The organism is Flavobacterium sp. ABG (assembly GCF_001027725.1).
Taxonomy (GTDB): Bacteria; Bacteroidota; Bacteroidia; order Flavobacteriales; family Flavobacteriaceae; genus Flavobacterium; species Flavobacterium cupriresistens.
The window spans coordinates 1-57,671 of record NZ_LEKS01000022.1 but is presented as its reverse complement, the minus strand read 5'-3'; the positions used below and the strand labels follow the sequence as shown (position 1 = coordinate 57,671).

The following is a 57,671-nucleotide window of genomic DNA, read 5'->3' as shown; positions in this document are numbered from 1 at the left end:
AAACGTTACCGGTACTTTGCTTTTATTGCAGCAGCACTACAAAAATCTGAAAGGAAATTTTATGCGTGCGGCAACTTTAAAAGGATTGGCTTTGCATACTGCAGATGATGCCGGACCTACAGGTCCTGACGCTATATTTGGATGGGGTTTGTTAAATGCAAAATTTGCGGCAGAAACTATTACGAAAAATGGAACTTTAGCGATCATTCAGGAACATACCTTACCAAACGGTGGTTCTTATAGTTTTCCGGTAACATCAGATGGAGTAAATCCGTTAATCGCTTCGATATCCTGGACAGATCCTGCCGGAACTGCTAATCCAGGAAGTATTGTAAATGTGGGTACAGCCCGACTTGTAAATGACCTCGACATACGAGTAACAAATACGGCAGGTACAGTTTTCCCTTACAGATTGTTGTCAGCCACAACAAACGGATTAGGAGATAATACCAGAGACCCTTTTGAAAGAATTGCTATTGTAGGCGCTGCAGGTGTCTATACGGTAAAAATTACGCACAAAGGAACGTTGGTGAACAGTAGTCAGAAATATTCTGTAATTGTTACCGGTATCACTTTGCCAATAGCTGATTTGTACATCAAAGACCGACCTTTTGACACAGGTTTAGAGCCAAATCCTGATTTAGGTCCAATGTGGATTAGTGATGACATTTGGGTAAGACAAAGTATAGATGCAGGACTTTCGCATCAGAACCCTGAGTTTAAATTGAGTTCTCCAAATGGAGTATACATCAGAGTTTATAACAAGGGCACAAGTCCAAGTTCTTCTGCAAAAGTAAGACTCTATTTTGCAAAAGCGTCATCCGGATTGGTATGGCCTACTAATTTTGTAAACTTTAGTGTCGGAGCAGTAAAACACGGTGATGAGATTGGTGAAGTAAGTATCCCGTCAATACCGGTAGGAGGTAGCACTATAGTAATGGTGCCATGGTATCCACCAAACCCGGCAGATTATACGTATGATCAGCATCATTTCTGCTTAATTGCCAGAATCGAATCTCCAAGAGATCCAATGCCTAATGAAGTCAATGGTGTTGTAATTACTCCAAATGCTAAAAACAATAACAATATTGCCTGGAAGAACCTAAGTGTTTATAATTTAAATACAACCGATTTTGTTCCCCCTACAGCAGTATTTATAAGAGGAGTAAAGTCTAAAACTATTAATATAAGATTTGTAGACAAAGGATTTAATGAAGAGCTTAAAAACAACTTCTTTGAATTAGGAGGAACAATCGTAGCAACACTGGATGACCGTCTTTTTGAAAGAGCGCAAGCAAACGGAAGTCTGAAAGGAGTTCAGATTATTGATAAAAACAAAATTCTGATTACTAACAGAGAAGGTGCAATTGCAAATTTACCGATTGATAATGAGGAAACTTTCGGAATAACATTTGACTTTAAAGTAGCGAAAGATTTCCCTCTGGATCAGCAGATCACATTAGACCTTATTCAGGAAGATGCTCTAAAAGGAGAACTGGAAGGCGGTGAACGTTTTGCCCTTGTAAGAGCCGAAAAACAGGCTAATACCAAAGGAAATGAAATTGCTCTTAAAGAAGCAGCCGAGTCTCAATTGTTTACGATTTATCCTAATCCGACAGACGGAGTGTTTAAAATCAGTATTAACAATGAGCAACAGGGAACTTTAAGAATAGTGAGTATTTACAACAGAGTTGTTTTTAAAGAAAGAACCGCTAAACAGAGAGATTTTGATGTAAACATTGCGAATCAGGTTCCCGGGGTTTATTTAGTTCAGTTTATTTCAGATAACGGAACGGTAACCACCAGAAAAATAATTAAAAAATAAATTTAAAAATTTTAAAAAGGATTGATAATGAGTTGTTTAATTCATTGTTCTAATCAATTTTAATAACAAAAGAGAGGCTGTTTTACTATTGGTAAGACAGTCTTTTTTGTTGTATGTTTTTATTTTCAAAGTGAAAAAGGATCAAATTATTTTAAAGCATTATACAATATACTCACGGGATGTTGTGCATCTCGGTTGGTACCATCTTTTATTTGATGCCTGCAACTTGTTCCTGATGCTGAGATTAAAGTAGCTTCCTTTTCGGAGCGAATGGAGGGGAACAAAACCAATTCTCCAATTTTCATTGAAATGTCATAATGTTCTTTTTCATAACCAAATGACCCCGCCATACCACAACAACCACTTGGAATATTAAGAACCGTATAGTTTTTCGGAAGCATTAGAATTTTTTTCAAAGGAACTAAAGAAGACAACGCTTTTTGAAAACAATGACCGTGCATGCGTACACGTTCTTCTTTATTTGTAAAACTAGCAGACGATATACGTCCTTCGTCTAATTCACGGGCTAAAAATTCTTCAATAAGTAACGTTCTGCTTGCAAATGTTTTAGCTTTTTCTTTCAATATGCCACGGCATAAATCAGGATATTCATCGCGAAACGATAAGATAGCAGAAGGCTCTATTCCGATTAGAATAGCATTCTTCGGCATTGTTTTTTCAAAAGCTAGTATGTTTTTTTCGGCAATTTCGCGGGCTTCTTTTAACATGCCTTTTGATAAATAAGTTCTTCCGCTTATGCCAATTTCAGGAACCACTACTTCATACCCTAAACGGTTTAATAATTGAACAGCCGTTTGACCTATTTCGACATCATAATAGTTTAAAAATTCATCGTTGTACAAATAAACCTGACCGTGGATAAAATTGCCTTTTTGAACGTGTTTTTTAATCCATTTTGCAAAAGTGATTTTATGCATTTGCGGTAGTTGTCTTTCAACCGCAAATCCGGTTGATCTTTTGATGAGGTTACCCAAAAAACCTTTAGTAGATAAATTATAAACCCACGGAACTGTAGCAAAAACAGCATTTATTTTGGGTGTATTTCCAATCAGACTGGAACGAAATTTGACTCCATTTACATCATAGTTTTGTTGTAAGGTTTCTGCTTTTAACTTGGCCATATCAACATTAGACGGGCATTCAGACTTACAACCTTTACAACTCAAACACAAATCGAGTACTTCAAGAAGTCCTTCAGCTTCAAATTTGTTTTCTTTTGTTGAGGTAGTGATGGTTTCTCTGAGCATGTTTGCTCTTGCGCGAGTGGTGTGTTTTTCGTTTCGTGTAGCCATATAACTGGGACACATCGTACCACCACTTTTCTCGGTTTTTCTGCAATCTCCCGAACCATTACACATTTCGGCAGCACGAAGGATGCCGTTGTGTTCAGAGAAATCAAAGTAAGTTTCCGGCATTGGAGTATCCTGTCCCGGAGTATATCTTAAATTGGTGTCCATTGGAGGCGTATTCACAATTTTCCCCGGATTAAAAACATTCCACGGATCCCAGGTGTTTTTAAGTTGGATAAACAGTTGATAAATTTCTTCTCCGAGCATCAATGGGATAAACTCACCACGAAGCCTTCCGTCGCCATGTTCACCGCTAAGGGATCCTTTATATTCTTTTACCAAATGCGCAATGTCTGTGGCTATAGTTCTAAAAAGGGCAGCACCTTCTTTGGTTTTTAAATTGATAATAGGACGCAGGTGCAATTCACCCGTTGCCGCATGTGCGTAATGAACACAACTTAAATTGCGTTGTTTTAATATCGCATTAAAATCTTCGATAAAGGCTGGCAAATCATTTACATCAACAGCCGTATCTTCAATTACTGCGACTGCTTTTGCGTCTCCGGGTATATTAGACAATAATCCAAGTCCGGCTTTTCGTAAATTCCATACTTTGTTGGTCTCTTCGCCATAAACAATCGGAAAATGATAGCCTAAGTTTTTAGAACGCATTAAAAGCTCCATTTCTTTGGCTATCGTATCTATTTCTTCTGTTGTATCTCTTAAAAATTCAACCACAAGAATGGCTTGAGGGTCTCCTTCTACAAAAAAACGATTCTTACTTTGTTCTAAATTCTCTTTAGTACATTCCAGTATATAATGATCAATAAGTTCAACACTATCAGGATTGAATTTCAGGGCTTCCAGATTAGCTTTCAAAGAATCGTTAAGACTTTCAAAATGAATGCAAACCAAAGCAGCAAAAGGTTTCAGCGCAGGAACTAGGTTTAGTTTTATAGCAGTAGCAAAGAATAAAGTTCCCTCTGATCCGGCAATTAATTTGCAAAAATTAAACTTCTCATCAGTACCAGCAAACGGCATACTATCGGCTAGTAAATCCAATGCATAACCGGTGTTCCTCCTTGGAATTGATTTTTTAGGAAAATTTTTATCGAATAAATGTCTGTTGGTTTCAGACGATAATATTTTTTTAACTTGAATGTAAATCGATTGTTCGAGCGGACTTACCGTGTCAATTCCGTTGCATTTATTTTCAAATTCGGTGTTGGTTAATGCTTTGAAAGTGACTTCATTTCCATCAGCCAAAAAGCCCTTTATTTCTAAAAGATGTTCTCTTGTCGAGCCGTAGACAACCGATCTGGCACCACAGGCATTGTTTCCTACCATACCGCCAATCATACAACGATTGCTGGTAGACGTTTCAGGTCCAAAAAAGAGTTGATAGGGTTTCAGGTAAAGATTAAGCTCATCACGAATTACACCCGGTTCAACCCATGCTGTTTTATTGATTTCATCCACCGAGATAATTTGGGTAAATTCTTGTGAGATGTCTACAATAATTCCATTACCCACTACCTGACCCGCAAGCGAAGTCCCAGCCGCACGCGGAATCACACTGCTCTTATTTTCACGTGCAAAAGCAATGATTTTCTGAATATCTTCCTTTGTTTTAGGAATCGCAACAGCCAACGGCATTTCTTTATAAGCACTTGCATCTGTAGCATATAACAAACGCATGGTATGGTCATAAAATAATTGACCTTCCAGTTGTTTTTCTAAATTTTCAAGATGGGAAATTGGTTCCGAAAGCGGATTATTATTACTATTATTCATTTTAATACTTTTTAGGCAAAAGCCTTCTACAAAATCATTTTCAGGTCAATCCTTAGCACTTAAGAAGGTTTCACAAAGCTTCACAAAGGTTGCACAGAGATTCACAAAGTTTTATGATTCTTTGTGAATCTCTGTGTGGCCTCTGCGAATCTCCGCGGAATTCTTATTCAAATCTTCACAAAACAACCATCCCACACAGAAAAAGAAAAATCCGCACAAATCCGCGTTTTCGCATAGCGAATCCGTTTAATCCGTGTGCCAAACTTTTAACTAATTAGTTCCTTGATTCCTTATAATTCACTCAATGCCAGATCTAATAAAGCAACCATTTCATCTGCATTTTGTTTATTAAAAGGCATAGGAGGCTTTATTTTTAAAACATTATGCAAAGGCCCATCTGTACTCAGTAGATATCCATTATCTTTCATTTTTTCTACGACACGATCAATTTCAGCAACTGCAGGCTCCATGGAAATTCTGTCTTTGACCATCTCTGTACCAATAAACAAACCATGACCTCTAACATCACTAATAATCGGGTGTTTGGCCATTAAATTTCTTAAACCATCCATTAGATGATTGCCTACTTCCAGTGCATGTTGCTGCATTTCTTCTTCCTGAATTACATCTAAAACCGCCAGACCTGCTGTCATAGAAACCGGATTACCACCAAAGGTGTTGAAGTACTCCAAACCATTATTAAAGGCATCAGCAATTTCATTAGTAACAATTACTGCGGCTAGCGGATGGCCATTTCCTATAGGTTTTCCTAAGACAACAATATCCGGAACAACATCTTGCAGTTCAAAACCCCAAAAATGATCCCCGATTCTTCCAAAACCAACTTGGACTTCATCGGCAATACAAACACCTCCTGCAGCTCTGACATATTGATAGGCTGTTTTTAAATAATTCTCAGGAAGCGGAATCTGTCCGCCAACGCCTAAAAGAGTTTCACAGATAAATACTGCCGGAGCTTTTCCTTCTGTTTTTAAATCTTCAATAATGCGTTGCACATCGGCAGCATATTTTTCGCCTGCACTTGCATCCCCGTATTGGTAAGGACCACGGTATAAATCAGGATTAATGGCTTTATGAATCCAAGGCATTTTACCAAAACCACCTTTACTGTCAAATTTATACGGACTCATTTCCATAGCCACAGTCGAAGTGCCGTGATAAGCATGATCTAAAACAATGACATCTTTCTGTTTGGTATAGTGACGGCTCATTCGAATGGCAAGGTCATTGGCTTCGCTGCCCGAATTCACAAAATAACAAACACTTAAAGCAGGAGGTAAGGTTGCGGTAAGTTTTTCAGCGTATTCAATAATAGTATCATTTAAATAGCGGGTATTGGTATTTAACGATGCAATTTGTTTCTGCATTCTTCGAACGACTACCGGATGGCAATGTCCTACGTGTGAAGGGTTATTTACACAATCCACAAAAGTGCGTCCTTGATCGTCATACAAGTATTGCAAAGCACCTTTTACAATTTTTAGTTTGTCTTTGTAGCCAATACTTAAATTACGACCAATCTTTTCCTGACGGACTTTTAGGAGGTCGCTATAATCGTTTTCTTTAATAACACCTTCAAAACCACAAGCTTTTCTAAAAGTATCCTGCGCTTTGATCGGGTTAATTTTGATAAGCTGATACAATAAATCCCAAGCCGGTCTTTCGGTAATAAAATGATGTTCGTTGTCACTGTCCAAAGAAGCATTGTAAGCCGATTGTGTAACGCTGATGCAAAGCCTTCCGGCTATTAAATAATACAGAAGATCTGTTTCCTGTTCGGTAATAGGGTAGGCTTTATGGTATCCTGCTACAATTAAAGCCGCACAAGCCAATGGATCTTCCTGATCCAGCATAGCATACGTACAGGCAATCGCGAGATTGTTGATTAGGGCCGTAAAAACCATATCTCCGAAATCAATCAAACCACTTATCTTATCCTCCTGAACAAGTACATTATAATCATTGGCATCATTGTGAATATAAGCATGACGCAACTGATGTATTTTAGGAACAATTTCAGTATCAAACTGCAACAGGAAGTAAGACGCAATACGCCTTCTCTCGTGATTTAAAATATACTTAAGACCATCGTTTGCTTCACTGGCACGACTAATATCCCAAGTATAACTGCGATGCATTGCCGGGTGTGAAAAATCCTGAAGTGCTTTATCCATGTTTCCTAAAAAGGAACCTAGATTATGAAATAACGAATTAGGCTTATGCTCTTTTTCGACCCAAAAAGTACCTTCCAGAAAGTTTAGAATTCTCAGGTAATAGATTTTAGAATCTTTTTCAATTTTGGTTAGTTCTTCTCCTTCTTTATTAAGGCAAAAATGTTGAAACAAATCGGCCATATTGCTTTGGGACAAATGTCTGATAATTTTAACCTGAGCTTCCAGAAAGGGAAAGGAATGACTTTCGTTGGATATTTTTAGAATGTATTTTTCATTTTGATCATTAGACAGAAGAAAGTTTAATTCATCATATCCATTTAATGATTTGACACTAACGTTTAATCCGTAATGTTCCTTTACTAAGGTTTGAATAGCTGCTTCTGAAAAAGTCATTATTTTAGTATTTATTTTTTATATTTCTTTTAGTGGTCTTGTTAGTAGTTAAAAGTACACACTTTCGTTTGTTTTTTTGCCACAGATTAAAAGGATTAAAAAGATTTAATTTGTGGAAATTAGTGTAATTATTCATTTGTATAATCTTTAGTATATAAAGTCAACTTACACACTTTTGCCTACTTTTTTTTTCACGCAGATTTAGCAGATTTTTTTATCGTTTCTTTTGCGGAAATCTCCATGATCTGCAAAATCTGCGTGCTATTTTTATTCTGTCAAAACCAAATTACAAACTTGTACCTACTTTTTTTTCCACAGATTAAAAGAATTAAAAAGATTTAATCTGTGAGAATCAGTTTAATCTGTGGCATTATTCATTTGCATAAGTTTTAGTCTGTCAAACTCAAATTACACAATTTTGCCTACTTTTTTTTTCACGCAGATTTAGCAGATCTAGCAGATTTTTTTATCGTTTCTTTTGCGGAAATCTCCATGATCTGCAAAATCTGCGTGCTATTTTTAGTCTGTTAAAACCAAATTATAAACTTGCACCTACTTTTTTTGCCACAGATTAAAAGAATTAAAAAGATTTAATCTGTGGGAATCAGTGTAATCTGTGGCAAAGAAAATAATTCGTGCCAATTAGTGAAATTCGTGGCAAAAGATCAGGATAATCAAAAGATCCTGAGAGTACTAGTTTATTTCCAAATTACCGCTTGTGCAGGCAATAACGGGTTTTGTCCAACCAGTATTTTACTGCCTTGCGGAATAGGTAAATTAACAGGCTCATTTGTATAATTTACACCCACATAAAAACCATCTCTCCATTCGATAAAAACACCTTTTGGTAAATTTTCAATTGCAACATTGGCACGAGTGTAGATCGTACGAACAATTTCTCTTTCTAAGTTACCGTCATTGCTTTCAACCCCAACGTAGGTAATTGTTCCTTTGCCTAATTTTCGAGTTACTGCTGCCGCTTTTCCTTTATAAAATTGATCTTCATAAGTTGCTAGAACTTCCGTTCCTTGTTTAGGTGTAAGCACATCTGCCCAAGTATTCCATTGATAAGTAGTGTTTCCTGCTTTTACAACTCCATTCACATCCGAAACCAACATATCGAAGAAATCTACGTCAGCACCTATTAGCGGTACGATTGGTGCACCCCAATTGGCTTCAAAAAAATGTCCGTTTTTGTCTTTTTGTCCCGTACGACAAGATAAGATTAGGTGACCTCCGTTTTCAACATATTTCTGCCATTTGGTAACTAATTTTTGATCAATAAGCTGATAAGCCGGAGCTACGATAAACGGATAATCAGCAAAATTGTCTGCTTCGGTAATAAAATCCATCGGAGCTCCCGTAGATTTTATAGCAGCCGTATAGGTATTTCTATGTTTCCAGGTGTTCCAGAATTTTGTTTGTTTTTGGTTTTCTAAATCCCAAAGGTTATCATGACTCCATAAGAAACCGGTCTTTCTTTTTACCAGATTTTGAGGCAATACGGCTTTAGGATCATACGCTTTACGCAACAATTTCATGTCTTGTATTGATTCAACAAATTCCTTACCACCTTGCGAAAGTGTAACACCATCAGTCCCCACAATACCATCATGGTACATTTCACTGCTCCCTAGTGGATGTCTGTATCGGTAGGTGCAAGTAAAAGAACAATTACCGCCAAAAGCCTGAGAAAGCCACATGTGCACGGTTCCCGGTAATAACTGCGGATTAATACCCGCCCAGTTTACCTGTCCTGGTTGCATTTCCATAACACCGGTTACACCAGTTATGGAGCGGTAATAATCGTTTGCTTCTGAAATTTTGCTTGGAGAACCCATTCTAAAACTCTGACCACCCAACGGATTTTGACCGCTTACGGGATACATGGTGTAGGTAATGAAATCCATTTTGTCGGCACTCCTTGGATTAGCATCATAAATTACATTCGTAAAATTGGTAGTAATCCATTGTTTCGGATCAATGTATTTTCTAAGTATTTCGGCTTGTCTGTTCAGATACTCGGCTTGTGCGTCTGAGGTAAATCGTTTGAAATCCAAAACCGCGTGTGGGCTTAATTTGTCTTCAAAATAAATCTCGGCATTAGGTAAAATTATTTGTTCGAAGTTGGAATAACGCGTACTCCAAAAACTGCCGACCCATTCGGTATTTAATTTTTCGATGGTTCCATATTTAGCTTTTAACCAAACTTGAAATGCCTTGCGGGCAGAAGGGCTAAAATCGGCTGTAGCCAAAGGCTCATTATCGATTTGCCAACCCATAATGTTTTTGTTTTTTCCATAGCGTTTTCCCAATTCAGCAACAATCTGATCGGTAAATTCGCGGTATTTTTCATTCGTTACCGATACATTGGCTCTATTGCCATGTTCTCTGCGACGGCCATTTGCGTCGGTCAGATAGATCTCCGGATATTTGTCGCCCATCCATGCGGGAGGTGTTGGTGTCGGGGTGCAAAGAATTACTTTTAAGCCTTCTTTTTCGGCTATTGCTAAGGCATCATCAAGCCATTTGAAATCATATTTCCCCTGTTCAGGTTCCATATAAGTCCAGGCAAATTCGGCGAAATGGGTGAATTCAAAGCCTAATTTTTTAATATTTTTTAAGTCGCGTTCCCATTGTTCCCTCGGCCATTGTTCGGGATAATAATAAACACCAATCTGCATTAGATCAGATTTGGTGAAAAAACGTTTTGGATCTGCCTTTTCTGTTTGTGGAGTTTTCTTTTCTTGTGCAAATAAGGAAGTAGAAAAGCCACCCGACAGCAGTACTATTGATGCTATAAACTTGGTTAATCTCGAATTGTAATGCTTCATTTCTTAATTGGTTTTATCAATTTTTATAGTGTTGAATTATCATGAGGACGCAAAATTTTAAACCATATAAGTCATTTAAGAAAATATAAGCTTTGTTTTAAATGACTTATATGGTTTAACTATTTATTATTGCTTCTGCACATGCTTCATTTCTTAATTGGTTTCTCAATTTTTATACTGTTGATTAGGTTTGGACGCGGATTGTACGGATTCACTATCGTGAAGACGCGGATAAAAACGGATTTTTTTAATTTGTTTTATCTATGTTTCTTTCTTGACCTACAAGCTACTGAGTGCTATCGAGTCTTTCTTTAAATAGAAATGAATTTAAGCAAAGAAACAAACCCATTTTAAATAAAAAAAATCCGTTTTTATCCGCGTTTGTGCGCCAGCACACCCGCATAATCCGCGTCCCATTCTATGTGTTCTTCAACCCCTAATCGTTTAAAAGTAAAAGTAAATAATGTGCCGCTGACCAGCTAAAATTTTCCGACTCTAAACCTTTTCCGGTAATAGGATGATAATTTTCGCGAATCGATTTTCCTTTCTCAAAAGCGCCTTCTGCATTATGAATAAGTTTATTTGAAAGCTGATTGGCTTCGTTTACATATCCGTATTTTCGTAAACCATCAATTCCGAAATAACTTTGATCGAGCCAGATTGGACCTCTCCAATACCCATTGTCGGGTTTGAATTTTGATTGATTTGCGGCTAAAGTTGGCAAAGGAACAAACGTATTGAAAGACGACGGATCTAACAAGTTGTTTTTTACAGCTTTTGCCTGCTCGCTGGTTGCAGCTTGTACCCAAAGCGGTAAATACCCTTCGCAGCCCATATCTTTTATAAAATTCTTGCCATCAATTGTAGTATCGTAAAACCAACCTGTACTTGCATCCCAAAATTGGGTCTGAATCTGATTTTTTAATTGCTGACTTTCTGTCTTCCAATTTTTCTCTTCGTCAGCCAATTTTAAAACGTTAGCCATCATGGCCAGATAGTTTTTTTCGGCATATAAAAAAGAATTTAAATCAACACTTTCCTGATCCATTGAATATGCATTTTCACCGTTTTTTAATATCTTACTATTGTCAAAACGAACAGCGTTATCCATACCACTTTCCCATTTTCCGGCAATTAAAGTACCGTCTGTTGAGCCAAATTCGCAAAGACCATCCTGATCATGATCGCGATCTTTGTACCACCACGCATGGTATTTTTTCAACTTTGGATAAAATTCTTTGATAAAATCGACATCTTTAGTCTGTTTGTAAATTTCCCAAACCGCCCAAGCGGCAAGAGGAGATTTTGTATTTCTGTAATTGTTAGGTTCAATGGAAGTATCTCTGTAAATACAATCCGGGATAAAACCATTTGGCGTCTGAAAATCAAATAAAGCACGCATTTGGTTTTTGGCTAATTCGGGTGCAAAATGAGCTGCCGCTGCCGCATGTTTCCAACTGTCCCATGCCCAGAAACCATGAAACCATTCATAATGATAACTCGGAAATATACCTTCGTGTTTTAATCCTTCGGCCGCAATTCGGCTGTTGTTTTGTAAAGTAAGAACCAGTTTGGCAAGGAAAACAGAATAATCGGTTCCTTTATATATTGATTTCTTTTTTGAAATTAACTGAGACAGTTGCTTCTCTTTCTCTCGTTTTGTATCTTCTAAAAGCGTATTAAATTTTATTTTTGAGAGATCTTCCTTTTCTTTTTTCCAATCGTATTGTGGAAAAATATAGGTCTGAGAAACTACAATTTCCTTAGTTTCGTTAGGTTTTAAAGTAAGTTCAGCAGTTTTGGCAGCGAAACCTTCTTTTGTGATTTCGACGGTACTTTTTGCGCTAAGGAATTGAATATGTCCAATAGCATTGCTTTTTGAAGAAACGATTTTGATCGCATTCTCTTCCGCTGAAAACTGTAGATTATCGAGATATATTTTAGAATAATAAGCAGGAGTAAGCGTTATCGTTTTTGGTGATCGATTTTTGATTGTTGTTTTTTGAATGGCAGATTGACCGGATGAAAATACCAGTTGTTGGATTACCTCCAGTTGATCGTTTTGAAATTGTTGTTCTAAATGACTGTTATAACTATTTTGTTGTACTAAAGCCGTTTTCCAATCGATAAGTTCTTGTTGTTTTTCATCGATTAGATGTAAAGAAATAAGAGAAGCACTTAGCCAGACTCCGTTTTGTTCTGTCATTAAAAAAGGGCCTGAGAATCCACCCTGAGCTACGGCAGGCTCCAAAAAGCCGAATCCAAACCAGGCTCCTTTATCAGAAAAAGCGAGTGATTTTCGATCTGTGGCATTTTTAGGGTCTCCTTTGTAATCCAGACTGTTTTTACTGGCTTCTAAGTTGGTGTATTTATTTTGAGCAAAAGTACTCTGCATCATTAAAAAGAACAAAAAAATAGAAAATGCTTCTTTTTTGGACATGATATTTAATTTATTTGATGTTTTTGAAATAATTACCCTGAAAGATTTTTGTACTGCTTTCAGGGTAAAAATAAGTCTAATTATTTTGTATTTCCGTTAAAGGAACCGGATAAAAGTTATTTTTTGCAGCATCAAAATTGGTGCGGCCAACGGCATCAAGAGCCGCTTTGGTTTTCCCCCAACGACGTAAATCGTAAAAGCGGAAGTTTTCTAAAGGAAACTCAATAATTCTTTCATGTTCGATTTGAGTTTTTACAGCATCATAGGTAGTACCTGTCATATTGGGCATGTCTGCACGCTCACGAACTGCATTGATAAAAGGAATTGCTTCGGCCGGACGTTGTAACTCGTTTAGGGCTTCTGCTTTCATCAAAAGAACATTCGAATAACGCATTAAAGGAACATTAAGTCCTAAAAACTCGGTATCCATTTGTTCCTGAGTAGGAGGCAGGTATTTGCGGAAAACAGGCTTGTCTAAAGTACCGAATTTTTGATCATAAGTAGCCCCAAAAATTCTTGGATTAGCCGCATCATTGAAATAAGGATCTTTAAAGAAAATATTGCTGTAAAGACGAGTATCATAATTTCCTGTAGTCGCTATTTTTCCTTCTTTTTTAAATTCGTTCATCAGCATAGTTGTTGGCAGGATTTCATCCCAACCACCCAGTTCGCTGGCCGCCATCCAGAAGTGTAAGGCAGTACGATAGAAAGCACCATTTGAAGTGTTCTCTGTAAATTGAAGTTCAAATATAGATTCTTTAGAGTTTTTATTAGTTCCGTTAAAAAGACTTACATAATCTTTTACAAGTTCGTATCCCTGAACTTTGTTAAAAGCAGCAAGGGACTCCGTAAGATAAGTTTGTTTCTGTGCTGTTTCTTCGTAGGCTCTTGTTAAATAAGCAAAACCAAGATAACTGTTAGCTGCTCCGCTGGTGGCACGACCTGCTTTTTCTGCCGGTTGAGCAGCAGGAAGTACAGTGGCAACTGCTTTTAATTCGCCGATAATAAAATCCCATGCCTCTGCACGCTCAGAAAGTGGAATGCTAATTTGAGCTTGATCCGTGATGTATTTGTTTCTGATTTTGATTTTCTCCCAGTTCAAAATTAATTTTAAATGGTAATAAGCTCTTAAAAAACGAGCTTCTGCAATGACCTGGTTTCTGTCGGCATCGCTAATAGAGGAGGAGGACATTTCACCTACTTTGGTAATAACCTGATTGGCATTACTAATCCCGCGGTAATTGTATTTCCAATAACTGGTAAACTGAGTGTTTCCGTTAGTATAAGTAAAATCAGCCAATTCTACCCAGCTTTGATAATTAAGAGCATCACTTCCTAATTTGCAGATGTCTTCTCGATAGGCTTCTACGGGCCATTTTATTTCAGAGAAGGCATATTCGTCAATGGAAGCTTCCAGAAAGGCATAGGTTGCCGAAAGACCTGCTTCGGCGTCAGCTTTATTTCTCCAAAATGTAGAAGAGTCGAGTTGATCCGGTGATTGTTGTTCGAGGAAATCATTACTACATGCCGTTACTGCTACTAAACTTAGAACAGTAAAAAAATTGAATATCTTTTTCATGATTGTTTCTTTATAAATTTCTTAAAATACGTACTGTACACCCAAAATAAATGATCTCGTAAACGGGTACACAAAACGGTCTACTCCGGTATCCAATAGCTCACGTCTGGAGAATTCAGGATCTGTACCGGAATACTTGGTGATGGTAAATAAATTTTCAGCACTGATGTAGAATCTTAATTTATCTATTTTGGCTGTCTCTAACAATTCTTGCGGTAAAGAATATCCGATTTGTAACTGACGCATGCGAACGAAATTTCCGCTCTCTAGAAAACGATCTGACTCTCTGCTGTTTCCATTAGGATCTCCAAGTACGGCACGTGGCGTATTGCTACGGTTTTCAGGTGTCCAGGAGTTAAGAGTAGAAGCCAGCATATTGGTTCCTGAACTCATAGATTCGTAAAAATAACGGTTTCCGTTGTACAATTTATTACCCCAGCCGCTTCCGATTAAAGTACTAAAATCAAAGCCTTTATAACTGGCTCCCAAAGTTAAGTTAGCCTCTACTTTTGGTAAACCTGTACCAGTATATTCTTTGTCTTTTTCGTTAATTATACCATCATTGTTTAAATCTTTAAACCTAATATCTCCCGGTTTGGCATTGGGTTGTATTAAAGTACCATTATTGGTATAGCTGTTTACCTCGTCCTGAGATTGAAAAATTCCATTGGTGCGGTACAAGTAAAAGGCGCTGATCGGAGTACCCACACGTGCCTGAGTAGGGAAGTGCTCGTCACCAAATTTTAGACCTTCTCCGTAAATCGCCTGATCGGCATTGGCAAGAGATTCAACATTGTTGCGTAACGTTGAAAAATTGAAACCTACATTGTATTTGAAGGCATTACTTTGTTCGCTATAATTTATTTCGAATTCAAATCCGCTGTTGCTTACTTTACCTACGTTTAAAATTGGATCATCGATACCTGCTGATGGTGCCAATCTTTTTGTAATTAACAAATCGTTGGTAACGTTACGATAGAAATTGATTGATCCGCTAATTTTTCCGTTTTTAAGCGTATAGTCAATACCGATGTTTTTAGAGTCGGTAGTTTCCCATTTTAGTTTTCTGTTTTCTAATGTTGTAGCGATACTTCCCGGCCATGGATTACCTCCGGTTCCTTGTACATAACCTGAGTTTAAATAATTTCCTGAAGTAATTAAAGAGCTTGATGCATAGTAACCTAATGCTGCTTCATTACCCAATTGTCCCCAGCTGGCACGTAATTTTAATTTAGAAACAAAGAAATCTTCCGGAAAGAAACTTTCTTTATCAATTTTCCAACCCAAAGCAACAGACGGGAAGGCTCCCCAACGACTGTCTTTTCCAAATTTTGACGAACCATCATAACGTAAAGTGGCCTGTGCTAAATAACGGTCTTTGTACGAGTAATTCAGACGGCTGTAATAAGAAAGTCTGTTGTATTGGTATTTAGATCCGTCTGCAGAATACGTTCCGCCTTTTCCGGCTCCGATGGTTTCGAATCCCGGATCTAAGAATCCTGAAGGGCGTTCAACAGAAACAAGTTGTCCGTTTTCTACCGTGTGGTCTATTGTTTTTCCTTCTACCGTAATGTCATTCCAGTTAGAAGATGACGGGTTGATGGTTGCTCCCAAAAGAAAATCAATAGAATGAGCTCCGAATGTTTTGGCTACCGTCAATGTATTTTCAAAAATTTGCTCATCCCAAAAAGCTCTTCTTTCTCTGTGTACGGTATATTTTTCCGGTGCTTGTGTGTTGGCAATAAAAGGCGGATTGTGTGCCTCAAGCTGGGTGTTTATTTCGTGATAAGAGTAAGCCGTTTTAAATTTTAACCAAGGAGCCAGATTGGCTGTTATCGAGATATTAGCTGTTAAATCCTGTGATTTTACAGCTCCGCTTCTAAAATGCTCATCTGCTACCGGGTTGGTATTAAAAGGCAAACCGTCTTTGTTGGTTAAACCGTAACCATAGGTTTCATTTGGATCTAATACAGGTACTAATGGCGAGATCGCGTAAACTTCTTTTAATTGAAAGTTAGGTTGCTCATTATTAGTAGTAAGGTAAGATAATTTTGTATCAACATCAAAAATTGATTTTTTGAAACTCACTCTGGCACTTGCATTACGTTGTCCAAAATTATTGTCAATAACAATTCCTTTTTCTGTTGAATAGTTCCCATAAAGTGCAAATTTAACTACACCCTGACGTCCCTGAACACCTATCCCATAATTCTGCGCTAACCCGGAACGGAAAACCTGATCTTGCCAGTCTGTATTGTATTGTCCCGGTTTGGTAATATAGGCCGGTAAAGTTACTGGCGTATTAGCATATTTATTGTATTCATCGTACATTCTTCTGTGAACGGTCTGATAGCCTTGTGCATCTAATAAATCTAATGTTTTTGCGGTTGATGTACCTTTCACAAAAGAAGTAAAATCAACTTTAATTCCTTCTTTTTGACCTGCTTTGGTAGTCACGATAATGACACCATTGGCAGCAACAGATCCATAAATAGCAGCTGCAGCTCCATCTTTTAGAACTTCCATTGATTCAATATTCGTTGGATTTACAGAAGCTATATCTCCCTGAAAACCATCAATAATGTATAAAGGTTCGGTGCTTCCGAAAGTATTGATTCCACGAATTTTAACTTTTACAGTTGCTCCGGCGGTTCCTCCACTTTTTTGAACATTTACCCCTGCTACTAAACCTTGTAAAGCCTCTGCAGCATTATTGGTAGCTCTGGTTTCTATACTTTCTTTTTTTACAGAAGAAATAGCTCCGGTAACGTTTCCTTTTTTGATAGAACCGTATCCGATTACCACTACTTCGTCCAGTTTATTGTTTTCTTCCAGCAATACAATGTTTAGTTCTTTGCTGTTATTGACTGCTATTGACTGACTGGTAAACCCAATATAAGTAAAGGTTAAAGTCGGATTTTTGATATCGGATGGAATAAGTAATGTAAATTTTCCGTTTTCATCACTATTTGCGCTCACATTGGTCGCATCTAAGGTTATATTCACTCCCGGAAGGGTAAAACCTTTATTGTCAGTTATTTTTCCTGAAACGCTTTTTTGCGCCTGATTTGCTTGTGCAAAACCGATAGCTGGCAGCCACAAGCATAGAAATAAGACAATATAGCTTATTTCCTTACTTAATAAAATTGGTTTTTTCATTTGATAGTGGTTTTGGTTAATTGTTTTTTTTGATGATTTATAGGTCGAATTTAATTCCCTGGGCCAGTGGAAGGCTGGTCGTATAGTTGATGGTATTGGTTTGGCGTCTCATATAAATTTTCCAGGCATCAGATCCTGATTCGCGACCGCCACCGGTTTCTTTTTCTCCGCCAAAAGCACCACCGATTTCAGCTCCCGATGTTCCGATATTTACATTGGCAATACCGCAGTCAGAACCTGTTACAGATAAAAATCTTTCGGCCTCACGCAAATTATTAGTCATAATGGCTGAGGACAATCCTTGAGCCACTCCGTTTTGAAGGTCAATGGCGTTTTCTACTTCTCCGGAATACTTTACGAGGTATAAAACCGGCGCAAAGGTTTCGTGTTGTACAATTTCAAAGGAATTTTGAGCTTCGGCAATAGCAGGTTTTACATAACAACCACTTTCGTAACCTTCTCCTGAAAGTACACCGCCTTCTATAAGAATGTTTCCACCTTCGGCTACTACTTTTTGCAAAGCCTGAGTGTACATTTCAACAGCATGTGTGTCAATTAGTGGGCCAACATGATTGTTTTCGTTAAGCGGATTTCCAATGCGGAGTTGTTTGTAGGCAGCAAGTAGCGCATCTTTTACTTTATCGTAAATACTTTCGTGAATGATCAATCTTCTGGTTGATGTACAACGTTGTCCGGCTGTACCAACTGCGCCAAATACAGCGCCAATAACGGTCATTTTGATATCAGCATCTGGAGTGACAATTATAGCATTGTTTCCTCCTAATTCCAGTAGTGATTTGCCCAAACGTCCGGCAACGGTTTGCGCTACGATTTTCCCCATACGAGTAGAACCTGTAGCAGAAATTAGAGGAATACGCGTATCAGCAGTTAGTAATTCTCCAATTTTATAATCACCGTTGATCAAACAGGAAATTCCTTCGGGTAAATTATTTTCTTTAATAACCTGAGCCATGATGTTTTGACAAGCGATACCGCAGATAGGTGTTTTTTCTGAAGGTTTCCAAACGCAAACATCACCGGAGATCCAAGCCAGAGCTGTATTCCAAGCCCAAACGGCAACCGGAAAGTTAAATGCTGAAATAATTCCCACAACTCCTAAGGAATGGTATTGTTCGTACATACGGTGTCCCGGTCTTTCAGAGTGCATCGTCAATCCGTGAAGCTGACGTGATAATCCCACTGCAAAATCACAGATGTCGATCATTTCCTGTACTTCGCCATAACCTTCTTGAAGTGACTTACCCATCTCATAAGAAACCAATTTACCAAGAGCCTCTTTATTCTCACGCAATTTTTCTCCAAACTGACGCACAATCTCGCCACGTTGTGGAGCCGGAATTAATCGAAATGTTTTGAAAGCTTCTGTTGCAGCTTGCAGTACTCTTTCATAGTCCTCAGGTGTTGACATTTTTACCGAAGCAATTAATTTTCCGTCTACCGGAGAATAACTTTCTAAAATGCCTCCTGATGAAAAGTTTTGTAAACCTGTCGATGTTCCTTCATTTATCGTTTTGATGCCCAGTTTTACCAGAGCCTCATTCATTCCAAATTGCGATGTTATTGATGTCATGTTTTGTATGTGCTTTTATACTTTAAAAGAAAAAGAATTGGAATTAAATCTTCTTTTAAAGCGTATTACTATTTATTGTGTTGTAATTGTACGTCTGTACTTTCAAATATCTTGTCGGCAGAAGAAGCAATAAATCCTTGGTACAGTTCACCGTTGGCCATTGGATAACGAAGCGCGAATTCGTAATAACAAGAAGGGATTTCTAAAGCGCCTTCCTCAAAATTAACGACGTGTAAATCTGCCAAGGTGCTGGATTGTTCTAATAATTGCTCGGGTGTACCTTTAATTTTTCCTCCTGAGGCATTTAATTTCCATCCGTTATCTTCTAAGAAAGCATTTAGATCTTGTAAAGTAGCAAAGCCTTTCAAGGCGTTAGTATTTATTGTAAAATGGTTCGCGCGGAATCCGTAAACATACATCCATGCCGCATATTCAGATTCGGCCAATAAGGATTGGTAAGTGGCGTGAGAGTTAGCATTCCAAACGGTTCCGCTCAATACTAATTCCGGATGGTCAAATAACTTTTGATCGCAACTGTCCAAAATGCTTTTTATCGTTGCCTGTAATTCAGGAGAACATTTTTCCAATTCCAATTCAGAAATGAAAATTCTTGGTGCATTTTGATCCGTAGCATGTTCGTAATGTTTAGCGAACAATTTTTTAGACTCAAAATGGTATTCTCCTTTAGCTTCGTAACCAAGGTTTACAAAAAGCCTTTCTAATACGGTAATATTTATTCTATTATCATTGAATGTGCGGATCGCAATATGATCGTTTTTTATCTCTTCTCCTTTTTGTTCTAATAAGTCATGAATTTTTTTTGCTGATGGGGTAATTTCAGCGTATTGTTCCCATAATTTTGACAGTAATTGCGTCTTGTCCATCTGTAAAAAATTTTAAATGTTATTATTACACAAATCTATATATATAACTGTTATGTTATTATTATTACTGTACGATTATTTATAAATAAATGGATTAGCTGTTTTTTTTTGTAGATTTGACACTTATAAAAACAGTTTTAATCTTAAAGTTGTCAAAATAATAGAATCAAGTAAATCATTTGTAGCTATGTCAATCATAAAACACAACGAAAACACTGACTATTTAGATCAGGAAATTTTACGAAAGCTGGATGAAAATGGTAGAATCCCTTTTTCTGAAATAGCAAAAGATTTAAATATTTCTAATTCATTAGTGCATTTGCGCGTTCGAAAAATGCAGGAATCTGGAATAATTAAAGGGTTTTCTGTTAAGTTAGATGCTAAGGGAATTGGTTTTGAAACGATAACCTACACAGGAATTGCAACCAAAGAAGCGCGTTTTGCTTATTCGATTTCTGAACAATTGGAGAAAATCCCTGAAGTAGTAGAATGCCACTGGGTTTCGGGAAAATATGCTTTGTTTATAAAAATTGTTGCTGCGAATAATGAAGAGCTTCGCAAAATTTTATACGAGCAGATTCATCAAATCGAAGGAGTAGGAGGAACGGATTCTTTTATTTCGTTTGGTTCTGCATTTGAGAAAAATCTGCCTGTGAAATAAGTTGTTTTTTTTAAAGTAGTATGTTTTAGCTGGAAAATTTAAGGGTAGATTTTTTGCACGCGGATTCTGCGGATTCTGCGGATTTTTTTTATTTCATTGTGTTTAAATCTGGGCGAGACTTTTTTGACAATCTTTGAACTTAATAAGGTTGGGCTAAAGCCATCATCGAGGGCTTTTTAAATCCGTTGGTTAAAACCAACGGCAATTAAAAAAATAGGTATTTGGTGTTTTTTTAAAGAATAAAATTGCCCAAATGTACTACGTGTTATTTTTATTTCAATAGACTTATAATTTCTTTAAATTCCCTTGACTTTGCACGTTATATAGGTGTTGTTGTTTTATAATCAGGCATGTATGTGTTAGTTCGTGCTGTAAAGAATCACTAAGAATTTGAATTGCCGTTGGTTTTAACCAACGGGCGTTTGTTGCCAGAGTAATAGGCTTTAGCCAAAAATCTTAAGGTAAGTTTTGGCTAGAATCCAATTTTATTAAGTTAAGAGATTTTTTCACGCAGATTTGGCAGATTTGGCGGATTTTTTTTATTTCATTGTGTTTAAATCTGGGTGAGACTTTTTTTGACAATCTTTGAACTTAATAAGGTTGGGCTAAAGCCATAATCAAGGGCTTTTTAAATCCGTTGGTTAAAACCAACGGTAATTAAAAAAATAGGTATTTGATGTTTTTTTAAACAATAAAATTGCCCAAATGTACTACGGGTTATTTTTATTTAAGTAGACTTGTAATTTCTTTAAATTCCCTTGACTTTGCACGTTATAGAGGTATTGTTGTTTTATAATCAGGTGTGTATGTGTTGGTTCGTGCTGTAAAGAATCACTAAGAATTTGAATTGCCGTTGGTTTTAACCAACGGTCGTTTGTAGCCAGAGTAATAGGCTTTAGTCAAAAATCTTAAGGTAAAGTTTTGGCTAAAACCTAATGTCATTAAATTAAGAGATTTTTTCACGCAGATTTGGCAGATTTGGCGGATTTTTTTTATTTCATTCTGCTAAAATCTGCGTGAGACTTTTTTGATAATCTTTGAACTTAATGAGGTTGGGCTAAAGCCATAATTAAAGGGCTATTCAAAAAAGGCATATTTAATAGACAATATTTCCATTATGAATAAGAGAGCGCACTGGAGACATTCTGGATACAGCTTCAGCAGAGCAGCTGGCCTCGATCAATACTACATCTGCAGTATCACCGGCTTTTGGCCATTGTTGAATTCCTTTGTCATCTAATGGTAACGGACCTGCGGTAGCGAGTTTTAGCATTCTGGATAAGCCGAATTCTGTAACTTGTCCGTACAATTGTGCTGCAAGATTGGCTTTTTGTAAAACACTTCCGGTTCCAAAAGTATTCCAATGATCGATAATACTGTCGTTTCCGGTCATTACTTTTACGCCATGTTTCAGTAAAGTTGGAATAGGCATCACAAGATTACCGAAAGGAACAGTAGAAACAATGCCTATTTGAGCTGCGGCCAGTTTTTGTGCCATTTCTTCCTGTTTGGGTTTGTCCAGTTTTGCAAGAATGAAACAATGACTTACAAAAGTTTTTCCTTTCAGACTGGTATTTTCGTTGACTTTGTCTATTAGATATTCAACGGTTTTTAATCCCGATTCGCCAGATTCATGCAAATGGATATCAATTCCTTTGTTGTGGTCGAGAGCCAGTTGTATGGTAAAATCCATTGTTTTTTCGATCGCGCCGTCAATCGTGTAAGGATCGACTCCTCCAATAAAATCAATGTCCATTTTTGCAGCTTCTTTTAGATAGGGAACCGTATCGGTATAAAAAACGCCGTGTTGCGGAAAAGCTACCAATTCTGCTCCAAAACCATTCTTTTTATTTTCTAAAGCGATCTGTAGGTTTGTTAAGGATTGTAACTTAGAAGTGGGTTCAATGTTCACATGGCTGCGGGCAAACGAGGTTCCGTGTGATTGTAACAGTTCGATTAGTTTTTCAGCTTTATAGGTTGAGTTTTTTAGCAAATCAGGCATAATTTGCTGCTCTAATGTTATCATGCCTTTTACACCACCATTTCTCTTTTTTACTGCTTCCCAGGAATCGCCGTATAAAGTTTTATCCAAGTGAATGTGCATATCACGAAAAGCCGGAAGCATTAAAAAACCTTTGGCATCGATGGCTTCTGAGTTGGGTTTATTAGGTGAAATAGCCTTGATTTTGCCATCACTAATTTCTACACAGAAGAGCGCCGTTTTGGTGTGTACAATTTCTTCTTCTTTATATTCAAAGCCTGTTTCTAATCTAACATTTTTTAGGGTGTACGATTTACCTGCTGCTATTTTTATATTGGAATCGGTTTTCAGGGAATTGGCTGCTGCCGAGTTTAGAAATCCTGAGCCAATGGCCAGTCCGGCAACACTTAATGCGGAGTTTCTTAAAAAGTCTTTGCGGGATATTCCGGAAGTTTTCATAGTAGTTATAGTTTCTACAAATATAACCGCCATAAAGAATCCGAATGTGAAGGATTTATTCCAAGGCTTGTAAAATTTATAACAAATCCCGAAAATCAGTAGGTGTTGTTCCGGTTTGGGTTTTAAAGAAATTGGAAAAATAAGCATGGTCAATAAATCCCAGTTCAAAGGCAATTTCTTTAACAGACACGGTGGTGGTTTTGAGAAGACGTTTGGCTTCCAGTACTGTTCTTTGCTGTATGAGTTGTGTTGCTGAAATCTTTAGATATTTCTTGCAAAGGATATTGAGATAATTGGCCGAAATGTGAAGTTTTGCCGCATAAAAGGAGACTAGTTTTTGTTCTTTAAAAGAGACATCAATCAACTGTTGAAATTTTACGATGCGTGGCTCAGCCTCATAGTTGTTCAGATCGGTAAAAATTTTAGCAGCAGATTTACTTATAATAGAAGCAATGACGGCCGTACGGGAACTGATTAATTCTGAAAGGGAATCTTCAGCTGTCAATTCATTTTTAATCGCATCAAATTCATAATGAAGCAGTTTAAAGGAATCCGGTTCCAACTCAATAACAGGATGATTGTGATACTCGACGAATGAAAATCTGAAACTGGCAGAAAAACGTTCAAAAAAATGACGATCAATCATCAATTGATAGCCTGTTGTTTCCGGTTCGATATTCCAGGTATGAACCTGTCCGGGGAATAAAAGATGAATTTGTCGGTTGCTAATTTTATACTCTTTAAAATCAATAGTATGATTGCCTTTTGCCTGATCAAAAAGAATGATGATAAAAAAATCGTGTTGATGTGGTTTGTGAATATGTCTTTCGCCATGCAGTTCATTAAACAAAAGCGGCTCTTTAGAATGGAGTCGGTCTTTTCTAAACTCTTCTAAACCGAGAAGCGGAATATGTTTGTTTTTGTTTGTTAGCATCACATCGGGTAGATTTCTTTGTAAAGTTAGCTATAACCGTATGATTTTGCAAAAGGATACAATGGAGTAAATGGGTTTTGCATTTTCTCCAAAGAAGTCAAATTTAATAAGTAGGTACAAAAAAACCTGACAATAAAATTGCCAGGTTCAAAATACTCTACTTCGGATTAATACAAACTAAAGAACGCTCATAATTCCAGAGTATTTTGCAAAAAAAAAATAAAACTAAAAGGACTTAGTTTTTTATTGCTTTAACATTTTGCTGCAAAGTTCTTAGTTTAAAAAGTTTACTACTTTGAAAGATTTTTTGTTACCTGCTTTGTTTGTTACTACAACGATAAACAATTGTTTCGTTGAAAAACTATAATTCTGAAGCAGTATTTCGTTATTGTTCATCCTGTTTTTGTAACTGGCTAAAGATTGTCCCAATGTATTAAACACGTCGACCTGAGCAATATCTTCCGTCTCGCTTTTAACTAGTAGAGCATTGTTTTTGAAATAAACCACTGTATTGTTTTTTGCTTCAATTTTGTCAAGAGATAATTGTGCTGCAAAATAAGCAGCATACGCATTTGAAAATTCATATCCGGTTCCGCAGCCTGCATCCCAGTTAATCGACCAGGTCATTACTCCTCTCATATCAGGATAAGGACCACCTTTAAGTGTGTAATTCCGTCCTATATAATTGATTCCGCTTCTTAAATAATTAAAAGCTTCAATTCCTTTTTGCGGTGTTATGTAACTTGCGGCCTGAGCTGCTCCGGTACAAGCCGGAAGGGCTATAACCACTTTGGATGCGGGTAATGGAGGGAAATAAAATCCTGTAGTGCTTACATTAAATCCTTTCATTAACATTTCTGACATAGATACTAAGAAATCGGGTTTTCCTTGTTCATAGGCAAGGTTGTCCAGCGCTACTATTGATCCTGTATTGTATAATTGCACCATCAAAAGATCCAGCTCGTTGCGTAGATTATGAATTACTGGTAAGAAAGAACCAACTCCGTTTCCATAGGTATTATAACCTGCCTGAACGTAGTAGGCTTCGGGAGCAGCTGTCAGAATGAATCCGTTGCCATAATTTGTTTTTAATTCTTTAAAAGCATCTACGACATTTTTTAATTTTGGATAAGTGGAAATCGACGAATAAGAGAAATCTTTAAGCGCTCCTGCTTCGAAATTCATTGATGATCCTTCAAAATCGATATCAAGACCGTCAAAATGATATTGATCAACAATCGTTTTTATGCCGCTTACAAAAATGTCTTTTTGAGTGACTGTTTCTAACACTACATGACCATTTTGCCCTCCTATAGAAACAAGAACAGGAATTCCTTTGTCTCTTAAGAATTTGATGTCGTTTTTTAATAACTGAGGATCAAATACACCATTTGTAAAATATCTTGGCTCGTTTACCACAAGGACTGGTGTATAGCCGTCTCTGTTTTTAGTTTCAATGAAGGAATAAATGACTACATTAAATTTTTTATCCCCCATTTGATTGAAGTATAAAAACGGTGCACTTGAGTTTTCCCATCCGTGGGCATAACCAACAATTACCTTCGCCGGGAGAAGATTAAATGCAGAATTAACGATATTAATCGATTGGTTTAAGGTGTTTTCGCCTCCGGAGTTATCCTTGGCTTTTACAACTATTGCATATGTTTTGAAGGCAGTTGGAGTGAAAGTGTAATTGTAAGTACTTCCCGCGCCCTTTGTCATCGTATAAGAAACCCCATCAATACTAATAGAAGCACTTGCAACTGTACCATCTTTATCCGTAACATTTACGCTTACCGGTACAGTCTTGAATCCCGAAGCCTGATTGATAGTAGTCGATGCCGGATCAATCCAGGTTATTTCGGGTACTATATTTGGACAATTGATACCGGAACATTGTAAATAAAACGTTTTACTGTCATCTGAAGTGATTGTATTTGACGCTGTTACCGTTGCTTTTAAGGTGTAATTTTTATTAAAATCGGCTAAAGTTGGTGTCCAATTGGCTACATATTCGGTTCCTGTTGAAAGTGTTGCTGTAATCGTTTGTCCATTGATGTTAAATACTACAGAAGAAATAGTCACGGACGGATCTGCAAAAGTCAAATCAGCATTGGCTTTGAGTTGAACAACCGTTCCCGGTATAATTGCTACTGTTGCCGCTGTTGGACTTGTAATCGCAATTTGTGGTGTGACAGCGCTTGAATTGAAATTATAAACTTTTGATACCGTTGGAATCTCAAAGTTTGCCAAATCAGTCGGGAAATAGTCAACTCCCTTATTATCCCAAGTGTTCAGTTTTAAGGTTTGTACTTTTGAATAACCTGCTAAATCATCATTAGTAAAACTGTACGCCCCTTGTGCATCTGTAGTTACAATTATAGTTTTATAGGCATGACTGGAGTCTGTCCAGGGTAAGGTTAATTCTAGTTTTGCTCCCGAAACCGGAGTTGAACCCTTTTTAACTGTACCACTAATTTTGTTTATAATGGCATCTTGGGTAAAGTCTAATGTTTTGTTGGAGTCAATTGCAGTATAAACGGTATTAGCAGGAGTATAAGTTATTCCTGCTTTAGCGGCTGTTACAGCGTAATCTAATCCTGCGACCAAATTGGCAACGGTGTAATTGCCCGTAGCATCTGATGTAGCGTTCAGAGTCATAGTTCCGGAAGTTGCAGAAACTACCACTCCTGAAACTGCAGTAGTTCCATTTTTAACAGTTCCGCTAACGGTGTAAGTAGGGCGTGCTGTTCCTTGAAGTACTACTGCGGTTTGATCCGTCGTTACATTTGTAAAATTAGTTGCTATAAATGTATACGCCGGATGAACAGCGATAAGGCTGTAATTTTTTCCGGAGGCTAAATTATGGAAAGTAAAATTACCAGTAGTACTAACTGTATTCTGCAGAATTACATTATTTGAATCTCTTAATTCAACTGTGGCGTTGGCAATCAAAGCAGATCCGTTTTTTACAGCACCACTAATACTTACTGTTCCGGGTAAGATAGCCTCAAACGAAGTATCTATCTGGTTTAGTAATGCATTTGGAATTGCGCCTCTGGTATCCTGAGAAAGTTCCCAAATCATGCCTCCGGCCAAGTTTTTTGATTTAAGATATTGTACTTTAAAGTCTATAGATTGTTTGTCTTCATAACTGATAAACTGGTGTGTACGGTCGTTGTATAGATAAGGAACTTTAGTAGTGTTGTCAAAGTACCTTACCCAACCGGCAGCAGCGGCGGTGGATGTTACCAGCATGGTAGTTGGATCTAAATAAGGATGCGGATTTGTAGTTGGATTTCCCACTAAATCGCAGATTTCAATACTTCCCGAATTTTCACAGGTTTTACCTGAATCCCAAGTCCCTAATGGAGGTTGATGATTGGTGCATCCTGAAACAATATCTTGCGGAGCTGAAACAAATAAACCCGGATGATTTGGATCTGTTCCATTATTGGCAACATTGTTAAACAACTTTCCATAGTAAGGCAATCCCATGATTAATTTATTGGATGGAATACCCACAACGTTTAGAAATTGATTCGTTAACTCGTCTAATGATTCAGATTGTGTTGATCCGTATAAAGGATCGTTTGTGTTTTCGCTGGCATATAAAGGAGCATTATAGCACGTTTTATCATACCAGTTTCCACCAAAATCATATCCAAAATAAGTGATATAATCGCAGTAAGTCGAAAGGTCTTCTGTCATTCCATATTGAGCTCTATTGTTAGGACCCAGATATTGCTGAGAAACATTTTTCACATTATTCCCGGCAGCGATCGAGATTAATTTATTAGGCATTACACGACGCATTTCTTTTAATAGGTAGACAAAATTTTTGTTATCATCCGGATTGTGATTTTGTGCAGGAACCGGAGCATCATTAAGCATTTCCGTTCCGTCTGTTCCTCCTTTTACAGGATATTCCCAATCAATGTCAAACCCGTCAATAAAGGGATAAGTGGAAATAAACTGTGCCATATCTGCTACTAAAGCATTTCTTGCTATAGGGTTTGCGGCAATAGGGGATAAATCCTGACCTTTAGTCCAGCCTCCAATCGAAATTAAAACCTTTAAGTGTGGATACTTTTGTTTTAACTTCATTAAGTCATAAAAGTTCCCTTTTACCGGAGCGTCCCATGGTATTCCGCCTTCCATATGTTCAAAATCAGCATAGGAGTCTAAACATCTTAATTTGGTGTTTTCGGGATGGGCGGGATCGTAGGTTGTCCCATAAAAGGAATAGTTTAGATGGGTTAATTTGCTACCGTCTATTTTTGGAATATTAAAATCCCGTGCATAAATAGACCATTGTGCATAGTAGCCTATTACTTTTTTACCATGAGCTGGTTGAGCTACTGCCAGTAAAGGAAATAGTAATAAAAAGATTAATTTGTAGTACTGTTTCATAGGTTTAATTTTTGATTAAGAAGGTGTGAAAAACCCCAATTTGTATCAACTTGCCAAATTTAAATACAGTTTATAAATACGATAATCATAATCCAATCGGTAAGGACTGATAAACATTGAAATTATGGAAATCAATTCATGATTTTTTTACTGAAATAATTCGGATCATGCAAAAAGTGCAATAAAGCAGGTTGATAAAGGAATGAGGGCAAAATGGCAATACCTTCATTTTTTTTCAAAAATATTAAAGAGCAGTGTAACAGAAATAGTTGGTTGTATAGCTGTATGATTAAAAATTATAATTGATATAATAAATTCAATACTTATGCTATTAGAGGTTTACATTAGAACAACCGGAAAAGTTTGGATCAATATATTTTTTTCAGTAGTGAAAAAGGCATTTAATTTAGGATGCTTTAAAAACAAAAAAACAGTTACAAGAAAATCTCGTAACTGTTTAAGTGATATTTTTTTAGCCAAATCGGTTATGATTTGTCTAGTATTTAATTAGTTGTCCCTGCAGCACTTTTGTCTACCAAAAACAATAATTCTCCTGTAACAGGTTTTATTAGTTGCATCGGATAAGTAGTAGGGTTATAATCGCCATGTAACACTTCTTTTAATGCCGGAGCTTTCTTTTCTCCAAATGCCACTACGATAATCTGCTCTGCTTTGTTAATCAGAGGAGCGGTCAATGTAATGCGGTGCATGTTTTGAGATTCTAAACGGTAAGCATCTACCCATTTTGTTTGTTCATGCAAAACAGCTTCTCCAGGGAAAAGAGAGGCGGTGTGCCCGTCGTCACCAAGTCCCAGTAAAATAAGATCTAATTTTCCGTCCGGACCAGTAATATCTTTTACGGATTGCTCATAAGTAACCGCATACGCTTCTGGTGAAACACCCTCTTTGTACATTGGAAATATATTTTCTTGCGGAATTGGAACGTGGCTCAAAAGCGTATCAAAAGACATTTTTGCATTACTGCGGTCATCATCAAGTGGTACCCAACGCTCATCACCCCAAAAAATATACACTTTGCTCCAGTCAATTTTTGATTTGTAATCGGGAGAAGCCAAGAGTTTATAAAGGCCAGCAGGTGAAGAACCACCGGTAAGTACGGCGGTAAATTTTCCTTTTTCCTGTATGGCTTTTTGTGCTGACACTACGAAAAGAGTTGCTGCTTTAGTATTAATCTCTTCTATGGTGTTAAAAATCTGTATCATTTTAAATTTCTTCTTTTACGGTAGTTGTTGTGTTAGAAACCCAGGCATGTCCTTGACGTGCAAGTAATTCGTCTGCGGCTTCAGGTCCCCAGCTTCCGGCTTTGTAATTAGGGAAATTGGCAGGGGCATTGTTCTTCCAGAATTCCTGAATGGTGTCGATTGCATCCCAAGCCTGTTCTACCTGATCCCAACGCATAAACAGGGTAGGATCTCCTGCTAAAGCATCTGCAAGCAGGGTTTCATAGGCTTCCGGTGACATTGTAGAACATTGAAAATAGTCAAAAACCATTTCTGCAGGTCGCAAAGAAAGCGAAAGCCCCGGTTTTTTAGTCATAAACTGCAGCTTGATATCCATAGACGGCTGAATGTTTATGATCAGTCGGTTAGGCGTCATTCCTTCATTGCCATAAGAAAAGGAGGAATGCGGTACCGGTTTGAACTGAATCACGATCGAGGACTGTTTTTCCTGCATTCTTTTTCCGGTGCGCAGGTAAAAAGGAACGCCTTGCCATCTCCAGTTATCGAGATAAATTTTCATCGCCACATAGGTTTCTGTATTAGAATCCGGTGCGACTCCTTTGTCCTTACGGTATTCGGGAACGGGATTTCCTTGTATAAATCCTGCATCGTATTGACCTCTTACGGTATAATGATCGACTTCATTGGGTTTTATACGACGAATAGAGCGCAACACATCTGCTTTGCGACTTCTGATATCATCTGCATCTAAAGAAGCGGGAGCTTCCATGGCAGTCATACACAAAATTTGAAGCAGGTGATTTTGGATCATGTCCTTTAAGGCTCCGACTCCTTCATAGAATCCGCCACGATCTTCAACTCCTACTTCTTCTGCCACAGTAATTTGAACAAAATCAATAAAATTGCGGCTCCATAAGGGTTCAAACATAGAATTTCCAAAACGGAAAGCAAGGATATTTTGAACGGTTTCTTTCCCTAAATAATGATCAATACGGTAAATCTGTTCTTCCTTGAAAGTTTCAGAAAGCATCTCGTTAAGTTCAATCGCCGAAGTCTTATCGTATCCGAATGGTTTTTCGATAATAATACGATCTTGTTTGGCATTCGCAGCAAGACCAATTTTCTTGATATTACTCGAGATAGTGGTAATGAAAGAAGGGGCTATAGACAGGTAAAAAAGACGATTGGCACGCAGACCAAAAGACTCATCGATGGCATTTAACTTGGAATCTAAATCCTGATAGGATTCTTCTTTGTCAATGTCGTGTCTGAGATAGGTAATATGCGAAATGAATTTCTGAGTATCTTCAAGGGAAAGCCCTGATTTTCTCGAAAATTTCTCTAAATTTTCCAAAACATAACTGCGAAACTCCTCATTGGTTTTTTCGGCTCTTCCCAGTGCTATAATCTGAAATTTTTCATCCATACGACCATCGAGATATAGATTTTGAAAGGCAGGGAAAAGCTTTCTTTTAGCTAAATCACCTGAGGCTCCAAAAATAACAATGATTGTTGGGTTTATATTTTTAACAGTACTCATTTTTGTTTTGCTTAAAGGTTCTTAATCATTCCATTGGGTATGAAAGATGCCCGGAGCATCAATACGTTCATAAGTATGCGCTCCAAAATAATCGCGCTGAGCCTGTATTAGGTTGGTTGGAAGATTTTCGGACCTGTAAGAATCAAAATAAGCCAAAGAATTCATTAGACCGGCAGTTGGTAAACCATTTTGAACGGCAAATTGAATAATGGTTCTGATACCTTTCTGACTTTCATTCAGTTTTGCTGCAATATTCGAATCTAAAAGTATGTTGGGTAAATCGGTATTTTGTGCGAATGCTTTTCTGAAATCTTCCAGCACTTCTGCACGAATGATACAACCACCACGCCATATTTTTGTTACGGTCTCTAAGTTTAAGTCGTAGTTGTATTCTTTTGAAGCCGTTTTTAGCATGGCCAGTCCTTGTGCATAAGTAATCAGGGTAGAAAAATACAAAGCTGATTTTAACGACGCAATCGCTTCCGTTGTGTTCACCGTTGTTTTTGCATTTTCCCAGATTAATTTTGTTGCAGCCTCAATTCTCTCGGGTTTGCTTTTAGACATATCACGCATAAACACTGCAGCATCAATAGTTGGAACAGGTACTTGCAGATCCATCGCATTTTGTGACGTCCATTTTCCGGTTCCTTTAGACTTTGCCCAATCCGATATTTGATTGATTAACCTTGAACCATCCGGTTCTGTTTTTTTAAGAATATGTGCTGTTATTTCGATTAAGAATGATTTAAGATCGCTCTCGTTCCATTCTTCAAACGTTTTTTGAATTGTATCTTCATCGAGATTATAACCACGCTTCATCAGATCATAAATTTCTGAAATAAGCTGCATAATTCCGTATTCGATTCCATTATGAACCATTTTTACATAATTACCCGCTGATCCGTTCCCCAGATATTCCACGCAAGGTTCTCCATCGACTTTTGCTGCAATAGCTTCAAAAATCGGACGAAGTCTTTCGTACGCTTTTTTATCTCCTCCGGGCATCATACTAGGACCAAATCTCGCTCCTTTTTCTCCTCCCGAAATTCCCATACCAAAGAAATGAATTCCTTTTGCAGATAATTCAAGGAATCTTCGGTCTGTATCGGTAAAGTAAGTATTACCGCCATCAATCAGAATGTCTCCTTCATCAAGGTGAGGTAAAAGGCTTTGGATGGCGCTATCGACAGGCTTACCGGCTGGTACCAAAAGCATAATGGCTCTTGGACGTTTGATAAGTTCCACAAAATGCTTAACGTCTGTTGTTGCTTCGAGGGTATGCTCCGCATCGGCTTCTTGCTGAAGTGAATTTACTTTTTCGGCATCTAAATCTAAGCCCGCTGCGGCGAATTTTTGGCTGGCAATGTTTAAAAGTAGGTTACGGCCCATTACGCCGAGCCCAACAATGCCAAAATCAAATGTGTTCATAATTTTTTAAATTAACTAAATTGTTAGTGTGTTGTTGTTTACAATACGACAAGAAAATACGCTGTATTGCTAATGTTCCGCTAAATTAGACAAAAAGGTTGGAATATTATAAAATAAACTCGAGCCTTTAAAGCTTTGCTGAGTAAACAGGAGATTTAAACAAAATTCAAGGAAAAGTTGGATGAAATTTATTTGTGCTCGAAAACAGCTATTTTTAATCCTACCGCTTTTTTTGTTTTGAAAAAGAAGGATTGCTTCGGAAGGGCATATTAATAAATCATTAAATGAATGGGTTATCAAAATAAGGAAAGTTAGTTTAAGGTAATTTTGTAAGGATACCTTACACCTTTAAAATTGCATTATGAATACTATTTTGATTACCAGATTGCGCGACGGAGACGATTCTTGTTTTAAAGAAATCTATGAGCTATATCACTTCAAAGTGTATTGTTTTGTTAAAAAGTATGCTGCTCAGCCTGCCGATGTAGAGGATATAACACAGAATGTCTTTATTCATATCTGGAAATACCGCACTAAAATAGACCCTTCCATTCCGTTAGACTCGATTTTGTTTAAAAGTTGCAAACAGGAAATTTCAAAGTGGTATAAAAAACAGAATGAAATTTTTTCGATGGAGTATGAACAGTTGGTAAAAGATCTGGATGAAACCGATGAAGCAGAGGAGACGGTCTCTTTAAATCTGGAAAAAATAGAAATACTATTGCAGCAGATTCCAGAGAAAAGAAGAAAAATTTTTACCCTGCATAAGTTTGACGAAATGAGTTACAAGGAAATTGCTGCCGAAATGGGAATGTCCCAAAGCGCCGTGGCCAACCAGATCTCCAAAACCTTACAGTATCTTAAGAAGAATTCTATAAAGAGCCATGAACTTTATTGGTTTCTTTTAATGTTCATTAACCATAATTAAACTTTGATTTTTCGGACCGTATTTCGGAAATATTTAAGGCAACTTATTGATTGTGATTCTGTTGATTTTTTCTTTTAACACATAGAAACATAGATGCGGAATTTATAATTTGTGGTGATTTAAGGAAAACATAATTTTTTCACATAGTCTTATGTGATTTGTTTTTTAGTGCATCATCTTTTTACGCTTTTTTGACCCTATCTCTATGTGTTAAAATTAGTTGCATCCAACGCGCTGTGTTATAAAATTGCGTGACAAGTGTAAATTAAATGTAAGTTGTTTTGAACCGTTTTTTTATAATGAGTTGTTTTTTAATTGGTTTCATTGTTTTTTGCTTTTTAAGGCATTAACAAATCGTTAAGTGTAGCGACCCCCCGTGATTTTTTGGAGTAAAAATATCTAATGTAGTTAGACAGGAGAAATTCTGGAGTTTTTCCTAAAATATTAATTTTTACTAAGATAAAATGAAATCGTACAGACTACGTGAAGAATGGGATGAGTTGCCACAAAAAGGATTATTTTCGGAAGAGGCAAAACTCAGAATGTGGACTAACATTCTCCGCGCAACAAGCAACAGACGCAGACGTAATTACCAAAGAGTAATCGCAGCTTGCGCGGTGCTTTTTCTATCGATTGCCGCTTACCACACTTTTTTGGCATTTGCTTTTTCGAAGAAACCCGAAATTATCACACAGACATTTCCTCAGGACATAAGACTATTGCGTCTGTCTGACGGTACCCGTGTTTGGGTAAATGAAAATACTCAGATTGAATATCCGGAACATTTTGCGGCTAATGAACGAATTGTAAAATTAAAAGGAGAAGCTTTTTTTGAAGTAGCAAGAGATACTACGAGGCCTTTTATTATCAGTTCCGGTGATATAAAAACAACGGTTTTAGGAACTTCATTTAATGTAAAAGCGTACGGAAAAATAGCAGAGGTAAATGTGAGAACCGGAAAGGTAAAAGTAGAAAGTACTCAAAATGCTGTTTTTTTAGAACGAGGATATGCGGCACTATTTTTTCCAAAAGAAAACAGAGTTAAAAAACACAAAACTACTGAGTTGGAACCACAATGGAAAAAAGCGCTGCTTGATGTTGATGGCCTAACGCTCGTTGCTGTTATCGAGAAACTTAAATCCGATCATGTCTTTAAATTGGAATACGCCAGCGAAGACCTGAAACAACTTCAAATAAAAGGAACACTTGATACCAGACAAGGGATTTCTGAAATACTACAAACGATTGCATTTGCTCTTGAAGTTAAAATCAAACCCATCGGGGAGAATAAATTTTTAGTAAGCAAATAAGCCTTTATCCGCTAAGAAAACATACGATTTCCTATAACCTAATATACCATTAAAACAAATTATTTACTTATGAGCTATTTTTTCAGGCAATTTCCGATTGCCATACAAATGCTGTTTTTTAGCCTATTCCTCAGTACAACCGCCACCTATGCACAATCTGGAACCGTGTCGGTAGATTTTAAAAATACTTCACCAAAAGAAATTTTTGAAAATTTAGAATCCCGAACTCCTTATCGCTTTATTTATCAAAAAGATATAGATTTTAGTAAACCATTGATCAATCTTAAAAAAGAGAATGTAACGATTGATGAAGTATTAAAAGAATTAGAGCTGCTTACCAATCTAAATTTTAGAAGAAACAATACCAATATTGCTGTCAATAAAAGGATCGCATCGACAAAAAAAGTAGGAGGTATTTCCGGAAAAATTGTCGACAAAAATGGTTTGGCTTTACCGGGAGCCTCAGTGAAAGTCATAGAAACCGCAAATGCAATTGTTTCTGATTTTGACGGAAATTATTCTTTTGCACTGGAAGAGGGTTCTTATACCTTGGAAGTGAGTTATGTTTCCTTTCAAAGCCAGAAAATTACAGATATAAAAGTGGGAGATGCAGCAGAAGTAGTCTTAAATGTAGTTTTAAAAGACGATGCGGAATCATTGGATGAAGTTGTAATCACTCAAACCTATCAAAAAGCAACTGCTTCTACGGAAGGAATGCTGCTTCAGCAAAAGAAAGCCGCTCAGTTTTCTGATGGAATTTCTGCCGAACAAATTGCCAGAACACCGGATAAGGATGTCGGAAGTACCCTAAAACGTATTACAGGAGTAACTACAATTGATGATAAATATGTGGTCGTACGTTCGATGGGAGAACGTTGGAATCAAGCGGTAATGGATGGTGTTAATTTGCCAAGTACAGATCCGAATGTACAACAGTTTAATTTTGATATTATTCCCACGGCAATGGTAGAAAGTGTTGTGGTTAGTAAAAATGCAACTCCGGATATGAATGCCAATTTTGCCGGAGGGTATGTAGAAGTAAAAACAAAAGATATTCCGAAGAAAAATTTCATGTCTTTTACCATCGGAAGTTCTTATAACAGCCGTAGTACGTTTAAAGACCGTCTGAGCAAACAAGAAGGTTCAAATGATTATATCGGGTTTGATGATGGCACCAGAGATTATCCTTCCGGTTTAGTAAATATTGCTTTGCCTACCACGGAGGCGACATCAGGGCCTTTTTTAGAGCAATCGAAAAAATTTACGGAGGATAATTTTACTACTTATAAAACCTATGCCGCTCCCGGAACTTCGTTACAGTTTGCTTTGGGGCAAGTATATGAGTTAAAAGACAATAATAAACTTGGTTTTGTGGGTTCTGTTATTTTCAAAAACACACAAGATCAGTTGCAAATTGACCACACCGAAAGAGGTACCTATATGACCAACTCGGAGTTTACACCGGAACAGGAAGAAGGTTATTCGACTTTTAAAAGATACGGATTTAAAAACTCGGGTGCTTCCTATAATTTCAATTCGACTTTAGGGGGAATGTTGAATGCGGGTATTCAGCTCGGAAAGCATAAAATTGCCATTCGCAATACCTACATGCACATGTACGACAACCAACTGACTCAAATTACAGGTTGGAATTTCTACGCAGGAAACGTCGAAGGAATTGTAAAAGGAACTTATTTGCCTTTTACCAAAGAAACTGATTATCCGGTTTACCAGACTTTTATTCAAAATAAAATAGAAGGAAATCATCGTTTTGAGAATTTCGAGATCAATTGGTTTGGGGCTTTTGCCAGTACTTCTAAAGATACTAAGGATGCTACTTTTTTAACCAGTTACAGAAGAAAAGTGGGAAGTGATGTTCAATTGTATCAACAAATTTATAATGCAGATCCGGATGCTTTCAAAAGATCCAATTTCACAAACAACGAGAAAGATTATAATGTAGGAATCAATTTTAACTATGCTTTTGATTTAGGAGAATCGGTCAAAAACAACGTAAAAGCAGGATATTTCGGGACTTACAAAATAGCAACCAACCAACAGGAATCATCAGCTCTGAATGTTGTCGGGCAAGGAACAGAAACAGCTATTGTTGATTTCCCTCTTTCGCAATTGCTGGACGGTTCTTATTATCGCTGGGGTGGTTATGGCTGGAACAGGATTACGACTTACGGTAATGAATATGAGGGAGATGTCAAAATTCATTCTCCTTTTTTAATGCTCGATAATAAATTTTCGCAGTACATAAGATTGGTTTGGGGATTGCGTGCCGAAAGTTATGTCTACACCCAAATCGCGAGTCAGTCAGACAATTCGGCTGGTTTTGAAACAACGCAAAAAGATGAGGATGTGTGGCAATACCTTCCTTCTGCCAACCTGACCATTAGCCCTACCAACAAAATGAATATCAGACTGGGGTACACCAAATCGGTCTTGCGACCACAGTTTGCAGAGCGAATCAATATGCCTTATTACGACCCAATACGCGATGCAAAAGTGCTGAATTATACAGGTGGAATTGTTTCTACTCTGGTTGATAATTTTGATTTTAAAGCGGAATGGTTTCCTTCTCAGGGTGAAATTCTGTCTTTTGGAGTGTATCATAAAAACATCAAAAATCCAATTGAAGGAGTGACCCAGATTGGTAATGACGGAGGTTCGCGTACCATCTTTAATATGAACTCAGACAGTGCCAAACTATTTGGAGTAGAATTTGAAATTTATAAAAACCTCTCTTTTTTGGGTGAAGGGGATCTTTTGAAAAAAATCTTCCTATGCGGAAATGCTGCTTTTAATGATACAAAAGTAACCGGATATGTAAACATTGACGGTACAGGCGGACTTTATGAAGCCAATCGTCCTTTATACGGACAGGCTCCATACAATTACAATTTAGGATTGGATTATGTAGGAGAACGTTCAGGGTTCAGTATCAGACACAATGCTATTGGGGATCAGTATATTCTGGTTGGTTTTGATTATCAGGCCGAAGAGATCCGTATGCCGTATGCCGTTACCGATGCTCAGGTAAGTTATAAGTTTTTTAAAGAACGAAATTTAGAAATAAAACTAGGAATCAAGAATCTTTTTGATACCGCTATCGAGACGTATAATAATGCCAATAGTTACTCAAAAGATGTGGATTACGATTATGGTTCAAATCCAAGAGATCAAAAGGCACTTGGGGCAGGAGCAACCGATAAATACGATCCGTACATAGACCGAAAAATGTTTAAAGCCTGGAGCGGGAGAAGCTTTAATTTCTCTATGAATTATTCTTTTTAGTAACATTAGATTGTTGATTTCACGGATAAAAGACCATTAAAATTAAGAAAACGTTAAGGAAAGATTTTAGCGTGATTTTTTCCCCTTTTGAAATCTAATGTATATAAATGAGACGATCTATTTTTAGCTATAAAGTAAATCTGTTTTGATATTAATTTCTTTGAAAAACTGCTACAAGTCAAACACTACATCTTAACAGACGTACACAATCTGCAAAAAAAATCCAGACCGAAAAAAGCGCGTCAGAATGGTACAATAGATTTTTACGTTCTCTACAACTTATAGTATGGTTTGTTTCAGATTTTGAAGAAAAACGAGCCTTTCACCGGAACCCTAAAAGTGAAAGAAGAATACTCAGGGATAGTCTCCGGAGGTAAGACGGAAACCTATAAAATACATTACCAAAAAAAGGAAAGGTCAAAGGGAAGAAAATTTGCTGCTCCTCCCAAAGACCTCAAGTGTAAAATATTAGCAGCAAAGTTAATCAAAATTCAGTTATCATGAAAAAAGTTTTTTTGTTCGCGATTGCCATTCTTTTCTTCAATTCTTGTCAAAATGATGAAGCAACAAGTGCTGATTCTTCATTTGCAATGAAATCTGCAAGTGCAGATTATTCAGGTTACCCAGCTACAGTACAAACAGTAAGTGGTAACATTACAACTAACACTACTTGGACAAACGACAGAGTTTGGGAAGTTAGCGGAGTAGTTCGTGTTATTGGAGCGAAATTAACGATACAACCGGGAACTTTTATTAAAGCTAAAGTATTAGGTTCAGGAGTTGCTACAGGGGTATTGGTTATCACAAAAACAGGTCAGATTGATGCTCAGGGTACTGCTGCTTCTCCTGTTATTTTTACAAGTTTCAATTTGTTAGACGGAAACGCTGCTACTAAAGCGACTCCTGGTGACTTTGGTGGTCTTGTTCTTTTAGGAGATGCACAAGTAAATACAGGGGTTACTACTAACGTTATCGAAGGTTTAGGAGATCAACCAAACCCTTCTGATTTTTACTACGGAGGAACAAACAACGCTCACAATGCCGGAGCTTTAAACTATGTTCGTATCGAGTTCGCTGGTCGTATTTTAGATGCTACAACTGGTGTTGAGATCAATGGTTTAACTCTTGGTGGTGTAGGTAGCGGTACTGTTATCGATCACGTTCAGGTATCTTACGGAAGAGATGATTCATTCGAATTTTTCGGTGGAACTGTAAATGCAAGCCATTTAGTTTCTTTTGCTCCGGATGATGACAACTTTGATTTTGATTTTGGTTATACAGGATCAATCACTAAAGCGATCGCTATTGCAGATAAAGATTCTACACACAGTTTAAGCGGTGGAAACCCGGATTCAAATGGTATAGAATTAGACAATAATGCTACAGGTACAAGTACTGCAATCATTACAAGACCGGTTATCTCTCAATTGTCTATCATTGGTGCAAGTTCATCTACAAATGCTGCTCTTTATGAGAATGCAATTCACGTACGTAGATTAGGACAAATCAGCCTTTCGAATGTTACTGTTACAGGATACCTTACAGGAATCAGATGGGAAAGCCCTTCTTTACCTGCAAATTCTACATGGAGTCTTTTATCAGTTCACGGTTTCACAAATCCGGTATTGCCTGTTGGTACAGCTTTAGGTTTTGGTAGTACTACTTCTACTGTAAGCCCAGCTACAGCATGGGGTTTAACACAACCATTCTTTAATGATGGTACATTAAACTTCGCTGGTGCAACTGGTGCATTTAAAACGGAAGCAAACTGGACAAATACTTGGACTAAGTTTACTAACTTTTAATAGTACTGTAAATTAATAATACAATTTAACGGGGCTGTCTGAAGAGTTTTTTATTGTTTTTTTTATAAAGAGTAGGATATGGTTTGATTCCTCACTTTTTAGGCAGCCTTTGTTTTAAATAGATAAAAATGAAGAAAAAATTACTCGTATTGGTTTTTATGCTTATATCCGGAATTGCATCTGCACAGTTTGCAATTTGGGAGGATGATTTTGACGATGCTGAGGCATCAGATTGGACTTTTTTGGATGCTGATGGTGATGCCATAAATTGGATTACGCGAACCAATATTCAGATTGATGGAAATGGTGTCGTAACAGACGGGACTTACAAAGTACTGGGAACTTATAATATTGATATGGCTTCGGGAGCGCCTCTTGGAGTGGAGCAGAAAAACTGGGCCATTATGCCGGCGGTAGATTTATCCTATTATGCAGGAAACATGCAACTAATTTTGAATGCTCAAAAAGCGATTTATGACGGACCTGATAATTTATATGTTTATGTTTCTACAACAGATACTGATCTTAAATCGTTTACTCAGATTGGGGTTTTGGAATTAACAAGAGTATCCACTTTAGATGCAGAATTTAAAGATTATACACTGGACATTTCTCAATTTGCAGGAAAAACTCAAGTGTATTTTGCGTTTTTAAATGCGCCTAATTTTGTAGTAGGTTATGAAATTGATAAAGTTTCAATTACAGCAACATCATTAGGATTGAAAGACTTACAAGGAAAAAAAGAAATTGCATTAAAACAAAATCCTGTTGAGAATGATTTGCAATTAGAGTTGGACAGCACCCTAAATGAAGAAGAAATCGCAGTAAAAATATACAATACAGCAGGTGTATTGGTTAAAGAATCGAAATATAATAAAACAGGAATTACTGTCGGTAACTTGTCGGGAGGCGTTTATTTTCTTGTTATTGAATACGGAGATGCAGTCGAAAAAATAAAATTTATCAAAAAATAGATTGGTATTGTAAAAAGAGAATTGATCTATACCAACACCAACAAGAATATCATTTTTAATAGTTTACAACTCATGACGAATATAGTAAAAGCAATAGTTCTCTTTTTTATTACAAGCCTTTTGATTGCCGCTTGCAGCAACGACGAATTAACACCCTTATACGAGGAACAAAAAGCAGGAAAAGTAGTGATACGCGGTTATAATGGAGCACAGGATTCCATTCAGGTTTCCTTAAATGGTAAATTGCTGGTGGTTGATAAACGCAACGCCTTTTTGAAAAAAACAGAAAATAATTACGAATTTGTATTTTACGGTCAGAGCAGTAAAACTGTCGTGATTAGTCTTAAAAAAACAAAGCAAATTCTACATTCATATACTTTTACTACCGCAAAACCGGTAGATACAGTTTCTTTTTACACCAAAGAAAATGTTTGGATAGAAAATGTACTCGCTAATAAACCCGGAACCCTTAGCGCAGCAGGAAACACAGGCTATAAATTTATTTTTCCTTCCGTAAATCAATATTCTAAAAGTGGTTACAACGGTACTTTGGATGCGATCTTAAGAAAAACCAACGGACAACAAATAGGCCGTATAGAAAACATAAAGAAAGACCGTTTCAGTACCTTTTTAGAGTTTCCGTTCAGTTTACCCCCAATCGTCAATGTTGAGCTAGTCAAACACGGAACAGACGAATCTTATGTACCAGGGAGAAAAGTATCTTTTTTAATGGTGATGCAAAAGAATAAATCAAAGTTAATCGTACTGGAAGAAAAAGCGGATGCAAATGGTGCTTTTTCAGGTGTAGAAGGGAGTATTAATTTGACTGATTATTTTTCTTTTTAAATTTTGAATGTCTTCCAATCCATGAAAAAATATCATTTTACTTTACGTTTTTTCGTCCTTGTTTTTTCTTTGATGATTTCCTGTCAAAGTGATCCCGTTCCGGTTACATATGAAGAAGGTACCAATCAATATGTAAATGACTGGATGTACGAACAAATGAAAAAGTATTATTTATGGAACGAAAGTCTGCCTAAAAACACAGATAAGTCGCTAAATCCAAAAGAATATTTTGGGAGACTATTAAATACGGAGGATCGATTTTCTTATGCAACAAATGTGGCGCTGCCGGAAACAGCCCCCAAAAGCATTAGAATCTCCTACGGATTTGACATCTCTTTTATTGAATATGAAGCGCAAGTTTATGGTGTTGTTTTATATGTACTTTCCGATTCGCCTGCAGAACGATCAGGTCTTAAAAGAGGTCAATTGATAAAAGCAATAAACGGGGTTGCAGTAAACAATCAAAATTTGGAACGTTTGTATGCCGATATACTCAATTCTGAACGTATAAATTTGAAACTTACAGAATATGCGTCTCAGTCCGGCTTTTCAACTGCAAAAGAAATGGAGATAATTCGGGGGTTTACTTTTTCTCAGTCTATAATTCATAAAATTATTTCAAATAATAGTCAAAAAACTGGGTACATCGCAATTGCTCATTTTGATAGCGGACTTGCAGCGACGTTGTTGTCCGTCTTTAGCGAGTTTAAAAAGGAATCAGTCACCAAAGTGATCGTCGATTTGAGATATAATGGAGGTGGAGACGTCTCATCGGCAACAGCATTAAGTATTCTTTTGGCTCCAAACATTAAACCGGATGATTTGTTTATAAAATTTAAAGGAAATAAAAACGGTGGTTTTGTAAATAAGTCCTTTAAAGAAGCATTGGAAATGAACGAAACTCAAATCGGTTTTGAAGCATTAAGAACTGCACACCCATTATTAATTCAGGAGCTGTATGTGTTATGTGGAACGCATACCGCATCGGCTTCTGAAATAATTATCAATAATTTAAAGCCGTTTATGCCCGTAATTTCGATAGGCGAAAAGACCGTAGGTAAAGATGTAGCGGGTTTTGCTATAGAAGATGAAAGACCTTCTTCAGGTAACAAGGGATGGGTTTTATATCCCGTGATTTATAAGTTGTTTAATGCCAACGACGAAGGCAATTATGCCAAAGGAATAAACCCTGTTGTTGCGCTAAACGAACTGCAGGAAATGGAGATTTTTCCCTTAGGAGATCCCAGAGAAATTTTAATCAATAGGGCCTTGAATGGGGTAGTGAACGCTAAACAAAATAAAAGCTCAGCTGTAAAAAGACTATCCTTAAAAACAATTTACAAGGATACAGATCCTTTCTTACAGATTAATTTGAAATAGAAATTTAGCGATTCTAGAGAGAAAAAGTAATCTTTTACAGCTATGGGCAAAAAAAGTTTGACACGAATTACACGAATTTACACGAATTAAAATTTTAATTAATAAAAAATTAGTGTCAATTCGTGTAATTCGCGGCAAAATAATCTGTGCGAATCTTTTAAATCTGTGGCAAAAAAAAGGTTGACACGAATTACACGAATTTGCACGAATTAAAATTTTAATTAATAAAAAATTAGCGTCAATTCGTGTAATTCGCGGAAAAAAAATCTGTGTAAATCTTTTTAATCCGTGGCAAAAAAAATTAGTGCCAATTCGTGAAATTCGTGTTTAAAAAAGATTTGAACAACCGAATAGGTATAAAATGTTTTGTTGTGTTTGTGTCTCGTTCTGAATAAGCCAATTTTGTGTCAACTTATTTTAGGACGGGACTTTTTTATGAGAGTCGTTTTTCGTTAGCATGTCTAGCGGCATTTTGGGAAATGAAACGAGTCTTATTTTTTTTCAAAATTTGTAGAAATCTTATCAACGATATACCAGACCCCATTTAGTTTAATCATATTGAAATAATCAGTAAATACTCTTTTTGGAGTCTCAATTTCACATTTTGCAGAAGCGACATTTTTTGTAAAATTGATATCGAGTATAGAACCTTTGGTATTTTCCATTTTTGGACGAAGTTTAAACCCGGCCAGATAGTTTTTTCTGTTAATTATGGTAATCTGATCGTCTTTGATGAATTTTAAATGGCAGGAAGCATGCATTGCCTTTCCAACTTTTAATGTATCGCCGGTCATCCAGCCGTCAAAATAGGTTTCGATAGTTTGTTTGATCAAATCTTTTTCTTCTTTTTGGGCATGACTGTTAAAAGAAAAGAATAAGGTTAGACCCAGGCATAAAATTCTTGTTGTTTTCATTTATAAGTGTTTAAGAATTACAATAAACCTAATTTTTTAGCCTTGTCGATTAAGTCTTTATCTCCACCTTTACCTTCTAAAAGCTGGTCTTTTATATTGGCTTTACGTTTTTCAATAGCACTCATGGATAATGGAATGTAATTGGGTAGATTAACCGTTTTTACGCCCTCTGCCAATAATATCAAAATTTGACTATCATGATTATCCCAGTTTATATTTTTCTTTAATAATTCTCTTTGTGATTCTATTATTGTTGGACTTTTGTAGAATTCTCCATTTAAAACTTTTTGACAGATGACCGGAAATAATTCAAAATTGATATCGCTTTTTGAGATAAATCCTTCGGGTTTTATTTCTTTAATTATTTTATCAACCGTCAGAGCTTCACTGTGCATGGTAAGAAGAACGACTTTACAGAAAGGAAATTTTTTTCTGAGAAGAGAAGCCAAATCAACTCCACTGTTAATGTTTAAATCTTTATAAGGAGGGATGCTAATGTCCAGTAACGCAAAGTGTATTACACTATTCTGTTTTTCGTATAAGTTTATTTTATTATATGCCTCTTCACAATTATAACTTTTTATAAAATGCAAGTTTTTTTCTTGTAAGCTACTGTATGATAGTAGGTTAATGTAACTATCGACGGTCATCGGATGATCGTCAACTATTAAAATGTTTAATCCCATAATTTGTAATCTCAATTTACATCAAATCTAGTTAAAATGTTACGGAAATCCCGTACAATTTAGAAAAAATAAAGCTTTTTTTTTACCAAATATTCATGATTAATAAAAAAATACAATTTTATGAGAATTAAATTCTACTTACTGGGACTTGTTTTTACTTCATTATCAATGGTTTCATGTTCAAATGATGATATTGAAAGTGAGCAAGTTAAAAATTTAAAAACACAAAAAGATGCATTTGCGCGCGAATTGGATTCAAGCAGTATCAAAAGGGAGATAGCACCAACTAATTGTGACGGGGAACATTATGGCGACCCAAGTAATCCGAAACCACCAAGACACTAAAAATTTATTTGCTAATTATTAATATCATTAAGTTCCGATTTATTTCAAAATGTTATATTTGAGATTATAAACAACAATTGTATTTTGGCTATTTCGACCCGGGTTCCTTATTATTTTATTTTTCTCCTTTTTTTCTCGTGTAAGAAAAATGATACGTTGAGCTTTGAAAGTAGCCCAACGGATTTGTTTGATAAAAATTACGTTTGTAATCTTGAAAACAATAAAAAAGAGGCCTATTTAGATTATCGGGTTCTTGTCTTAAAAAAGAAAAAGAATGATTCGGCAGTAAGGGATGCTTATTTAGAAATTGCGTCAGAATATTATTATATTAATAAATCAAAAAAATCTTTAGAGGTTAGTTTGAAAGCTTTAGAATTATCAAAATTGGCTAGTGATAGTGTCAGAATGGCAAAGTCCTCTTATTTTGTAGGAGATTGCTATGAAAATACACAAAAAGACAGTGCATACTACTATTATCTTAGAGCTGAAAAAATATACCATAAAATTCATGACAACGATAATGTTGCCAGAATGTTATTCAACAAAGGCTATGTTTTATTTTATGACGGTAATTATATAGAAAGTACTGTTGAAATTTCTAAAGCTTTACAATATTTAAAAAAATCCAAAGATTACGAACTGATTTACAGTTGTAATACTTTAATGGGGAATTGCCTGGAGAAACTGGTTAAGTACAATCAGGCTTTAAAATACCATCGCATGGCTTTGGAAGTAGTCGGTAAAATGAAAATTACAGACAAAGCTCATGTTAACAATTATAATGTAAGTTCTATTATTAACGTTTGTAATCTGCATGATTTAGAAGGCGAATACGATAAGTCTATAAAAATGCTAACCCCATTAGTAACCGAAGACTTAAAGAAGAAATGGCCTAAATTGTATGCGAACGTTTTAAGCAATCTGGCTTATTCAAAAATGAAAAGCAAAGATTATAAGAATGTAAGTTCAATGCTTTTTGAATCCCTTAAAATAGTCGATAGTATAGGTTTAGAACCGGATATTCTATATAAAAAGATACGTATAGGAGAGTATTATTTGTCTCAAAAAGATACGGCACAATCTATTAAGATTCTGGTAGAAGCAAATCGACTGGCTGTTAAACTAAAAAGCAGTAATGAGATTCTGACCACTTTGAGATTACTTTACAAAATTGATAAAAAGAAAAACTTATACTATACAAATGAGTACATTAAATTAAGTGACAGCATTAATGCCATTCAGAAAAATGCACACGATAAGTACTCCAGAATCGAATATGAGACTTCAAGAATTGAGGACGAAAATAAGATTCTGACCAAGAGAAATTTTTACATCTTAATCACCTCCTTTGTATTAATTCTGGGACTGTTAATAATTATCCTTTTTCGCTATTTGAAATATAAAAATCAGGAAATGCGATTCTTTAAAAAGGAGCAGCTGGCCAATGAGGTTATCTATCAATTATTGACCGATCAACAGGAGAAAATTAATACAGCACGTGAAGACGAAAAGACAAAAATAGCGAAAGAATTACATGATGGCATAATGAATAAAATTTATAGTGTCAGAATGAATTTGGGCTTTTTTAATTCACAGAACAATGCTGAAATTATAGAAAAGCGACGATATTACATTATTGAATTGCAAAATATCGAAAATGAAATACGTACGGTTTCACATGGCTTAAGTCACAGCTCGTTCTTGGAGCATAGTGATTTTAATATCTTGTTAATGGCTTTGATAGAAAATCAAAAGGAAATTACGGAAACCAAGTTCAATTATTTGGATAATGATGGGATCGAATGGAGAAGTATTCAGATTATTTACAAAATAAATTTGTACCGAATTATTCAGGAGGCTATTTTAAATGTCAATAAATATGCTAACGCAAAAAGTTGTGAAGTAAAGATCAGTAAAAAGAAAAATAATATTCTGAAACTGACCATTACAGATGATGGTGTTGGCTTTGATGTTCGAAGCAGAAAAGCAGGCATTGGATTAAGTAATATGAGAGACCGAGTAAATTCTTTGAATGGGAAGTTTATCGTAATTTCAAAAACAAATGAAGGAACCAGAATTGAAGTTACAATCAACCTTCATGCACAAGGGCGACAGGGCTTATTTTAATTTTTAAATCCTGTTTAGTAAAATCCGGATGGAGCAAAGTCTGGTAAAACTCAATATTTTTACCTCAATGATTGAAGTGGTTTGGCATAATTCTTCCAAATCCAAAATTCCTATTTCCTTTTCTTTTAGTATTGCTTCGGTATGGAAGCTCCATGTATTGTGATATTAGTTGTTTTATTTAGGAGCGTTGTTGCAAGTTTCTGAAGACCGTAATTATTAGATCAAAAGCCCGTAATTTTTAGACCTATATCTCTGTTACCTTAGTGTTAAATTGGTTGACTGAAATAATTAGAATAAACATTTGAAACTGAGATTGATGAAATCATAAGGGAATAAAATAGTAATAGGTTTCTTGTTTTTTCTCTTATCCTGTTTGCCATTTTTCAGTGAGATAATTTAATAATAAACAGAGACGCAATGCAACAAATCAATCAGATTACTACTAGAGAAAATTGGCATAGAGAGATAAGCAAGATTGCTTCTTATGAAGGAAGTGTTTCTGAAGTTTCTACGATAGATTGTATGATAATAAACGCTTCAGATCTTTCTTATTTTTATGAGTTAACAGCTGGAAATACGATAGCAGAATACACTGTGTTAATCGGTTTGTACAATATACTGCTTCAACATTATTTTGAGGATTGTAACAGGATAGCGGCAAATATAGACTTGGACTTTAAGACGGTATCGGTAGGTTACGAATTTGACAGTATTGCCCAAAAATCAATAAAAGAATTTCTTCAGGAAGTCAGAGAAGAAGTGCAGACGGTTTATAAATGTATTAGCTATTCCGAAGACGATTCCTTTTTTGCTGCTGATGTACGTAATGTCCCTTTTCATTTTAATTATGGAGCAGAGGAGACAGAAGCGGATTTAAATTATGGATTGTCATTTCAAATAGAAAAGCTGGAGAATAAAGATTATGAAATTTTAGTTAGTCATTCTCCAAAATTTATAGACAGTGCCATTGTTTCTGATTTTTTAATGAATTTTAAAAATTGGTTGAAAAATTTAAAAGAGAACATTGATACTCCGATTTCTAAAATTCCACTGCTTTCAGACAGAGAAAGAAAGTGGCTTACTTATAATTTTAATACAGTGAATTTTAATAGTGAAATTGCTGGTTCTTTAGGTGAGACCATTGTCGAAAGAAAAATTAACATGATTCCAATGGAAATTGATGTTATTCATACACAAACTAGTTTCTTGTTTTGATTTTTCTTTTTGAGTAGCTAATTGCCAAAATAATGTAATAAAAAGTTGGACACGAATTACACGAATTTTTACGAATTAATTGTTGAGATTCTTTGCGGGGAATTTTGCCACTGATTAAAGGATTAAAAGGATTTAAGCTATTTTGCAATTCGCAAATAACTTAGTGAAAATTCGTGTAATTCGGGATCAAGACATATTGTTTTGGAGGAACAAATATCTTGTAGTTCTGTAATTTCGAATCAAGTTAAAAAGTTGTGAAATAATTTTTAGAAATTTCTTTTATTAGAAGTAGCAGATTATATACTTTTTGACCAGAGCTTTTTAAGTATCTAATTTTCTAACTTCTCGCTTTGACGATCTCGCAAAGACGCCAAGCCGCTAAGTTTTTTCCTGTTTTTAAGCTCCACCTTTCTGTTTTCTACTTTCTCGCTTTGGATTTCTAAAAATAGTATAGAGTCTCAAACTTTTTTCTGTTTTTTCATTAAAACTTTGCGATTTTGCGACTCTGCGAGATTTTTACTTCCCCACAACTTTCGGACTTGATCCAGGTTCTGTCAAAACTTTGAAAAGCAGTAGTAGAAATATTGGAATTACTATAAAAAGAAAGAACAAAAAAAAGCCCTAATGAAAATTAGGACTTTTTAGTGGGGAGAGCAGGATTCGAACCTGCGAAGTTCACACAGCAGATTTACAGTCTGCCCTCGTTGGCCGCTTGAGTATCTCCCCGAAGCTTGTCTTGTTGCGCTTTGTTGTGCTAAGCGGTTGCAAATATAGCAATGTTTTTCATGTTTGCAAATAAAAATCCTCTGCTCTTACAGGAATCTTTTGTGTGTTTTTTGAAAATTGATTTTCTAAGATGTAGAACATTCTGAAAATAACTGTTTTAACACTAAGGACTGAACTCTTACTGGTGAGAAAATTTATTCTAAGAAAGCCAGTTTTTTTTTAAAAAATCATGCTATCAAGTCCAAAAGCTCTGTGAAAGCAAGAAGTAAGGATAAATATTGGTTAACCTATTTACAATATTACAAGAAGACAGTGCGAGCAAAAGACACATCTGTAACTTCTTGTTGCAAAAAAAAATCGCTACTTATACTATAAAAAAAACATCTGGTATAAATTATTTTATATACCAGATGTAATTAAAAACCAACCTCAATAATTAAAACCTTTTATTCTACTAAATAAGAAATCGTATCGGATTCACAAAGCCTGAAATATCCTAATGCGAAATTTTTAGCGTCATTACTATTCACAATATTTCCTCTAATGTTACTTGGTGGCGTAGAAGAGGCATTTCCGCCTGACGCTCTCAATATTAGATTCATATAATTGTAAAACTTTTTAGAAATACCACGATGTACAATCGCAACTGTTTTCCCAGGCTTCATATCCGCATCTGCGAAACTGGTATTCATAACATTTCCATTTGTTGATTCATCATCAATTAAAGTGTATTCAGGATAACGCAGAAAGTCTCCTGTGTAATCTACCAGATAATAATTCTCCTGATCGACCGGATCATTAAAATAATAGGTCAGCACAATTAAATCCGGGCCTGTTATATCTGGCATTAGCGTCTGTTCAACCCTATTAATTGGAGTTACAGAAGTTAACTTTTCAACTGCCGTAAAACTTTGTCCCTCTACTGTTACATACAAAGTATACTCCATATTAATAACGGGAACAAAATTAGTACATACATAGGAACCCGGTGCAGACTCCGTAAAAGTAAAAACATCTCCATTAGTGTTTTCAACCCTTACTTGCGCTCCGGAAACTTTTGGTGTAGTTGTACTGTAATAAGGAGCCATTTTACTGATCTTTATTACCTGATTATTGCCACTTGTTCCTTTCTTCCATTGTATCTCGGCATCTATAACTATTTTAGGTTCTCCAGTATCCAAATCCAGGTGTACGACCTCTTCACAAGATGTAAAGAACAAAACAAAAAGAAGACTAAACAAAGCCAATCCTTTACCTTTTAACATATATTTTTTTAATCTCTGCATGCTATTAAAATTTAAAATTATAAGAAATACCAGGTACAAACCCATAAATGGATAACTTTCTTGTTTCATTATCTCCTGTATCATCGTTTGTTGTAAACGTCATTGAAGCAGCATTTTTTCTACCGTAAACATTATAAATGCTAAATACCCAATAACTTTGCCATCCCTTCTTTTTATCCGGCTTTGGCGTATAAGTTGCCGCTATATCCAAGTGATGATAAACCGGTAGTCTGTTTGCATTTCTCACTCCATAATTTGGTATATTTCTACCTCCAAATTCATAGTAACCATTCGAATACGTCACAGGCTGGCCGGACTGCAATGCAAAGTTGGTATTAAAAGACCACTTCGGACTTAATGCATAACTTGTCACAATATTTAAATTATGCAGTTTGTCATATCCTGATAAATACCAATTCCCGTTTGCGATACCTGGCTCGTCGGCAGTTCTACCTGGAGTTTTTTGTTCCGTTTTAGACAACGTATAAGAAACCCATCCTGTAAATCTACCGGTGTTTTTTCTAAATAATAATTCAGCACCATAAGATCTGGCTTTACCATTCAGAATAACTCTTTCGATATTATTATTTCCTAATATACTTGCGTCATCAATATAATCCATACGATTTTGAACATTCTTATAGAATAACTCTCCTTCAAAAGAATAATCATTATCCTTAAAATTTTTAAAATATCCTACCGCATATTGGTCTAATAGTTGAGGTTTGGTAAATGGTCCGCTAGGTGTCCAAACATTCATTGGTGATAGGGACTGATAATTGGATAATATATGAACATATTGTGCCATCCTGTTGTAACTTGCTTTTACTGAAGTGTTTTCGTTAAAAGCGTAGGATAATGCAAAACGCGGTTCAAAATTATTAAAACTGCTTATCACTTCTCCACTTCCGTATGAAACTGTTCCTGTTGGAGTACCTTGTTCATAAATATCATAAATTGGATTATATACTACGGCCATATCATTTTCATAGGTGCTGATCTCTTCTGCACCTAAACGATAAAACATACTATAACGCAATCCGTAACGAAGGTTAAGTTTCTTAGTAATCTGATGTTCAAAATCAATATATGCAGAAGTTTCCAACGCAAACTTTTTGTCAAGTTGTCTGTAATTAACCTGAGAATCCGAAGTTGTAGGTTCTAAAACACCCGGATTAAAATTATAATACAAACCATCAATTCCATAGTTGAGTTTAAACTTTTCTGATAAAGAATGATTCCAATTGTATTTAAGTCCATAACTCTTAATAGCACTTTTCCATTCAAAATCTTCCATTTCAATTCCTAGACTAAATTTATAGTCACTATAAAAGACGCCTAGCTTTGTATCTAATTTATCAGAAAATTTATGGGTCCAATTTAAGATACCCATTGTATTCCCATATGAATTGGTAAATCGTTTGCTTATTTCAAATGTATCGTTCCCTAAATATCCCGAGAAAGCAAGCGTGTTATTGGCGCTCAATCGATAGTTAAACTTTGCATTAAGATCATAGAACATAGCAGTACTCTTAATATCTGTCACTTTCAAAAATAAATGAGCGTACGAAGCACGTCCTGCTATAATAAAGGAACCTTTGTCTTTTTTTACAGGGCCTTGCACCAATAACCTACTGGATGCCGTACCAATACCTCCATTTATCTTGTATTCTTCAAAATTTCCAGTTTGTTGGCTCACATCAAGAACAGAAGAAACACGACCACCAAATTTAGAAGGAATACCTCCCTTGTATAAATCCAATCCACTAACAATATCTGCATTAAAAACAGAGAAAAAACCAAACAAATGAGAATCATTGTATACCGGAGCACCATCCAAAAGAATTAAATTCTGATCGGCAGCACCACCGCGAACATTAAATCCTGATGAAGCTTCTCCTCCGTTAGTAACTCCCGGTAATGTCAAGATCGCCTTTAAAGGATCTGCCTCGCCCATAACAACCGGAATCCTCTTTATCTCTTCCATATTAAGCTTATTGACACTCATTTGAGGGTTCTTGATATCAACTGCTTTCGTACCGATTATGATTACCTGTTCCAATTGTTGGCTATCATCTTTCATAACAAAATTCATTGTCATATCATCCGAAATTGTAACCAGTTCTTCTATATTTTTAAAACCCATAGAACGAATCCGAACCGTATAACTCCCCTTTTCCAATTCTATAGAAAACATTCCATTTGCATCAGTCACAACACCTCTTGCTAGCTCTTTTATAAAAACATTAGCACCTATTACAGGTTGATTACTCTCGTCGAGAACCTGTCCACTTAACTTACTTTTTTTAGTTGTATTTAAAGTTTTTTGTTTTACTAAAATAGAATTCCCTGCAATTGAAAATTCAATAGAAGAGCTCTTGTTTAGCGCAACAACAAGCTCATTTATCGGTGTATCTTTATAAATATCTTCTTTTGTAAAATATTTTTGATTTGTATCAATTTGATCTGCAACTGAAAAATTTAAATCTGTCTGATTTTCAATTTGTTTAAATAATTCTTTGAGGGTTATCTTACTATCTACGGCTACAGTTACATTTTGGGAAAACATACGTAAACTGAATAAAGAAAAGCATGCTAAAATGATATGCTTCATGAATTTTATATTTAAAATATTATTAAATTAGATAGTTTTATACTACCCTTGACATAAGTACATTCTTTCTCTTCTATTGAAAAGCAATCTATTTTAATGATCCATTTATTACAAGTTTTAAGTTAGACATTTCTACTATTATTATCGTTTTAACCTTCTTTTTACTTATTCACACTGTACTTTATTTGTTGCAATACGGTATTGAAATAAGTTTTAACCAAATGCAAAATCGAAGTTTTTGTCTATCAAATTCTTTCTTGTTAAAAATGCGACAACTCTTTTCTTCGACATGCTTTTGTTTTAAGTATAACAAACGGAAATAGGAAAGTTCCTAATGAAAAACATTGTTTTTTTTATAATTTTACTTACAAACCAAAATACAAGTCGTAATTTTATTTTAAGAAAAGCCTTAAGAATAAATAACTAACTAACAAGCAACACCTTACAGATTGTGGCGTTTTTAATATGAAACTGATGACCAATTTATAAAAATGTAAAAATCTTATTTTCTTTTCTCAAAGATTCCCATTTATGCCTCTAAAGATGTCATTCGGCCTGGGAAAATCAACTTGAATGCTTTTTTTTATTGAAAATAATATTGGGAAATGCCTTTTAAAAAACAAAAACGCATCAAATATTTCCGATTGTATGATGGCATTATACAATTACACCACCGAATCCTTGATCTGAGAATACAGTAAAAAAAGGTACTGCATCGAAGAAGTATAACAATAAAAAGCTGCATTCTGAAATGCATCAGAAGCAGCTTTTTTATTTAGTCAATTTTTAGATTCTTAAACTAAAACATCGGTATTAATCCATTAAATTTTCAATCTATACTATATCAGAAGACAAGCGAATATCTCTCGTGCTAGTATTTTAATGCTGCAAAATATGATATGCAAGATCTCTACTTTTAATTATACCAGTACATCTAAGTAATTATAAAAAATTTCTTTTTCTCCAAAAAGTCTTTCAGAAATAATGTTTTTTTCTCTACAGTATTCGATAAGGATATTAGACTGTACAATTGGATTGGATTCATCGGTATATTTTATACTACTAATGAATTCCAACCAAGGTTCTTGTCCCATGGCATAAACATATACTTCTTTTGCATTAAAAGCATTAATAAGTCCCTTACCTTTTTCAAAATTAGAACCGGCCAATCTGCGCGATATATCTTTATCTCTAGGCAAACTCTCTGTTAACAACGGACCATAAAGCCATGATAAAGGAGCACCATCACACTCCATTCCCAGAAAAAGAACATCAATATCTCCTAAAACTGCTTGAACGTGCTGATATAATCTGGACTCAATATTACAGGAATCTGCAACAAAAAGCATTTTAAAATCTCCAACACTTACATGATGGCAAATTTTTGCCTGTATGTTTAAATCCGAATGTTCTCCAACAAAAGGCACACCGGTTATTACACAATCACTAAATTTGATTGCTTCCATCTCATCGATTTCGATCACATTGTCAAAACCAATAGCATTTAACATCAATTTTATACTTGGATCTTGTAAAGCACCATTAGATGCTCTGGGCACTACAATATTCTTAATCTTGTGACGTAAAGGAATTAAGGTTTCAAATAAAATATGGTCCTGGTGATTGTGTGTAATCAAAACGTAATCAATACTATCCGGCAAATCCATATCGGAGTATCGCTCTACTTCCTGAGGGTATCCATAATAACTGATTACGGGGTCTAACATTATACTGACCTCTTTTGTTTCCACGAGAATACAAGCATGACCGAAATATCTCATTCTAACTTTGTCTCCTTCATAGTTATTGTACTCTTTTGGAGCCTCAGTAGTAAAAAAGGACTCAAAGAGAGGCGCTTGCTCTTCACTAATTCCTAATAATTCTTTTATAGAATCAAAATCGCCCGGATTTTTCTTCATTTTGCTCAACGCATCCAGACCTTTGTGGCTAAATGGAATATTCAAATGAATTTTTTCGTTATCTGCTAAACGCGGTGTACTTAAAACAAAAGGACGCTCATCATTTTCTGTTAACCACAATAATATACTTTGTGAAGCTGGATTGTAAAATTTGCTATGATACAAAAGTGGTTCAAAAAATCGAAAAGAAGCTTGATTGTTCAGATCATAATAAAGTTCTACATATCCTTTAAGTATTTCAGGAATTTCATCATACAATGGATCTAAAGAATACCCTTTTGCTTTGTTTTTCAAAAGAGTGTCAAGAGTCTTGATCGCTTCACTAAAAGCAATCATATCTTTTTGTTTCTCTAGAGTTTCTTCTTTTAATTTCTCGATTTCGTCAACCCTTTTTCCACCATAATCAATAAAAGGACCTCCTAACATTTTAGGGTTTTTAACTGCCGCAGCATGAGCTGAAGGTGCCTGAATATAGGAGTTCATAATTTTTAAATTTCGACCCGTTATATTCATTGCACTGGTGGCAGGAGAAATCAAGTGACTCCATGCATACCAATTATCAAACAATGGTTCAATTACTACATTTGGCTTTAGAAACAATTTCTGATTATTCATTTTTTTCAAATAGTTTAATATTAAGCTTAAATAGAAAGCTTTTTTTCTTTTTTATTACTTACGATAGCTGTTGACACTAATGTTTTTTAGGAATGAAGTATGGATAACTCGGGAAATCTTTTATAGGGTCAAAAACTTTATTTGCCCCCTAAAATTCAACTTTTCTACATTTCGTATACACTCTCCTGTATGTGTTAGAGAAAGTTTGTTCGTCATCCCTAAAAAAATTAGTATCTCTTTATTTATGTTTTATTTTTTTGTTTTTGCATTTTACTTAATTATTTATTTGTTGTATTTCTGACGTGAGCTCATTTAAACTTATTAAAATATCTGAAATTTCTTTGATATAAGTGTTGTCTAATAACGTGATGTGGGTAGAAGGAATATTATGTACTATTACCTGTTCAGTAGTATACTCTTGCCATCCGTAATCAAATTCTTCGAGATCATTTTCAACCGTTATTATTTTATTCTCAATTTCACTTTCTATTTCAGTATACATTGCTCTGAACAGAATAATTGGCACCTTTAATTTTGGCTTGTTTTTGGCTATATAAATGTAATTTTCGTTTCGGAAAATAACTTCTAAATGGCCTCTTACTTCATCCTCATTAATTTTTAGTTTGGAGTCACTTAACACTTTACTCACAGCCTCGATTTGTTCTTCTGCTGTTTTGTTTTCAAGCACTAAATCAGACCAATTAAATTCATCTCCGAACATGGCTTGAATAAGTATTTTTAATGAACTGCGATACGAATCATCTCGTTCCTTATTTTCACTTCTATCAACGTCAAATCCCATAAAAGAACTATCCAAAATCAATAATTCTTCAACATCAAATCCCTTATCTTGCAATTGCACTGCCATTTCATAAGCCAGTATTCCTCCAAGGGAATATCCACCAAGTCGATATGGTCCATATTGATCTATTTTTTGCATTTCTTCTATAAACTTAGAAGCCATTTCTTCAATAGATTCTGAAACTGGAGATTTTCCATTTAATCCCGGGGATTGAAATGCATATACCGGTTGCTCATCTCCCAGTAATTTGACTAGTTCAATATAACAGTTAACTGTTCCACCTCCTGGTGGAGCCAAATATATCGCTTTATTACTACCTTTCTTTTGTAAAGGTATTAAGATATTTTCCTTAGCAGATTGCATTGAATCTATATTCTCTACAAAATTAGATATCGTTGGATATTCAAATATGGTCATAATATTTGTATTCGAATCCAATACTTCATTAATTTTTGCAACTAGTTTTATTGCTAATAAACTATGTCCACCCAACTCAAAGAAATTATCATGAATCCCTATTTTTTCTATTCCCAACAACTGCTGCCAGATAACAGCCAACTGTTTTTCCAGGTCTGTACCCGGAGCTACAAACTCTTTACTGGATAACTCGGAACTATCCGGATCCGGCAACGCTTTCTTGTCCAATTTACCATTAGAGGTTAATGGCAACTGATCCATCTCAACCCAGAACATCGGAACCATATACTCCGGAAGACTTACTCTTAAGCGTTCCTGTAAATCTGTTGTATTTAATTTACCTTCTAAAACTACATAACCGATCAAACGTTTGTTCCCAACTTCATCCTCTCTGACTAAAACACAACACTGGATAATTTCTGAAAATGAAGACAATACATTTTCAATCTCACCCAACTCGATGCGGTATCCGCGAATCTTTACCTGATTGTCCTTTCTACCGATGTATTCTATATTTCCGTCAGCTAACCAACGTACTAAATCACCGGTCTTATACATTCTGTCTCCTTCAACAAAAGGATTCGCTATAAAGTTCTCTTTCGTTAATTCTTCCTGATTCAGATAACCGCTGGCTACACCTGATCCCCCAATGCATAACTCTCCAATTACACCAATTGGTACTAGATCTAATGAAGGATTTAAAACATACAAATTGGTATTGGTCAAAGGCTTACCTATTGGAATCGTTGTTGCTGAATCTGAGATCTCAAAAACAGCATAACAAGTAGCATACACGGTTGTTTCTGTAGGTCCGTAGACATGATGAATTTTTCCGGA

Annotated in this window: 32 protein-coding genes and 1 tRNA gene (1 of these 33 running past the window's edge); 12 read left to right on the top strand and 21 right to left on the bottom strand. The window is 36.0% G+C overall.

Features of this window, described 5'->3' with window-relative positions; all coding sequences use genetic code 11:
- Positions 1-1,825: the 3' portion of a S8 family serine peptidase gene (locus AB674_RS22050; protein ID WP_053004334.1), read on the top strand. The gene continues 1,094 nt to the left of window position 1, outside the view; 1,825 of the gene's 2,919 nt are visible here — the last part of the coding sequence; the start codon falls outside the window, past its left edge; it ends in the stop codon at positions 1,823-1,825.
- Between the two features lie 146 nt (positions 1,826-1,971).
- Here the strand turns inward: AB674_RS22050 and AB674_RS18930 are convergent, their stop codons facing one another.
- The 8 genes from AB674_RS18930 to AB674_RS18895 form a co-directional block, all read right to left on the bottom strand.
- Complete coding sequence (locus tag AB674_RS18930) at positions 1,972-4,929, bottom strand: FAD-binding and (Fe-S)-binding domain-containing protein (RefSeq protein WP_047778849.1); 2,958 nt, start codon at positions 4,927-4,929, stop codon at positions 1,972-1,974.
- 290 nt (positions 4,930-5,219) lie between these two features.
- A complete protein-coding gene (locus AB674_RS18925) occupies positions 5,220-7,517 on the bottom strand; it encodes an aminotransferase class III-fold pyridoxal phosphate-dependent enzyme (RefSeq protein ID WP_047778848.1) in 2,298 nt (765 codons plus the stop codon).
- 698 nt (positions 7,518-8,215) lie between these two features.
- Positions 8,216-10,351 (bottom strand): beta-galactosidase, encoded by a 2,136-nt coding sequence (locus AB674_RS18920; RefSeq protein WP_047778847.1) that lies wholly within the window; start codon positions 10,349-10,351, stop codon positions 8,216-8,218.
- A gap of 436 nt (positions 10,352-10,787) precedes the next feature.
- Positions 10,788-12,791 carry an MGH1-like glycoside hydrolase domain-containing protein gene (locus tag AB674_RS18915; protein WP_047778846.1) on the bottom strand — a complete coding sequence of 668 codons (2,004 nt, stop codon included), beginning with the start codon at positions 12,789-12,791 and terminating at the stop codon, positions 10,788-10,790.
- Positions 12,792-12,867: 76 nt separating this feature from the next.
- Positions 12,868-14,370 carry a RagB/SusD family nutrient uptake outer membrane protein gene (locus AB674_RS18910; protein WP_047778845.1) on the bottom strand — a complete coding sequence of 501 codons (1,503 nt, stop codon included), beginning with the start codon at positions 14,368-14,370 and terminating at the stop codon, positions 12,868-12,870.
- Positions 14,371-14,391: 21 nt separating this feature from the next.
- Entirely contained in the window at positions 14,392-17,529 is a 3,138-nt protein-coding gene (locus AB674_RS18905) for a SusC/RagA family TonB-linked outer membrane protein (protein ID WP_047778844.1), read from the bottom strand.
- A 37-nt stretch (positions 17,530-17,566) separates the two neighbouring features.
- Entirely contained in the window at positions 17,567-19,120 is a 1,554-nt protein-coding gene (locus AB674_RS18900) for an aldehyde dehydrogenase family protein (RefSeq protein ID WP_047778843.1), read from the bottom strand.
- A 68-nt stretch (positions 19,121-19,188) separates the two neighbouring features.
- Positions 19,189-20,004 carry a DUF1338 domain-containing protein gene (locus tag AB674_RS18895; RefSeq protein ID WP_047778842.1) on the bottom strand — a complete coding sequence of 272 codons (816 nt, stop codon included), beginning with the start codon at positions 20,002-20,004 and terminating at the stop codon, positions 19,189-19,191.
- Between the two features lie 187 nt (positions 20,005-20,191).
- On the opposite strand from AB674_RS18895, the gene AB674_RS18890 reads away from it, so the two are divergent.
- Entirely contained in the window at positions 20,192-20,665 is a 474-nt protein-coding gene (locus AB674_RS18890) for an Lrp/AsnC family transcriptional regulator (protein WP_047778841.1), read from the top strand.
- Between the two features lie 1,096 nt (positions 20,666-21,761).
- Here AB674_RS18890 and AB674_RS18885 read toward each other — a convergent pair.
- From AB674_RS18885 to gndA, 6 genes are all read right to left on the bottom strand, one after another.
- Positions 21,762-23,138: an amidohydrolase gene (locus AB674_RS18885; protein ID WP_410471213.1), complete on the bottom strand. Its 1,377-nt coding sequence runs from the start codon at positions 23,136-23,138 to the stop codon at positions 21,762-21,764.
- Positions 23,139-23,181: 43 nt separating this feature from the next.
- Complete coding sequence (locus AB674_RS18880; protein ID WP_047778840.1) at positions 23,182-24,039, bottom strand: AraC family transcriptional regulator; 858 nt, start codon at positions 24,037-24,039, stop codon at positions 23,182-23,184.
- Between the two features lie 273 nt (positions 24,040-24,312).
- Positions 24,313-28,452, bottom strand: coding sequence for a glycosyl hydrolase family 18 protein (locus AB674_RS18875; RefSeq protein ID WP_047778839.1), 4,140 nt, complete (start codon positions 28,450-28,452; stop codon positions 24,313-24,315).
- 503 nt (positions 28,453-28,955) lie between these two features.
- A complete protein-coding gene (gene pgl, locus AB674_RS18865) occupies positions 28,956-29,675 on the bottom strand; it encodes a 6-phosphogluconolactonase (protein WP_047778837.1) in 720 nt (239 codons plus the stop codon).
- A 1-nt stretch (position 29,676) separates the two neighbouring features.
- Entirely contained in the window at positions 29,677-31,194 is a 1,518-nt protein-coding gene (zwf, locus tag AB674_RS18860) for a glucose-6-phosphate dehydrogenase (RefSeq protein WP_047778836.1), read from the bottom strand.
- A gap of 21 nt (positions 31,195-31,215) precedes the next feature.
- Positions 31,216-32,622: an NADP-dependent phosphogluconate dehydrogenase gene (gene gndA / locus AB674_RS18855; RefSeq protein WP_047778835.1), complete on the bottom strand. Its 1,407-nt coding sequence runs from the start codon at positions 32,620-32,622 to the stop codon at positions 31,216-31,218.
- A 361-nt stretch (positions 32,623-32,983) separates the two neighbouring features.
- Between gndA and AB674_RS18850 the strand changes: the two genes are divergently transcribed.
- The 7 genes from AB674_RS18850 (at position 32,984) to AB674_RS18815 (ending at position 43,168) form a co-directional block, all read left to right on the top strand.
- Positions 32,984-33,550 (top strand): RNA polymerase sigma factor, encoded by a 567-nt coding sequence (locus tag AB674_RS18850; protein WP_047778834.1) that lies wholly within the window; start codon positions 32,984-32,986, stop codon positions 33,548-33,550.
- 464 nt (positions 33,551-34,014) lie between these two features.
- Positions 34,015-34,860: a FecR family protein gene (locus tag AB674_RS18845; protein WP_047778833.1), complete on the top strand. Its 846-nt coding sequence runs from the start codon at positions 34,015-34,017 to the stop codon at positions 34,858-34,860.
- Positions 34,861-34,929: 69 nt separating this feature from the next.
- Complete coding sequence (locus tag AB674_RS18840; protein ID WP_047778832.1) at positions 34,930-38,163, top strand: TonB-dependent receptor domain-containing protein; 3,234 nt, start codon at positions 34,930-34,932, stop codon at positions 38,161-38,163.
- 500 nt (positions 38,164-38,663) lie between these two features.
- Positions 38,664-39,968 carry a hypothetical protein gene (locus AB674_RS18830; protein ID WP_047778830.1) on the top strand — a complete coding sequence of 435 codons (1,305 nt, stop codon included), beginning with the start codon at positions 38,664-38,666 and terminating at the stop codon, positions 39,966-39,968.
- A 128-nt stretch (positions 39,969-40,096) separates the two neighbouring features.
- Positions 40,097-40,942 carry a T9SS-dependent choice-of-anchor J family protein gene (locus AB674_RS18825; RefSeq protein WP_047778829.1) on the top strand — a complete coding sequence of 282 codons (846 nt, stop codon included), beginning with the start codon at positions 40,097-40,099 and terminating at the stop codon, positions 40,940-40,942.
- Between the two features lie 72 nt (positions 40,943-41,014).
- The gene (locus AB674_RS18820; RefSeq protein ID WP_047778828.1) at positions 41,015-41,788 is read left to right on the top strand and encodes a hypothetical protein; all 774 of its coding nucleotides are present in this window, start codon (positions 41,015-41,017) and stop codon (positions 41,786-41,788) included.
- A 21-nt stretch (positions 41,789-41,809) separates the two neighbouring features.
- Positions 41,810-43,168: a S41 family peptidase gene (locus AB674_RS18815; protein WP_053004333.1), complete on the top strand. Its 1,359-nt coding sequence runs from the start codon at positions 41,810-41,812 to the stop codon at positions 43,166-43,168.
- A gap of 491 nt (positions 43,169-43,659) precedes the next feature.
- Here the strand turns inward: AB674_RS18815 and AB674_RS18810 are convergent, their stop codons facing one another.
- Complete coding sequence (locus tag AB674_RS18810) at positions 43,660-44,082, bottom strand: nuclear transport factor 2 family protein (protein WP_047778827.1); 423 nt, start codon at positions 44,080-44,082, stop codon at positions 43,660-43,662.
- Positions 44,083-44,099: 17 nt separating this feature from the next.
- Positions 44,100-44,768, bottom strand: a complete 669-nt coding sequence (locus AB674_RS18805; protein WP_047778826.1) for a response regulator — start codon at positions 44,766-44,768, stop codon at positions 44,100-44,102.
- Positions 44,769-44,888: 120 nt separating this feature from the next.
- Here AB674_RS18805 and AB674_RS18800 point away from each other — a divergent pair, with 120 nt between their 5' ends.
- The 3 genes from AB674_RS18800 to AB674_RS18790 all read left to right on the top strand — a co-directional run bounded on the left by AB674_RS18800 (position 44,889) and on the right by AB674_RS18790 (position 48,455).
- Positions 44,889-45,113 (top strand): hypothetical protein, encoded by a 225-nt coding sequence (locus tag AB674_RS18800; protein WP_047778825.1) that lies wholly within the window; start codon positions 44,889-44,891, stop codon positions 45,111-45,113.
- A gap of 156 nt (positions 45,114-45,269) precedes the next feature.
- Positions 45,270-47,240, top strand: a complete 1,971-nt coding sequence (locus tag AB674_RS18795) for an ATP-binding protein (protein WP_240478111.1) — start codon at positions 45,270-45,272, stop codon at positions 47,238-47,240.
- A gap of 417 nt (positions 47,241-47,657) precedes the next feature.
- The gene (locus tag AB674_RS18790) at positions 47,658-48,455 is read left to right on the top strand and encodes a hypothetical protein (protein WP_047778823.1); all 798 of its coding nucleotides are present in this window, start codon (positions 47,658-47,660) and stop codon (positions 48,453-48,455) included.
- Between the two features lie 645 nt (positions 48,456-49,100).
- Here the strand turns inward: AB674_RS18790 and AB674_RS18785 are convergent.
- The 5 genes from AB674_RS18785 to AB674_RS18765 all read right to left on the bottom strand — a co-directional run.
- Positions 49,101-49,181: transfer RNA gene (locus AB674_RS18785), tRNA-Tyr, on the bottom strand.
- A gap of 446 nt (positions 49,182-49,627) precedes the next feature.
- Positions 49,628-50,467, bottom strand: a complete 840-nt coding sequence (locus AB674_RS18780) for a DUF4249 domain-containing protein (RefSeq protein ID WP_047778874.1) — start codon at positions 50,465-50,467, stop codon at positions 49,628-49,630.
- A gap of 4 nt (positions 50,468-50,471) precedes the next feature.
- Positions 50,472-53,081, bottom strand: coding sequence for a TonB-dependent receptor (locus tag AB674_RS18775; protein ID WP_047778822.1), 2,610 nt, complete (start codon positions 53,079-53,081; stop codon positions 50,472-50,474).
- A 920-nt stretch (positions 53,082-54,001) separates the two neighbouring features.
- A complete protein-coding gene (locus AB674_RS18770; RefSeq protein WP_047778821.1) occupies positions 54,002-55,615 on the bottom strand; it encodes an MBL fold metallo-hydrolase in 1,614 nt (537 codons plus the stop codon).
- A 274-nt stretch (positions 55,616-55,889) separates the two neighbouring features.
- A partial coding sequence (locus tag AB674_RS18765) for a thioesterase domain-containing protein (protein WP_047778820.1) occupies positions 55,890-57,671 on the bottom strand: 1,782 nt, incomplete at its 5' end.

What these genes read in the sequence shown, in the direction of transcription:
- AB674_RS18890 (WP_047778841.1), top strand. Translation starts at nt 20,192, where the DNA reads ATGTCAATCATAAAACACAACGAAAACACTGACTATTTAGATCAGGAA.
- AB674_RS18895 (WP_047778842.1), bottom strand. Translation starts at nt 20,004, where the DNA reads ATGGACAAGACGCAATTACTGTCAAAATTATGGGAACAATACGCTGAA.
- gndA (WP_047778835.1), bottom strand. Translation starts at nt 32,622, where the DNA reads ATGAACACATTTGATTTTGGCATTGTTGGGCTCGGCGTAATGGGCCGT.
- AB674_RS18930 (WP_047778849.1), bottom strand. Translation starts at nt 4,929, where the DNA reads ATGAATAATAGTAATAATAATCCGCTTTCGGAACCAATTTCCCATCTT.
- AB674_RS18810 (WP_047778827.1), bottom strand. Translation starts at nt 44,082, where the DNA reads ATGAAAACAACAAGAATTTTATGCCTGGGTCTAACCTTATTCTTTTCT.
- AB674_RS18880 (WP_047778840.1), bottom strand. Translation starts at nt 24,039, where the DNA reads ATGCTAACAAACAAAAACAAACATATTCCGCTTCTCGGTTTAGAAGAG.
- AB674_RS18780 (WP_047778874.1), bottom strand. Translation starts at nt 50,467, where the DNA reads ATGCAGAGATTAAAAAAATATATGTTAAAAGGTAAAGGATTGGCTTTG.
- AB674_RS18845 (WP_047778833.1), top strand. Translation starts at nt 34,015, where the DNA reads ATGAAATCGTACAGACTACGTGAAGAATGGGATGAGTTGCCACAAAAA.
- AB674_RS18910 (WP_047778845.1), bottom strand. Translation starts at nt 14,370, where the DNA reads ATGAAAAAGATATTCAATTTTTTTACTGTTCTAAGTTTAGTAGCAGTA.
- AB674_RS18900 (WP_047778843.1), bottom strand. Translation starts at nt 19,120, where the DNA reads ATGACATCAATAACATCGCAATTTGGAATGAATGAGGCTCTGGTAAAA.
- AB674_RS18820 (WP_047778828.1), top strand. Translation starts at nt 41,015, where the DNA reads ATGACGAATATAGTAAAAGCAATAGTTCTCTTTTTTATTACAAGCCTT.
- AB674_RS18905 (WP_047778844.1), bottom strand. Translation starts at nt 17,529, where the DNA reads ATGAAAAAACCAATTTTATTAAGTAAGGAAATAAGCTATATTGTCTTA.
- AB674_RS18840 (WP_047778832.1), top strand. Translation starts at nt 34,930, where the DNA reads ATGAGCTATTTTTTCAGGCAATTTCCGATTGCCATACAAATGCTGTTT.
- AB674_RS18875 (WP_047778839.1), bottom strand. Translation starts at nt 28,452, where the DNA reads ATGAAACAGTACTACAAATTAATCTTTTTATTACTATTTCCTTTACTG.
- AB674_RS18825 (WP_047778829.1), top strand. Translation starts at nt 40,097, where the DNA reads ATGAAGAAAAAATTACTCGTATTGGTTTTTATGCTTATATCCGGAATT.
- AB674_RS18915 (WP_047778846.1), bottom strand. Translation starts at nt 12,791, where the DNA reads ATGTCCAAAAAAGAAGCATTTTCTATTTTTTTGTTCTTTTTAATGATG.
- AB674_RS18925 (WP_047778848.1), bottom strand. Translation starts at nt 7,517, where the DNA reads ATGACTTTTTCAGAAGCAGCTATTCAAACCTTAGTAAAGGAACATTAC.
- AB674_RS18790 (WP_047778823.1), top strand. Translation starts at nt 47,658, where the DNA reads ATGCAACAAATCAATCAGATTACTACTAGAGAAAATTGGCATAGAGAG.
- zwf (WP_047778836.1), bottom strand. Translation starts at nt 31,194, where the DNA reads ATGAGTACTGTTAAAAATATAAACCCAACAATCATTGTTATTTTTGGA.
- AB674_RS18850 (WP_047778834.1), top strand. Translation starts at nt 32,984, where the DNA reads ATGAATACTATTTTGATTACCAGATTGCGCGACGGAGACGATTCTTGT.
- AB674_RS18800 (WP_047778825.1), top strand. Translation starts at nt 44,889, where the DNA reads ATGAGAATTAAATTCTACTTACTGGGACTTGTTTTTACTTCATTATCA.
- AB674_RS18775 (WP_047778822.1), bottom strand. Translation starts at nt 53,081, where the DNA reads ATGAAGCATATCATTTTAGCATGCTTTTCTTTATTCAGTTTACGTATG.
- AB674_RS18805 (WP_047778826.1), bottom strand. Translation starts at nt 44,768, where the DNA reads ATGGGATTAAACATTTTAATAGTTGACGATCATCCGATGACCGTCGAT.
- AB674_RS18885 (WP_410471213.1), bottom strand. Translation starts at nt 23,138, where the DNA reads ATGGCGGTTATATTTGTAGAAACTATAACTACTATGAAAACTTCCGGA.
- AB674_RS18830 (WP_047778830.1), top strand. Translation starts at nt 38,664, where the DNA reads ATGAAAAAAGTTTTTTTGTTCGCGATTGCCATTCTTTTCTTCAATTCT.
- AB674_RS18815 (WP_053004333.1), top strand. Translation starts at nt 41,810, where the DNA reads ATGAAAAAATATCATTTTACTTTACGTTTTTTCGTCCTTGTTTTTTCT.
- AB674_RS18770 (WP_047778821.1), bottom strand. Translation starts at nt 55,615, where the DNA reads ATGAATAATCAGAAATTGTTTCTAAAGCCAAATGTAGTAATTGAACCA.
- AB674_RS18920 (WP_047778847.1), bottom strand. Translation starts at nt 10,351, where the DNA reads ATGAAGCATTACAATTCGAGATTAACCAAGTTTATAGCATCAATAGTA.
- pgl (WP_047778837.1), bottom strand. Translation starts at nt 29,675, where the DNA reads ATGATACAGATTTTTAACACCATAGAAGAGATTAATACTAAAGCAGCA.